At 71.3% G+C, this 57671-nt stretch carries 48 protein-coding genes and 1 tRNA gene (1 of these 49 running past the window's edge); 14 read left to right on the top strand and 35 right to left on the bottom strand.

Annotated elements, in window-relative coordinates; all coding sequences use genetic code 11:
• The 9 genes from AW273_RS14285 to AW273_RS14245 form a co-directional block, all read right to left on the bottom strand.
• Positions 1-244, bottom strand: partial view of a TIM-barrel domain-containing protein gene (locus tag AW273_RS14285; RefSeq protein ID WP_062348793.1) — the 5' end (the start) only. Its footprint begins 2585 nt before the window's first position; 244 of the gene's 2829 nt are visible here — the first part of the coding sequence; the start codon lies at positions 242-244; its stop codon lies off the left edge, out of view.
• Positions 241-3504: a TIM-barrel domain-containing protein gene (locus tag AW273_RS14280; RefSeq protein ID WP_062348792.1), complete on the bottom strand. Its 3264-nt coding sequence runs from the start codon at positions 3502-3504 to the stop codon at positions 241-243. The genes AW273_RS14285 and AW273_RS14280 overlap by 4 nt, the downstream gene beginning before the upstream one ends.
• On the bottom strand, positions 3501-5645 hold the full coding sequence (locus AW273_RS14275; RefSeq protein WP_062348791.1) for a glycoside hydrolase family 31 protein: 2145 nt from the start codon (positions 5643-5645) through the stop codon (positions 3501-3503). Before AW273_RS14275 ends, AW273_RS14280 begins: the two co-directional genes overlap by 4 nt.
• Complete coding sequence (locus AW273_RS14270) at positions 5642-6685, bottom strand: glycoside hydrolase family 15 protein (RefSeq protein WP_198168143.1); 1044 nt, start codon at positions 6683-6685, stop codon at positions 5642-5644. Before AW273_RS14270 ends, AW273_RS14275 begins: the two co-directional genes overlap by 4 nt.
• Before the next feature lie 24 nt (positions 6686-6709).
• A complete protein-coding gene (locus AW273_RS14265; RefSeq protein WP_062348789.1) occupies positions 6710-7969 on the bottom strand; it encodes an ABC transporter substrate-binding protein in 1260 nt (419 codons plus the stop codon).
• 19 nt (positions 7970-7988) lie between these two features.
• On the bottom strand, positions 7989-8795 hold the full coding sequence (locus tag AW273_RS14260; protein WP_062348788.1) for a carbohydrate ABC transporter permease: 807 nt from the start codon (positions 8793-8795) through the stop codon (positions 7989-7991).
• Complete coding sequence (locus AW273_RS14255; protein ID WP_232327400.1) at positions 8788-9717, bottom strand: carbohydrate ABC transporter permease; 930 nt, start codon at positions 9715-9717, stop codon at positions 8788-8790. Before AW273_RS14255 ends, AW273_RS14260 begins: the two co-directional genes overlap by 8 nt.
• 49 nt (positions 9718-9766) lie before the next feature.
• A complete protein-coding gene (locus AW273_RS14250; protein WP_062348787.1) occupies positions 9767-10948 on the bottom strand; it encodes an ROK family transcriptional regulator in 1182 nt (393 codons plus the stop codon).
• A gap of 88 nt (positions 10949-11036) precedes the next feature.
• Entirely contained in the window at positions 11037-11891 is an 855-nt protein-coding gene (locus tag AW273_RS14245) for a universal stress protein (RefSeq protein WP_062348786.1), read from the bottom strand.
• Positions 11892-12018: 127 nt separating this feature from the next.
• On the opposite strand from AW273_RS14245, the gene AW273_RS14240 reads away from it, so the two are divergent.
• Positions 12019-12651 carry a response regulator gene (locus tag AW273_RS14240; RefSeq protein ID WP_157555801.1) on the top strand — a complete coding sequence of 211 codons (633 nt, stop codon included), beginning with the start codon at positions 12019-12021 and terminating at the stop codon, positions 12649-12651.
• Here AW273_RS14240 and AW273_RS14235 read toward each other — a convergent pair.
• Complete coding sequence (locus AW273_RS14235) at positions 12644-14296, bottom strand: sensor histidine kinase (RefSeq protein ID WP_269750243.1); 1653 nt, start codon at positions 14294-14296, stop codon at positions 12644-12646. The genes AW273_RS14240 and AW273_RS14235 overlap by 8 nt on opposite strands.
• Positions 14297-14497: 201 nt before the next feature.
• Between AW273_RS14235 and AW273_RS14230 the strand changes: the two genes are divergently transcribed.
• Positions 14498-15664 (top strand): cytochrome P450, encoded by a 1167-nt coding sequence (locus tag AW273_RS14230; protein ID WP_232327398.1) that lies wholly within the window; start codon positions 14498-14500, stop codon positions 15662-15664.
• A 79-nt stretch (positions 15665-15743) separates the two neighbouring features.
• On the opposite strand, the gene AW273_RS14225 is transcribed toward AW273_RS14230, so the two are convergent.
• The 6 genes from AW273_RS14225 to AW273_RS14200 all read right to left on the bottom strand — a co-directional run bounded on the left by AW273_RS14225 (position 15744) and on the right by AW273_RS14200 (position 21898).
• Positions 15744-16925 carry a vWA domain-containing protein gene (locus AW273_RS14225; RefSeq protein ID WP_083949761.1) on the bottom strand — a complete coding sequence of 394 codons (1182 nt, stop codon included), beginning with the start codon at positions 16923-16925 and terminating at the stop codon, positions 15744-15746.
• Between the two features lie 5 nt (positions 16926-16930).
• Positions 16931-18193 (bottom strand): AAA family ATPase, encoded by a 1263-nt coding sequence (locus tag AW273_RS14220; RefSeq protein WP_083949760.1) that lies wholly within the window; start codon positions 18191-18193, stop codon positions 16931-16933.
• Positions 18102-19340 (bottom strand): ankyrin repeat domain-containing protein, encoded by a 1239-nt coding sequence (locus tag AW273_RS14215; protein WP_062348782.1) that lies wholly within the window; start codon positions 19338-19340, stop codon positions 18102-18104. The genes AW273_RS14220 and AW273_RS14215 overlap by 92 nt, the downstream gene beginning before the upstream one ends.
• Positions 19337-20467, bottom strand: coding sequence for a leucine-rich repeat domain-containing protein (locus AW273_RS14210; protein ID WP_232327397.1), 1131 nt, complete (start codon positions 20465-20467; stop codon positions 19337-19339). The genes AW273_RS14215 and AW273_RS14210 overlap by 4 nt, the downstream gene beginning before the upstream one ends.
• Positions 20468-20469: 2 nt before the next feature.
• Positions 20470-21798 (bottom strand): SDR family NAD(P)-dependent oxidoreductase, encoded by a 1329-nt coding sequence (locus AW273_RS14205; protein WP_062348781.1) that lies wholly within the window; start codon positions 21796-21798, stop codon positions 20470-20472.
• A gap of 28 nt (positions 21799-21826) precedes the next feature.
• Positions 21827-21898, bottom strand: a tRNA-OTHER gene (locus tag AW273_RS14200).
• 155 nt (positions 21899-22053) lie between these two features.
• Between AW273_RS14200 and AW273_RS14195 the strand changes: the two genes are divergently transcribed.
• On the top strand, positions 22054-23094 hold the full coding sequence (locus AW273_RS14195; protein ID WP_062348780.1) for a cupin domain-containing protein: 1041 nt from the start codon (positions 22054-22056) through the stop codon (positions 23092-23094).
• Between the two features lie 17 nt (positions 23095-23111).
• Here AW273_RS14195 and AW273_RS14190 read toward each other — a convergent pair whose 3' ends face one another.
• Positions 23112-24305 (bottom strand): Nramp family divalent metal transporter, encoded by a 1194-nt coding sequence (locus AW273_RS14190; protein WP_062348779.1) that lies wholly within the window; start codon positions 24303-24305, stop codon positions 23112-23114.
• A gap of 242 nt (positions 24306-24547) precedes the next feature.
• Between AW273_RS14190 and AW273_RS14185 the strand changes: the two genes are divergently transcribed.
• Positions 24548-25351, top strand: a complete 804-nt coding sequence (locus AW273_RS14185; protein WP_198168142.1) for an alpha/beta fold hydrolase — start codon at positions 24548-24550, stop codon at positions 25349-25351.
• Here AW273_RS14185 and AW273_RS14180 read toward each other — a convergent pair.
• The 6 genes from AW273_RS14180 to chvE all read right to left on the bottom strand — a co-directional run bounded on the left by AW273_RS14180 (position 25257) and on the right by chvE (position 31134).
• Entirely contained in the window at positions 25257-25715 is a 459-nt protein-coding gene (locus AW273_RS14180; RefSeq protein ID WP_062348778.1) for a DUF3147 family protein, read from the bottom strand. The two genes, AW273_RS14185 and AW273_RS14180, sit on opposite strands and share 95 nt — an antisense overlap.
• Positions 25716-25725: 10 nt before the next feature.
• Positions 25726-26067: a DUF3147 family protein gene (locus tag AW273_RS14175; protein ID WP_062348777.1), complete on the bottom strand. Its 342-nt coding sequence runs from the start codon at positions 26065-26067 to the stop codon at positions 25726-25728.
• 57 nt (positions 26068-26124) lie between these two features.
• The gene (locus AW273_RS14170; RefSeq protein ID WP_062348776.1) at positions 26125-27147 is read right to left on the bottom strand and encodes a LacI family DNA-binding transcriptional regulator; all 1023 of its coding nucleotides are present in this window, start codon (positions 27145-27147) and stop codon (positions 26125-26127) included.
• A gap of 18 nt (positions 27148-27165) precedes the next feature.
• Positions 27166-28404 carry a multiple monosaccharide ABC transporter permease gene (gene mmsB, locus AW273_RS14165; RefSeq protein WP_062348775.1) on the bottom strand — a complete coding sequence of 413 codons (1239 nt, stop codon included), beginning with the start codon at positions 28402-28404 and terminating at the stop codon, positions 27166-27168.
• Positions 28405-28474: 70 nt separating this feature from the next.
• A complete protein-coding gene (mmsA, locus tag AW273_RS14160) occupies positions 28475-30031 on the bottom strand; it encodes a multiple monosaccharide ABC transporter ATP-binding protein (protein WP_062348774.1) in 1557 nt (518 codons plus the stop codon).
• A complete protein-coding gene (gene chvE / locus AW273_RS14155) occupies positions 30028-31134 on the bottom strand; it encodes a multiple monosaccharide ABC transporter substrate-binding protein (RefSeq protein WP_439648628.1) in 1107 nt (368 codons plus the stop codon). The genes mmsA and chvE overlap by 4 nt, the downstream gene beginning before the upstream one ends.
• 150 nt (positions 31135-31284) lie before the next feature.
• On the opposite strand from chvE, the gene AW273_RS14150 reads away from it, so the two are divergent.
• From AW273_RS14150 to AW273_RS14130, 5 genes are all read left to right on the top strand, one after another.
• Positions 31285-32166, top strand: coding sequence for a bile acid:sodium symporter family protein (locus AW273_RS14150; RefSeq protein ID WP_232327395.1), 882 nt, complete (start codon positions 31285-31287; stop codon positions 32164-32166).
• A gap of 70 nt (positions 32167-32236) precedes the next feature.
• Positions 32237-33325, top strand: a complete 1089-nt coding sequence (locus AW273_RS14145; RefSeq protein ID WP_062348772.1) for an S-(hydroxymethyl)mycothiol dehydrogenase — start codon at positions 32237-32239, stop codon at positions 33323-33325.
• Positions 33322-33918: an MBL fold metallo-hydrolase gene (locus AW273_RS14140; RefSeq protein WP_062348771.1), complete on the top strand. Its 597-nt coding sequence runs from the start codon at positions 33322-33324 to the stop codon at positions 33916-33918. The genes AW273_RS14145 and AW273_RS14140 overlap by 4 nt, the downstream gene beginning before the upstream one ends.
• Before the next feature lie 306 nt (positions 33919-34224).
• Positions 34225-40983: a DNRLRE domain-containing protein gene (locus AW273_RS14135; protein WP_157555795.1), complete on the top strand. Its 6759-nt coding sequence runs from the start codon at positions 34225-34227 to the stop codon at positions 40981-40983.
• A 65-nt stretch (positions 40984-41048) separates the two neighbouring features.
• Positions 41049-41597, top strand: a complete 549-nt coding sequence (locus tag AW273_RS14130; RefSeq protein WP_062348769.1) for a hypothetical protein — start codon at positions 41049-41051, stop codon at positions 41595-41597.
• Positions 41598-41612: 15 nt separating this feature from the next.
• On the opposite strand, the gene AW273_RS14125 is transcribed toward AW273_RS14130, so the two are convergent.
• A complete protein-coding gene (locus tag AW273_RS14125; RefSeq protein WP_062348768.1) occupies positions 41613-42143 on the bottom strand; it encodes a hypothetical protein in 531 nt (176 codons plus the stop codon).
• Positions 42144-42247: 104 nt separating this feature from the next.
• On the opposite strand from AW273_RS14125, the gene AW273_RS14120 reads away from it, so the two are divergent.
• Positions 42248-43051, top strand: a complete 804-nt coding sequence (locus tag AW273_RS14120) for an SAM-dependent methyltransferase (protein WP_062348767.1) — start codon at positions 42248-42250, stop codon at positions 43049-43051.
• Between the two features lie 53 nt (positions 43052-43104).
• Here AW273_RS14120 and AW273_RS14115 read toward each other — a convergent pair whose 3' ends face one another.
• The 3 genes from AW273_RS14115 to AW273_RS14105 form a co-directional block, all read right to left on the bottom strand.
• Positions 43105-43464: a PepSY domain-containing protein gene (locus tag AW273_RS14115; RefSeq protein WP_062348766.1), complete on the bottom strand. Its 360-nt coding sequence runs from the start codon at positions 43462-43464 to the stop codon at positions 43105-43107.
• A gap of 78 nt (positions 43465-43542) precedes the next feature.
• On the bottom strand, positions 43543-44802 hold the full coding sequence (locus AW273_RS14110; RefSeq protein ID WP_062348765.1) for a sensor histidine kinase: 1260 nt from the start codon (positions 44800-44802) through the stop codon (positions 43543-43545).
• Positions 44799-45482 carry a response regulator transcription factor gene (locus tag AW273_RS14105; RefSeq protein ID WP_062348764.1) on the bottom strand — a complete coding sequence of 228 codons (684 nt, stop codon included), beginning with the start codon at positions 45480-45482 and terminating at the stop codon, positions 44799-44801. Before AW273_RS14105 ends, AW273_RS14110 begins: the two co-directional genes overlap by 4 nt.
• A gap of 52 nt (positions 45483-45534) precedes the next feature.
• Between AW273_RS14105 and AW273_RS14100 the strand changes: the two genes are divergently transcribed.
• Positions 45535-45939, top strand: coding sequence for a hypothetical protein (locus AW273_RS14100; protein ID WP_062348763.1), 405 nt, complete (start codon positions 45535-45537; stop codon positions 45937-45939).
• Between the two features lie 18 nt (positions 45940-45957).
• Here AW273_RS14100 and AW273_RS14095 read toward each other — a convergent pair whose 3' ends face one another.
• The 5 genes from AW273_RS14095 to AW273_RS14075 form a co-directional block, all read right to left on the bottom strand.
• A complete protein-coding gene (locus tag AW273_RS14095) occupies positions 45958-46887 on the bottom strand; it encodes a nucleoside-diphosphate kinase (RefSeq protein ID WP_062348762.1) in 930 nt (309 codons plus the stop codon).
• A 57-nt stretch (positions 46888-46944) separates the two neighbouring features.
• Entirely contained in the window at positions 46945-48375 is a 1431-nt protein-coding gene (locus AW273_RS14090; RefSeq protein WP_062348761.1) for an MFS transporter, read from the bottom strand.
• Positions 48376-48492: 117 nt separating this feature from the next.
• Positions 48493-49806, bottom strand: a complete 1314-nt coding sequence (locus tag AW273_RS14085; RefSeq protein WP_062348760.1) for a phytase — start codon at positions 49804-49806, stop codon at positions 48493-48495.
• A 35-nt stretch (positions 49807-49841) separates the two neighbouring features.
• Positions 49842-50369, bottom strand: a complete 528-nt coding sequence (locus AW273_RS14080) for a DUF305 domain-containing protein (protein WP_062348759.1) — start codon at positions 50367-50369, stop codon at positions 49842-49844.
• A gap of 92 nt (positions 50370-50461) precedes the next feature.
• On the bottom strand, positions 50462-51208 hold the full coding sequence (locus AW273_RS14075; protein WP_062348758.1) for a lytic polysaccharide monooxygenase: 747 nt from the start codon (positions 51206-51208) through the stop codon (positions 50462-50464).
• A gap of 154 nt (positions 51209-51362) precedes the next feature.
• Here AW273_RS14075 and AW273_RS14070 point away from each other — a divergent pair, with 154 nt between their 5' ends.
• Both AW273_RS14070 and AW273_RS14065 read left to right on the top strand, forming a co-directional pair.
• Positions 51363-51710 carry an MmcQ/YjbR family DNA-binding protein gene (locus AW273_RS14070; RefSeq protein ID WP_062348757.1) on the top strand — a complete coding sequence of 116 codons (348 nt, stop codon included), beginning with the start codon at positions 51363-51365 and terminating at the stop codon, positions 51708-51710.
• Entirely contained in the window at positions 51707-52513 is an 807-nt protein-coding gene (locus AW273_RS14065; protein ID WP_062348756.1) for an aldo/keto reductase, read from the top strand. Before AW273_RS14070 ends, AW273_RS14065 begins: the two co-directional genes overlap by 4 nt.
• Here the strand turns inward: AW273_RS14065 and AW273_RS14060 are convergent.
• Positions 52492-53130, bottom strand: coding sequence for a TetR/AcrR family transcriptional regulator (locus AW273_RS14060; protein ID WP_062348755.1), 639 nt, complete (start codon positions 53128-53130; stop codon positions 52492-52494). The genes AW273_RS14065 and AW273_RS14060 overlap by 22 nt on opposite strands.
• 167 nt (positions 53131-53297) lie before the next feature.
• Here AW273_RS14060 and AW273_RS39090 point away from each other — a divergent pair, with 167 nt between their 5' ends.
• Entirely contained in the window at positions 53298-54773 is a 1476-nt protein-coding gene (locus tag AW273_RS39090) for a TLP1 C-terminal extension domain-containing protein (protein WP_062348754.1), read from the top strand.
• Positions 54774-54814: 41 nt separating this feature from the next.
• On the opposite strand, the gene recD2 is transcribed toward AW273_RS39090, so the two are convergent.
• Together recD2 and AW273_RS14045 are read right to left on the bottom strand one after the other, a co-directional pair.
• A complete protein-coding gene (gene recD2 / locus AW273_RS14050; protein WP_062348753.1) occupies positions 54815-56926 on the bottom strand; it encodes an SF1B family DNA helicase RecD2 in 2112 nt (703 codons plus the stop codon).
• A gap of 33 nt (positions 56927-56959) precedes the next feature.
• A partial coding sequence (locus AW273_RS14045) for a fibronectin type III domain-containing protein (RefSeq protein WP_198168141.1) occupies positions 56960-57671 on the bottom strand: 712 nt, incomplete at its 5' end.

The raw sequence follows: 57671 nt of genomic DNA, 5'->3' as shown, positions 1-57671 counted from the left end.
GGTTGAACGACGTCGGCCCGGTGTAGTCGGTCTTCGCCACCTGGGGGGTGGTGAAGATCGGCGAACCCGTGCCGGGGCTGGTGCCCTGGGCGAGCTCGAAGTGCACCAGGTCGTCGTCGAGGAACTCGGCGATCAGGTACGTCGACCCGCTGGTGAACTGCACCCGCTGGACGGCGGCCTGGGCGGGCAGGGCGACCAGGAAGCTGCTCGCCAGAACCACGAATACCGTGAGAAGTCGTCTCATGGCCGCGCCACCACCAGGTTGTCCAGGTTGATGCCGTTGGACGCGTACTCGATCTTGATCGAGCGTGCTCCGGCCGTGAGGTTGGTCGTGAGCGTCGCGGTGCCCCAGGTGTCCCAGTTCGGCAGGGCGGGCAGGTTGAGCGTGCCGACCGAGACCCCGTCCACGTAGACGGTCCGCGTCGAGGCGACCGTCGTCGAGTAGCGGAACTTGAGCTGGTGGCTGCCGGTCGCGTCGGCCCTGAGCTGGAAGGTCACCGAGTCGCCCGAGGAGGCGAAGCCGTCGACGAAACCGGTGCCGGTGTAGCCGGCGTGGTTGGTGTTGGTCGAGACGCCGACGCCGGCGCCGAACTCGGCCTCGTAGGCCGCCTTGTCGACCCCGTTCAGGGTGACCGACCGCGCGGAGACGCTGGAGGCCAGCTTCACGTACGTGAGCTGCTGCACCGGGTCCCACCACCAGCCCTCGGAGGCCGACTGGAGCGCGGCCAGGGAGGCCCGCGCGGTCGCGCCGGTCACCGACGACGGCTGCGTCGAGGCGACCTGGAGCGTGCTGGTCGTGGTCAGCGCGGGCACCGAGACGCCGACCGTGTGCGCGGCCCAGTTCTCGGTCGAGGTGATCGTCCGGTTCAGCCCCGCCGAGTCCTCGAAGTAGGAGTACGACGAGCTGCCCGACGGGTAGATGCGGAACACCAGGTTGGCGTAGGACGACACGCTGTTCGAGATGTTCCCGCCCAGCTCGTAACCCGCGTTGAGGTTCAGCGGGATGATCGCCCCGGCCTTCGCGTAGACGGGGATCGTGTCCAGCCCGGCGTTGTAGGTCTTCGTCCCGGGGCCGGTGAACCGGCCGCCGTTCCACAGGTCGTACCACTCACCCGACGGCAGGTAGACGTTCTTCGACGTCGCCCCGGCCGTGGTGATCGGCGCGACGAGGAGCTGCGGGCCGAACATGTACTGCTGGTCGAGGGCGGCGGCCGTGGAGTCGGACGGGAAGGCGAAGCTCATCGCCCGCATCATCGGCACACCGGTCACCGACGACGACTTGGCCTCGGTGTAGAGGTAGGGGATCAGGTTCATCCGCACGTTGGCGAACTTGCGGAAGTACGGGATCACGTTCGTGTTGCCGGTCCGGGCCTGCACGTTCCACGGGGTGCGCGCCTCGGAGACGCCGGGATTGGCCTTCTCCGAGTGGTACTGCATGATCGGCGAGAACGCCGCCTGCGCCGCCGACCGCAGATAGAGCTCCGCGCTCGGGAAGTCGCCGGTGAACCCGGCCATGTCCCACGCGGTGTAGGGCACGCCCGACTGCCCGGCGGAGAGCTGCGCCCGCACGGCCTCCTGGAACGCCGGGAACGAGGAGTTCTGGTCGCCGGCCCAGAAGATGGAGGTCGACTGCGCCCCGGCGGTGCCGGCCCGGCTGAAGATCGTGCCGTCCGGCTTCTTGCCCTTGACGTAGGTGTTGTACGCCGACAGGTAGGAGTTCGGGTAGGCGTTGTGCATCTCGTCGCCCTTGCGGCCGTCGGCGAACGAGACGTTCCGGCCGAAGATCGCCTCGGAGCCGTCGGTCTTGAATCCGTCGATGCCGACGTCGTCCATCAGGTAGTCGCGCTTGCTCATCCACCAGCTCCGCGCGGCGGAGGAGGTGAAGTCGGGCACCATGCTGTCGCCGAACCACTGGCCCGTCGGCACCCGGTAGACGCCGCCCGGCTGCGCGGCGACATAGCCCTGCGCCTGCGCGTAGGCCTTGTCGTTGAGGTGCTGCTGCGGGGCGGTCGACGGGTTGGTGTCGAAGTTCTCCTTGAACACCGGGATCTGCCACAGGATGACCTTGATGCCCTTGGAATGGGCGTCGTCGACCATCGCCTTCGGGTTGCTCCACGCCGTCCCCGGCGGGAACGTCAGATCGCTCAGCGCGAGTTTCCCGCTGCCGGGTTTCGCCGTGTACGTCGCGCCGTGCCAGACGTAGAAGGTCGCCTCGTCGCTCCACTGCTCCAGCACGATCGCCGAGTGGGGGATGTTGTGCGTCGTCGGGTTGGCGAGTTCGGCCGTGACCTCCGACTGGGTGTTCCACTCGTTGGCCGACATCCAGAGCCCGAACGCCCACTTGGGTGGCAGTTGCGGCCGGCCGGTCACCGCGGTGTAGTCGTCGACGATCTCCGTGGGGGTGCCCGCGAAGAAGTGGTAGTCGAGCGTCGAGTTCAGCGCGCCGTTCGTGTCGACGGTGAATCCGGCCAGGTCGCTCAGGTGGGTGTTCAGGTTGAAGACCGAGTAGCGGGTCGAGGGGAGGTAGACGCCGTATCCGGCCGAGTTCAGGAAGAAGGGCACCGAGAGGTAGGTGCGCCGCCACGACCCCTGGTCTCGGTACTGGTTGTAGACGTAGTTGTGCACGTCGGTGCCGCGCTGGTCGAGGCGGTCGTAGCGTTCGCCGAAGCCCTCGAAGCGTTCACCGGCCGGCGACAGGAAGTGGTCCTCGATCTTCGTGATCGTCGACACGCCGTCGCTGGCCCAGCCGATGTTCCGGAACACCGACGGGTCGTACTGCCGCGTGATCAGGGTCGTGCCGTCGCCCTTGTAGACCGACAGGCGGTAGGGCGTCTTCTGGATCTTCAGCACCAGGGACGGCGTCGAGATCTGGAGGGTGGAGGCCGAGTTGGTGACCGTGTAGCCGGACACGCCGGTGATGTTCAGGCCGCTGCCGGAAGGGGCGATCTGGGTGCGGAACCGGTCGAGCGCGGGGAAGGCGAAGCGGATCTTCGGCGTGAACGACCCCGCCGAGTCGCCGGTCGTCACGTCGACGCTGGTGCCGTTGTTCACGTACGACACCACGTTGGTGACCGTCGACCACGACGTCACCTTGAACGTGAACGGGCCCACGCTGCGCTGCCCGCCGCCGTTGACGTCGGCGTTGACGGTGTAGGAGATCGAGTCGCCCCGCGCGAACGAGCCCATGTTGATGCGCCAGTAGGTGTTGTCGCCCTGGTTGTAGTCCCAGGCGGCGCCGATCGGGGTCTGCGCGACGCCGTTCTTCGTCCAGGTGATCCAGACGGTCTGACCCGGCTCGATCGGCCAGGTCGTGGCCTTGAGGGTGACGGCCTCCCCGGCCATCGGGTCGCGGGGAGAGCGCTCGGTCGGCTCGGTGGAGTAGAGGTCGTCGATGCCGGTCGGGTTGTGGTGCACACCGCTGAGGGCGGCCGCGGGAAGGGCATACAACATCGTGGTCAGCAGCGCCAGGACCACGACGGTGACGCCCGAGCGTAACCGGGTCATGCGAACATTCCTTTCAGACGCGGCCAGTGCTCGGAGGCGCAGAGCACTGGAGGACGCTCGATGGGCGCGGGAAGGACGACCTCCCGCCCACCGTTGAGCACCGCGCCGGTCCACACGTCCACCCACTCGCCCGAGGGCAGGTAGGCGGCGATCTCGGTGGCGCCCGGCGTGGTGACGGGGACGACGAGCAGCGCGTCGCCCAGCTTGAACTGCAGGGGGTACGACCACAACTCGTGTTCCATGTGGTCGAAGAACAGGCCCCGCATGAGCGGCTTCCCGCCGCGTACCGCGACCGCCGCCTGCTCGGTCAGGTAGGGCACCAGCCGCTCCCTGAGCTTGGCGAACTCCCGGAAGACCGGGATGACCCCGTCGTCGCCGGTCTGTTCGGCGATGTTCCAGGGCGTGCGGTCGCGGACGGGGGTGCGGTGGTGGTTGAACTCGGAGTGGTACTGCATGATCGGCATGAACGCCGAGGTGCCGGCCGCGCGCAGGTAGAGCTCGGCGGTGGGCAGGTCGCCGGAGAACCCGGCCAGGTCCCAGCCCCAGTAGACGATCCCGCACGCCGAGGCGGTGATCCCGGCGCGGATCGACGACTCGAAGGCGGTCCACGTCGAGTCCTCGTCGCCGGCCCAGAACGCGCCGTGCGGCTGCGAGCCGGTGAACCCGGCCCGGCTGAACGTCACCGGGGCCTTGCCGCAGGACCGCAGCAGGTCGCCGAAGGCGCGCGCGTAGTGGACGGGGAACAGGCCGTTCCCGTCGTCGCCGCGGCGGCCGTCGGCGTAGCGCAGGTCGTGGCCCCACGCGTGCTCGCCGCCGTCGGTCTTGAACCCGTCGACGCCCAGTTCGGAGACGAGGTAGGCGCGCTTGGCCGTCCACCAGTCCCGGACCTCCTGCGAGGACAGGTCGGGCATCAGCGCCAGCGGGAACCACCAGCCCCGGTTCCGGTAGGGCTTCCCGTTCGCCTCGCGGACGCCGTAGCCCTTCTCGACCAGTTGCCGCGCGTCGACCGCCGCCTGGTGGCGGGGGTGCGGGCGCGTCTTCTGCAGCGGGATCTGCCAGAGCAGCACCTTGACGTCCCGGTCGTGCAGCTCGTCGATCATGCCCTTCGGGTCGGGCCACGGGCCGTCGGCGGGGAAGGCGTAGTCCTTCAGGGAGTGCGGTTCCTCCGACGGCTCGTAGACCGCGCCGCGGAAGGCCGTGAAGGTCGTCTCGTCCGACCACGCCTCGATGACCAGGGCTCCGACCGGGATGTCGTGCTCGCGGTGCCGGTCCATCTCGTGCAGCACCCGGGCCTGGGTGTTCCACTCGTTGCCGCTGGCCCAGAGCCGGAACACCCAGGAGGGCAGCTCCGTCGGGTGGCCGACCTCGTCGAGGAAGGCCGCCAGCACGGCGGCGGGCCGGCCGTCGTAGAAGACGATCTCCAGCTCGTCGCCGGAGATCTCCGCCTCGATCGTCAGCAGGTCGCCCTCGGTGGAGTACCAGGTGCGCCGCGACGTCCGCACGTGGAAGCCCCACGGCTCGTCGCCGACGACGAAGGCGAAGGGCATCGGCAGGTACGTCCTGTTGGCCGCCCCCTGCCCCTTGTACTGCTCGAACACGACCGCGTCGAGGTCGTTGCCCCGCTGGTCGACGGCGTTGAACCGCTCCCCGAACCCGACCAGGTGATCACCGGGCGCGAGCCGCACCACGAACCGGACCCGGCGCGGCCCGTCGGCGTCGACCAGTTGCTCCACCGATCCGGGCACCACCCGGTCGGTCCCGACGACAGTGATCTTCCCGGGCAGCCACCGCGCCGCCGACACCTCGAACCACCGGGTGGCACGGCCCGGCTCCCGGAACCGGTAGCGGTAGCGATTCCCGAACACCAGCGGAGGTGTGGTCACCGTCCACGACCCGCTGGCGGCGCGGGCCGCCTTGGCCTGGGCGGCGGCCAGGTGCCCGCCGTCGGTGACGACCGGGCCCTCACCCGCGAACGCGGGCGACATGGGCAGGTCGGCGCCGTCCCACTCGCAGACCACCTCGGCGGCCGACGAGCGGACCCGGAGCTCGACGGCCTCGCCGTCGAGCGGCAGCGGCGGAACCCGCTGGTCCTCCGACTCGGCGTAGGGGTGGCCGGAGCCGTAGGGGCGATGACGGATCAAAGTTCGGCTCCCAGCATCAGGTACATCCCGTGCGACCACAGCAGGGGGGTGGCGACCGTCCCCCAGCGCCGCAGCCACTCGTCATATCGGTCGGGGAAGAGCAGCACGTCGGAGACCTGCTCGGGCAGGTCGCCGGTGGGCAGGGCCTGCGCGGCCATCCAGCCGAGGTAGCGCCGGGCCTCGTCGGGACGTCCGGCCGCGGCGTGGTTCAGGCCGAGGAACCCGGCCAGCAGCACCCACCGGCCGCCGCCGTAGAAGGTGTCGGCCCGGTAGCGGTACACCCCGCCGTCGTGCGCGAGCTGCCGCTCGACCTCGGCGACGGTCGCGACGGCCACGGGGTGGTCGGGGGCGTACACGCCGAAGGGGGCGACGCACGCCAGCAGGCTGGCGTCGACCTCGTCGGAGCCCAGCCACTTGCGCAGGTGGCCCTTCTCGGAGACGCCCTCGGCGGCGATCAGCGCCTCGACGCCGCCGATCGCCTCCTTGATCTCCGGGTTCGCCGCCCCGAGCGAGATCGCGGCCCGCAGCCCGGCGTGGATCGCGCCGAGCGTGGCCACGTGGCGCTGGTCGACGTGCTCCTCCCACCAGTCGTAGCAGGGGCTGTCCCAGAACGCCGACAGGTAGCGGGCCGCGACCTGGACCGCGTCGAGGGGAACCGGGGTGTCGAAACGCCGGACGTGCTCGGCGAGCTGCCACAACCACGTGCCGTAGCCGTCGAGCTGGTGGTCCCACCACTCGTCGGCGCCGTCGGCGCCGTCGAGGGTGAACCGGGTCGGCAGCATCTCCCCAGGTGAGAGCGTCTCGTCATGGCGTCTGTCGATCAGGTCGTCGACCTGCGCGGCGCGTGCGGAGATGACCCGCGCGCACCACTGGTGGAAGGCGGTGACCGAGGCCTCCTCGCCCGCGCGGGACATGCCCTCCGCGATGAACGCGCCATCGCGGAGCCACGCGTAACCCGCATAGGCCGAGAAGGTCGGGCACGCCGGATAGGCCCCCGAGGGCGACTGATTCTCGCGGATCACCTGGACGCTGCGAGACATCAAGTCGATCATGCTGGTTCTCTCCTAGCCGAGAAGGGCGTCGACCTTGGACGCGGCTTCGGTCAGGGCCTCTTCGACCGACTTGCGGCCGGCCGCGGCCTCGGTGAGCTCCTGGGTGACGGCGTCCTGCATCTCCTGCTGGCGGGCGATGACCGGCGGCAGGGCGATGTTGTCCAGCGAGTCGAAGACGGCCTGGCGGTTGGCCGGGACGGGGTCCTTCAGGTAACCCTGCAGCACGGCCTGGTCCGACACCGGCGGCAACTCCCACGAGCTGGCGATCCGGGTCGTCGCGGCCACGTTCGAGCTGCTCAGGAACTTGGCCCAGGCGTACGCCTCACGCGGGTGCTTCGTCGTGGCGGAGGCGGCCACCGAGTTGTGGAACACGGCGCTGGCCTTCTGGCTGTCGCCCGGCTCGACGACGACGTCCCACTGGAACGGCACGTCCTTCAGCCCGGCGAACTGCCAGATGCCGTTGTGCCACATCGCGAGCTTGCCCGACTTGAACAGGTTGGTGTCGAAGTCGGCGGTGCCGCCGATCTCGGCCTCGGTCGGCATGGTCTTGCCGACCTTGTCGACCAGCCACTTGGCCGCCTTGACGCCCTGCGGGCTGTCGAACGTCGACTTCCCGCCGCTCATGAACTCGCCGCCGGCCTGCTTGAGCGCCTTGTAGAACTCGAAGAAGGTCACCGGCTGGAAGTCGCCGTACACCTTGGCGCCCTTGTCGGTGAGCTTCTCGGCGGCGGCCTGCTCGTCGGCCCACGTCCAGTCGGCGGTGGGCAGCGGGACGCCGGCCTTCTCGAACAGGTCCTTGTTGTAGAGCAGGACGACCGTGGAGAACGACGCCGGGAGCGCGTACTGCTTGCCGTCGTGCTTGAAGGCGTTCAGCGATTCGGTGGCGTAGCCGGAGGTGTCGGTGTCGCCGCCCGCCGTGCCCAGGTCGAGCAGGCTGCCCGCGCCGGCGTAGGTGACGAAGTTCTCGTAGTTGAGCTCGAAGGTGTCCGGGGCGGTCTGGCCGGCGAGGCTGGTCTGGAGCTTGGTGAAGTACTGGTCGTACGGGGCCGTCTCCACCTGCACGTCGACGGTGGGGTTCTCCTTCTCGAACGCCGCCACGATCGTGTCGAGGTCTTTCACGTGGTCGGGGGCGGCGGAGAAGGTGAAGTAGCGCAGGGTGACCTTGCCGCCTTCGGCGGGCTCCGTCGTGCGGGTCGCCGAGCCCTGGGAGCAGGCGGTGGCGAGCAGGGCGGTGATCAGGGTCGCCGCGGCGACCCGGGCTGATCCGGCCATGGGGGGTTCCTTCGTGTTGTTATTTCAGCCCTGACTGGGCCACGGACGCGATGACGTGCTTCTGGGCGAAGAGGTAGAGGACGAGGATCGGGACGACGCTGACGACCGACCCGGCCATCACGACGTTCCACTCGGTGGTGAACTGGCCGTGCAGGTTGGCCAGGCCCAGCGGGAGGGTCATGAACTCGGGCGACCTGATGATCACCAGCGGCCACAGGTAGCTGTTCCAGCTCGCCATGAACCCGAAGATGGCGAACGTGGCGAGGGCCGGGCGGATCAGCGGCAGCACGACCAGGGCGAAGATCCGGAAATGCCCGGCCCCGTCGAGCACCGCGGCCTCGTCGAACTCCTTCGGCACCTGCTGGACGGCCTGCCGCAGCAGGAACACGCCGAACGCCGAGGCGATCGTCGGGGCCAGGACCGCGAAGTAGGTGTCGGTCAGGTTGAACGTCCGCATCTCGATGAACAGCGGCACGACCAGCACCTGGAGCGGCACCATCAGGGTCGCCAGGTAGACGGCGAACAGCGCGCCCCGGCCGGGGAACGGCAACCGGGCGAAGGCGTAGGCCGCCATCGAGCTCGTGACGAGCTGGAAGACGGTCGAGGCGACGGCGATCCAGAGGCTGTTGAACATGATCCGCCAGAACGGCATGGTCTCCAGCAGCCGTTCGTAGGCGCCGAAGCCCGCGTCGTCGGGGGTGAAGTCGGGCGGGGTCTGCAACACCGCCCCCGCCGGGGTCAGCGACGTGATCACCGCCCAGGCGAACGGGAACAGCATGACCAGGGCGCCGAGCACGACGACGACGTACTTGCCTGCTTTAGCCATAGTTCACCCACCGGCGCTGGCCCCGGACCTGGATCAGCGTGACCACCAGCACGACCGCGAACAGCAGCCACGACAGGGCGGACGCCTCACCGGCGCGGCCGTACTTGAAGGTCAGGTTGTAGACCTGCTCGACGACGACCTGGGTCGCGCCGGCCGGTCCGCCGCCGGTCATGACGTGGACCTGGTCGAAGACCTGGAACCCGTTGATCAGCGAGATGACGACGACGAAGAACGTGCTGGGCGACAGCAGCGGGAGGGTGACGCGCCGGAAGCGCTGCCAGGCGTTGGCCCCGTCGACCCGGGCCGCCTCCAGGTACTCCTTCGGGATGGCCTGCAGCCCCGCCAGCAGGATGATCATCACGAAGCCGAGGTCCTTCCAGGCCGAGGCGAGGATGATCGAGGGCATCGCCCAGTCGGGGTCGGTCCACCACCCGGGGCCTTCGAGGCCGACCAGCCCGATCGCCCAGTTGACGATGCCCGAGGCCGGGTTGAGCAGCCACTTCCACAACAGCGCCACGACCACCCACGACGTGACGACGGGCAGGAAGTAGATCGCCCGGAAGATGTCGCGGCCCTTCATGGCCCGGTTGAGCAGCATCGCCAGGCCCAGGCCGCCCGCGTAGACGAGCGGCAGATAACCGGCGATGAAGTAGAGCGTGTGGCCGAACGCGGCCCGGGTCTCCTCGCCGGCCAGCAGGCCGGCGTAGTTGTCCAGGCCGACCCACTTCATCGGCGTGATCAGGTCCCACTCGTGGAGCGAGGTCCAGAGCGAGCCCGCCATGGGGATCAGCGTGAACAGCAGCAGCGGGACCGCGGAGGGCAGCAGGAAGACGGCGACCGTGAGGGCGTGGCGAAGGCGCTTTTTCGGCGGCCGGACGGGCTGCCGGGCCGGAACTTTCGGCGGGGCCTCGGTGAGAGTCACACCGCACCTCCGGGCCGGGCCGTGGGCCGGCGTCTCGTCTTCTGACACGTCATGAGCTCGCCCCTATCAGCCGGGCCCTGACCATCCGGCCCTGCTCCCCGGCCGCGCCCTCGGTGTCGAACGGGGTCGCGAGCACCAGCGCCGCCGCGCCCTGGGCCCAGGAGGTGTCGTCCCAGCTCTCGACCTCGATCTCGATGTCGCGGCGGCCCGGCATGAGCTGGCGGCGGACCGCCGGGTCGAAGCCCTCGCGCCAGTGGTCCCAGTGGGCGGTGCCCTCGCCGAGGACCACGACCACCTCGGGGTCGACGACGTTTATCAACCCGGCGGTCGCCCGGCCGAGGACGGTGCCGGCCTCGGCGAAGACCTCGCGGGCGGCCGCGTCGGACCCGGCGAGCACGCCGAGGTCGTCGACCGTCTTCACGTCGAGGCCCCGGCCGCGGGCCGAGGCCACGAGGCCGGTCGCGCCCACGATGGCCTCCAGGCAGCCGTGCACCCCGCAGCCGCACAGCGGGCCGTCCACGGCGACCGGCACGTGCCCGAACTCGCCGGCGCCGCCGCGCGCGCCCCGGTAGACCCGGCCGTCGGCGACGATCGCGGCGCCCACGCCCCGGCCGATCGTGAGGACCAGGAAGTCGCGGTGGGTGCGGCCCCGGCCGTAGAGGCGCTCGGCCACCGCCAGGGCGTTGACGTCGTTCTCCAGCAGGACGGGGAGCTTGAGGCGGCGGCGCAGACGGTCGCCCACCGGCATGGCCTGCCAGCCGAGCGTGGGCGCGTTGCAGGTGCCGGCGGCCTGGTCGTCGACGCTGCCGGGCACGCAGACCCCGACGCCGAGCAGCGGGGGCACCCTGCCGAGCACGTCGGCGACGGCTTCGGCCAAATCGCCCAGCGCGTCGGGGGAGGAGGGGTCGAAGGGGGTCTCCCAGGAGCCGAGGACCTCGCCGTCGAGGCGGACCTCGACGATGACCAGGTGTTCGGCGGTCACCTTCACCCCGAGGGCCCGGCCCGCCGTGCCGGCGAGGCCGAGGCGCTGGGCGGGACGGCCGCCGCGCGACGGCTGGAGGTCGAGCTCCTCCAGCATGCCCGCCGCCATGAGCGCCTTGGTGAGCTGGGTGACCGTCGCGGGGGAGAGGTCCAGCTCCTTGGCGATCTCGGTGCGGCTGAGCGGCCCGACCGTGCCGAGCAGGGCCAGGATCGCCGTCCGCGTGAGATCGCCGCGATCGGTCGCAGCCATCGGGCTCACTTTCTTTATTGGTAAAGTTAGTCCCGAAATATGGCTGCTCAGGCGGACACTGTCAAGACTCCGAAACCAGATCGAAACCTCAGTGCCGGCCGCACGGGCGGACCACCGCGATGGGGCAGCGCGCGTGCCGGAGCACCCGGCGGCTGACCGAGCCCATGACTATGGAGTCGGCCCGGCCCCGGCCGTGCGCGCCGACCACCACGAGGTCGGCCTCCCGTGACGCCTCGACCAGCGCCTCGACCGGGTGCGCCGAGCGCAGGTCGTCCGAGACGGGCAGCGCCGGATAGCGGGTCCGGAACCGGGCGAGCCGGCTCGTCGCCACGGCCCGCTGGCCGGCCCGCACGGTGTTCAGGTCGTAGTCGATCGCGGGGGCGTAGGAGTGGGTGGGGAGCGACCAGGCGTGCAGGGCCCTGATCTCGGCGCCGTGCAGGTCCGCCTTCTCGAAGGCGTAGGAGATCGGGCGGTGGCAGTCGGCCGTGTCGTCGAGGCCGACCACGATCTCGCCGACCCTCCGTCTGGGCCGGTCGGGCACGATGATCACGGGTCCGGTGGAGTGCCCGGCCACCTGCATGCTGACCGAGCCGAGGATGCTGCCCGCGGTCCGGCCCATGCCCCGGCTGCCCAGCACCAGCCCGGCCGACTCGTCGGCCAGCCCGCGCAGCACGTCGGCGGGGCGGCCCTCGATGTTCTCCAGGCGGGTCGGCAGGCCCGGGCGGCGGGCGCGCGCGGTCTTCTCGGCCCCGCTCATGATCCGGCAGGCCACCTCGGAGAGCGCCGCGTCGAGTTCGGGGGAGGCGGCCAGCTCGTAGGGGGAGCGGTCGACCACGTGGACGATGCGCAGCCAGGCGCCGCGGCGGGCGGCGTCGTCGGCCGCCCATTCGACGGCGGCGAGCGCCGTCTCGGAACCGTCGACACCGACAGTTACATCCTTCATGACTCCCCCTTGGTCTTCTCCCTCTTCTCCATGACAACGATTGGCCTGCGGCTCGAAAGTCCCTAACCAGACAAGGAGTGACTTTGGTCCCTATTAAGGGACAAAACGGATGAATAGGTTTGAAGACATGATCCGCGTTTTCCTTGTGGACGATCACGAAGTGGTGCGGCGCGGCGTGGCCGCGCTCCTGGAGGCCGAAGACGACATCCGCGTCGTCGGCGAGGCCGGGTCGGCCGGCTCGGCGGTCACCCGGATCCAGGCGCTCCGCCCCGACGTGGCGATCCTGGACGTGCGCCTGCCCGACGGCAACGGCGTGGACGTCTGCCGCGAGGTGCGCAGCGCGCTCCCCGAACTGCCCTGCCTCATGCTCACCTCCTACGCCGACGACGACGCCCTGTTCCAGGCCGTCATGGCCGGGGCCTCGGGATACGTGCTCAAGCAGATCCACGGTTCCGACCTGGTCGGCGCGGTCCGGGCGGTGGCCGGAGGGCGGTCGCTGCTCGACCCGAAGGCGACCACGACGATGCTGCGCCGGCTCGGGGAACGGCGCGATCCGCTGGCCGCGCTGACCGACCAGGAGCGCCGCATCCTTGAGCACATCGGCCAGGGCATGACCAACCGGCAGATCGGCGAGGAGATGTTCCTGGCCGAGAAGACGGTCAAGAACCACGTCTCGCGGCTGCTGGGCAAGCTGGGCATGCAACGCCGGACCCAGGTGGCCGTCTACGCCGCCCGCATGCAGTCCGACGGGGTCAGCTGAGAGGGACGCGCCAGAGCAGATGCGTGCCCCTGTTGTCCTCGCGCCGGGCCACCTCGAAGCACCCGCCCAGGGTGGCCGCGCGCTCCTCAAGGTTGCGCAGCCCGCTGCGCCGCCCGCCGCGCGGCAGCCCGACGCCGTCGTCGTCGACGGTGAGCGTCACCTCGTCGCCCGCCACCAGCGACACCTCGACCCGCTTGGCGGCGGCGTGCCGGACCACGTTCGACAACGCCTCCCGCAGCACCGCCAGCACCTGGTCGGCGATCTCCTCGGGCACGCCGTAGTCGAGCTGCCCGTCCAGCCGCAGCATCGGACGGAACCCCAGATCGCCGTACGTGTTCTCGACCAGCTCCGCCGCCCGTGCCCGCAGCCCCGACTCGTCCGGCCCCAGCGGCCCCTGGAGGGCGAAGATGGTCGCCCGGATCTGCCGGATGGTCGCGTCGAGCTCGTCGACCGAGTGCCGCACCCGGGCCGCCGCCTCGGGGTGCTCCACCAGCCGGACCGTGCTCATGAGCGTCATCGCCACCGCGAACAGCCGCTGGATCACCACGTCGTGGAGGTCCTTGGCGATGCGGTCGCGGTCTTCCAGCAGGCTGATCCGCTCGGCGTCGCGGCGCGCCTCGGCGAGCTCCAGCGCCACCGTGGCCTGGGCCGCGAACGACTTGAGCATGTCCAGCGACGAGGTGGTGAACGGGATCCGGCCCGGCCGCTTCCCTAGGCCCAGCACCCCGCGCACCGAACCCGCGGCGCCCAGGGGGATCGCGGCGGCCGGCCCGACGACCAGCCCTCCGATGGTCTCATATCCGGCGGCGGCCACGTCGCTGACGATGAGCGCCTCGCCCGTCTTGTAGGCGCGGCCGGCCAGGGACGTGTCGAGCCCGACCTCCCCGCCGATCAGCTCGCCGGGGCCCTCGGCGACCAGCGCCCGCAGCGAGGTGCCGCCCTCGACGGGGAAGAAGACCAGGGCCGTGTCGGAGTCGGCCATCTCCTTGATCCGCTTGGCCACCCGGGCCAGCACGTCGCCCGGTCCCGCCCCCGACAGCAGGCTCGTGGTCACCTCGGCGGTGGCCTGGAACCAGAGTTCGCGGCGGCGGGTCTCCTCGTACAGGCGGGCGTTCTCGATCGCTACCCCGGCGGCCGTGGCCAGGGCGACGACGACGGCCTCGTCCTCCTCGTCGAAGTCGGCCCCGCCGCGCTTCTCGGTCAGATAGAGGTTGCCGAAGATCTCGTCCCGCACACGCAGGGGCACCCCGAGGAAGGACCCCATCGGAGGATGGCCCTCGGGGAAGCCGTAGGACTCGGGGTGGTCGCAGATCCGCGACAGCCGCAACGGTCTCGGCTCCTTGATGAGCTGCCCCAGCAGGCCGAGCCCGTGGGGCCAGTGCTCGATCCGGGCGATCTCCTCCTCGCTGAGCCCGACGGGGAGGAACTCGACGAGGGTGCGCTCGTCGCCGATCACGCCGAGGGCGCCGTAACTGGCGTCGACGAGCTCGGTCGCCGTCTCGACGATCCGCCGCAGGACCGTCTCCAGTTCCAGCTCCCCGCCGATCAGCACGACGGCTTCCAGGAGGGTGTGGACCCGGTCGCGGGTGGCGCGAACGGCGTCGAGCCGGGCCCGGAGCTCCGAGAGGAGCTCGTCCAGTCGCATGCTGGGGATCAATGGACGCGCCATAATCCCATCTTGCTTCGCATAATTGGACAAAATGCCCCGGGTTGGGTCAGTAGATCCGATGAAGCGAGGCCCCCGGCCCATCAAAAGTAAAACCGGACGTCAAGCCCCGGGAGGTTGCGCGGGCCCGGCCCGGGGCGGGATCTTGCTGAGGTAAGCCGATCTTCCTCAGGAGATTCCATGACGCTGCCCCTCAATATGCGCCGCCAGGGCTTCGACCCCGATCCCGAGCTGGCCGCCGTCCGCGCCCGGCAGGGCCTGACCAAGGTGCCCACGCCCTACGGCCGCGACGCCTGGCTGGTCACCCGCTACGACGACGTGCGCGACGTGCTCAGGAACGCCGAGCTGTTCGGTTACGGGCACGGCATCAACATCCCGCCGATGAGCGAGGAACAGGCCGGCCGCCTCAAGGCGGGCGCGTTGCTGATGATGGACCCGCCCGACCACACCCGCTTACGCCGCATGCTCACGCCCGAGTTCACCATGCGCCGCATCCGCCGCCTCGAACCCCGCGTCCGCGAGATCGTCGCCGATCACCTCGACGCGATGGAGCGGGCCGGCGCGCCCGCCGACCTGGTGGCCGACTTCGCCACGCCGATCCCGTCGCTGGTCATCTGCGAACTCCTGGGCGTGCCCTACGACGACCGCGTCGGCTTCCAGGCGCGCTCGCACACCCTGCTCGACTTCAGCCAGCCGCCGGAGGTGCGCGGGCAGGCCCAGATGGCCTCGGCCGCCTACATGGGCGAACTGGTCGCGCGGGCCCGGGCCGAACCCGGGGACGACCTGCTCGGCATGCTGGTGCGCGACCACGGCGATGACGTGACCGACGCCGAGCTGGTCGGGCTCGGCGGGCTGCTGCTGCTCGCCGGGCACGAGACGACCGCCAGCATGATCGGCCTCGGCACCCTGGCCCTGCTCCGCCACCCCGACCAGCTCGGCCTCGTGCGCGAGGATCCGGAGAAGGTCGACGGCATGGTCGAGGAGCTGCTGCGCTGGCTCACGATCATCCACTCGGGCGCCGTCAAGGTCGCCACCGCCGACACCGAGATCGGCGGCGTCCCGATCGCGAAGGGCGACGCCGTCGTGGTCTCCCTCCCGGCCGCCAACCGCGACCCCGCGCTGACCGAGAACCCCGACGCCTTCGACGTCACCCGCCGCGACCTCGCCCACGTCGCCTTCGGTTACGGCGCCCACCACTGCATCGGCGCGCCGCTGGCCCGCATGGAGATGCGCATCGCCTTCCCCGCGCTCTTCGACCGCTTCCCGGGCCTGCGTGAGGCGGGCGAGCCGGTGTTCCGCTCCTTCAACGTCGTCTACGGCCTGTCGTCGTTCCCGGTGGCCTGGTAAAAAGCGTTCTCTCCGGTACGGCTCCGCCCACCCCGGCGCCGCCCGCCGCCTCCAGTGGCGGGCGGCCGTCCGGCGCTCCTCACCCGCTCACCCGGCCCGCCGAGACGACGCCCACGCTGACCGTCTCCACCCACCCGGGCGGCGGGGGAGCCCCGGAACCGATGAGGGCCGCGATGAGCCGGCAGGCCGCCGGCTCGTCCGGCCACGGCGTGTGGCCGTCGGTCAGCACGATCACCACGTTCGGGCGGTCGCGCGCCGCCAGGGCCGCCGTGACGCCGACGCGCATGTCCGTGCCGCCGCCGCCCGCCAGCGTGACCTGCTCGGCCGAGGTCACCCGCGAGACGGCGTGGACGTCGGCGTCGCACGCCAGCACCGTCACCCGGTTGCCGTGCACGCCCACCTCGCGCAGCACCCCCGTCACCTCGGCCAGCGCCGCGGCCAGCTCGTCGTCGCCCATCGAGCCGGAGGTGTCGACCACGATCGCCACCCGGGGCAGCGGCCGGCGCAGGCTCGGCAGCACCACCCCCCGCATGGCCGCCGACCGGCGCGACGGGCGGCGGTAGGTGTAGTCGACCGCGCCGCCCGCCCAGGCGACCGCCTCGCGGACCGCCCCCGTCAGCACCCGCCGCCAGTCGACGACCGGTTCGAGAACCTGCTCCGCCCACCGCTCCCAGCCCTTCGGCAGGGTGCCCCGCGAGCGGCGGTGGGCCCGCATCGCCTCGGCGGTGTGCCGGCGCAGCGACTCGGCCTCGACCGGGCCGACCATGGGCGCGCCCTCGCCGATCTCCCACGGGGACGGACGGCCGTGGGCGCCCGAGCCGCAGTCGAGCGGATGTTCGTGGGGCGGCAGCAGCGGCACGTACTCCTCGAACAGACGGCCCGGCGCCAGGCCGAACAGGCGCGGCTCCATCCGGCCCGCCGGCAGCGGCAGCCGGTCGGCGAGCAGGTCGTCGTTGATCTCGCAGTCCTGCGCGACGTTGACGCGCAGCCGGTCCCGCTGGTCGGCCGGGGGCAACCGCCCCGCCCTGGCGTGGTGGTCGCGCAGCAGGTGGGCGACCTCGTGGATCCAGACGGCGGCCAGCTCCTCGACGGGCGTGGCGTCGACGAACGCGGGGGAGACGTAGCACCGCCAGTGCGCGTCGACGCCCATCGTGGGCACCCGCGAGCTGGGGACGATCGAGAGGGCGTACAGCGCGGTGGCGAAATAGGGCCGATCGGCCGCCGCCCGATAACGGGCGGCCAGCAACTTCACCCGGTCCATGTTCCTCAGAGCGCGCCGGAGAGCTGGAGCAGGTCGACGAACGCGTCGATGCCCGGCGGCACCGGCCAGGCGAGGTCGCGCATCGCGGCCAGGTCCATCGCCGCGCGGGCCGCCACGTCGGGGACGCCCGCGTCGACGGCCTTGGCCAGCACCACCCACCCGGCCTCCCAGCGGCGCCGGGTCAGGTCGCCCTGCACGGCCGCCACGACCGCGGTCAGGAAGGCGAGCTGGCGGTCGCCGCGCTCGGGCAGCTTGAAGGCGGCCGGGTCGGCGAGCACCCGGTCGGGGTCGGGCAGGTCGAGTTCCTCCAGGTAGGAGATGAGCTCGACGCCCGCGCCGTCGCCCACCGCGCCGACCACCGCCGCCGCGAGGGCCTCCCGGCCGGTCCCGCTCGCGTAGGCGACCGCGAGCAGCTTCAGCGCCATCTCCCACGTCCGGGGCGAGGGCCACGCCCCGCCCCGGCTCTCCGCGTCGGCGGGCAGGTGGTGCGCCAGACCCGGACGGGCGCTGAGGAAGCCCGAGACGGCGCCCCGGGCCCGCGCCACCGCGCCGGGGATGCGCGCCGCGTCGATCGACGGGATCCGCGCCGCCGGCCAGGTGCCCGCCAACCCCCGGGCGACGGTCCGGGGGTCGTGCGTCCAGCGCAGATGGACGAACCGGTTGGCCAGCGGCGGGCTCAGATGCCAGCCGTCGGCCGCGCTCGACGGCGGGTTCGCGGCGGCCACGATCCTGACCGGCTCCGGCAGCCGCAGACTGCCGACCCGCCGCTCCAGCACCACCCGCAGCAGGGCGGCCTGCACGGCGGGCGGCGCGGACGACAACTCGTCGAAGAAGACGAGCCCCCGGCCCCGCGTGGTCACCCGCACGGCCCAGTCGGGCGGCGCCATCGGCACCCCGGTCACCGCCGGGTCGTCGCCGACGATCGGCAGGCCGGCGAAGTCGGACGGCTCGTGCACGCTCGCGATGACCGTCTCCAGCGGCAGCCCGAGCCCGGCGGCGAGCTGCTCCAGCCCGGCCGACTTGCCGATGCCCGGCTCACCCCACAGCAGGACCGGCAGGTTCGCCGCCACGGCCAGGGCCAGCGCCTCCAACTGGGCGCTGGCGGCCGGTTCGGTGCGGTGGACCCGCAGCCGCCGGTTGATCTCGTCGGCGGCGGCCAGGTTGCCGAGGTCGTCGTTAATCGTCGTCCCCGTCCTCGTCGTCGTAGCTCTCGTAACCGACGCCGATGCCGGGGTGGTCGCGCTCGATCTCGTCGCGCAGGGCGACAAGGTCCTTGCGCCGGCGGCGGCGGATGATCTCGGCCAGCGACCAGCCCTCCCAGTCGGTCACGTCGATCCGTGCCCCGGCCGCGCGCAGCGCCTCGACCAGCGCGGGCGGGCCGTAGGAGGCCACCGCGTGGAACAGCGGGGTGCGCTCCTGGTAGTCGAGGCCGTTCACGTCGAGGCCCGCCGCGAGGAGCCGGGGCAGCAGCACGGTGTGGTCGACGAGGTGCAGCACGTGCAGCAGGCCGCGCTGCCGGCCGTCGCGCACCCGGGGGTCGACGCCGGCGTCCAGGAGCCGGACGACCGCCGGGGTGTCGCCGTGCTGGGCGTGCAGGAACAGCGCCCAGCGCTGGGCGCGCAGCCTCCGGGGCAGCCTGCCCTCGCCCGACGTCCACGACTGTTCGACCGCGAAGCAGCCGGAGACGGCTCCGCCGAGGGCGCGCATGGCGCGTTCACGGCGCTGTTCCTCGTCGCTGTGCTCAAGCAGGAGACGGCCGTCGCCGGAGACGACCTGGTGCCACGCCCCGCCGCAGCGCACCCGGACCGGCTCGGGCGGCGCCGGCTCCGGCGGGCCCGACGCGACCGGCGGAAGGCCGGGGAAGAGCGCCTCCCTGACCAGCGGGTGCAGGTCGTCGGGGGTGAGCAGACCGGCGTCCAGCAGCACGCGGTCGGGCAGCGACTCGTCCGTGCCGTCGCGGAGTCCGGCGGTGTGCCGGGCGTGCCAGAAGTGCCGGGCCGACGTCCAGTCGACATGGGTGGTCAGGTACGGGTCCTCCTCGTCCTCGGCGGGGACGAGGACCAGCGTCAGCCGTTGCGGGCCCTCGCTGAGCTGGGGCGTCACCACCCGCAGTTCGGTGTCGCCGTACCGGGCCAGGGTGACCTGGTGGTGGGTGCCCAGGGTGCCGCCGCCGTTGCCGCCGCGGGGCGCGTGCCAGCGCAGCAGCTCCGGCACGAGGTGCCGCAGGTCGTCGGCGAGCGCCGGGTCCTTCTCGGCCATGGCCGGGTCGAAGGCGACGTCGACGGCGGCGGCCGCGCAGGCCCCCTGCCAGTCGCCGGCCAGGCGGCGTTCCGTGGCCTGTTCGATCATCCAGCGGGGGACCGCGTAACGGCGGGCCTGCCGCCAGCGGCTCAGTTCGTCGCGGTCGAAGGTCATCGGTAGAGGCTGCCGATCGCGACCAGGTCGGGGTGGCCGGGGCCGGCCGGGCGCAGGCGCGCGGTGAACGACCGCTTCACCTTGCGGGGCAGGCCGGGCCCGAGGCCGACGTACTCCAGGTGGGTGTCGTCGGGCACGCGGTCCAGCAGGCTCTTCGCGCCGCGCCCGGTCAGGCCGGTGTGGCGCAGTTCCAGGCGGCGCAGCGGGCTGCCGGGCAGGGCGGCGGCCAGCGCGTGCGCGCCCTCGTCGCCGGTGGTGTTGGCCGGGGCGCCGAGGCTGCGCTCCGACGGCGGGCGGCCGAGGTCGAGGGACTCGATGCGGTCGAGCGAGGCGGCGAGCGCCGTCGCGCCGTCCGGGCCGACGCCGTTGCCGCCGAGGCCCAGCCTGACCGGGCGGGCCGGGTCGGCCGCGGCGGCCAGCACGGCCGCGCCCTCGTCGCCCAGATGGTTGGCCGGAAGGTAGAGCTCCCGCACGCCCCCCTCGCCGATCAGCCGCGCCAGCAGCGGCGCGACGCCGGGGCCGAGGCCGTTGCCGCCGAGGAACAGCCGCTCCAGCGGGAGGTCCCGGCTGGTGAGGGCGGTGACCAGCACCTCCAGCGAGGCCGTCGACAGGCCGGTGTTGACCAGGTCGAGGGTGCGCAGCGTGCTGTTCCAGGTGAGCATCTGCGCCAGCGCCCGCACCCCCGCCTCGCCGATCGGGTTGCGCTTGAGCCACAACGCGCGCACGCTCTGGTCGCCGCTCAGCCGGTCGGCCAGCGCCGCCGTGCCCTCCGGGCCGATGCGGTTGCAGCCGAGATAGAGGGTGCGCAGGCGGTGGTCGTCGGTGAGCGCCCCCGCGACCGCGCGCGCCCCCTCGTCGCCGATGGCGTTGGTGCCCAGCAGGAGGTGGACGGCGTGCGGCGACGCCGTCGCCACCGGCAGCAGCCGGGCCGCGCCGGGTGCGCCGAGGCCCTGCTTGCACAGGTCGACCCGGCCGTCGGGGCGCAGCGCGCCGAGCGGGAAGACCTCGTCGGCCGCGACCGGGCGGGTGTCGGCCAGCCGGGTGAGCAACGGGTCGAGAGCCGCCGCCTCGGCCGGGGGGACGTCGGGGTGCTCGATCGCCGGGCAGCGTACGGGCACAGGCTTCACGGTCACCACTCCACCGGTCGATAGTCCTTCAGGAAGAGTCCGGAGACGGGGTCGCCGCCGACCCCCCGGACGACGGGGTCGTACACCCGCGCGGCCCCGTCGATCACGTCGAGCGGCGGCCGGAAGCGGCTCGCCGCCCTCTCCGGGTGGGGGCGCTCGTCGGTGCACCACCCGGTGTCGACGCTGTTCATGTGGATGCCGCTCGCCGCGTAGTCGGGGGCGGCGGTCCGGGTGAGCATGTTCAGCGCGGCCTTGGCCATGTTCGTGTGCGGGTGGCGGACGGTCTTGTTCGCCCGCGAGAAGCTGCCCTCCATCGCCGACACCTGCACGACGTACCGGTCGGGGTGCGGCGAGGCCTCCAGCAGCCCCCGGAGCCGCGAGGTCAGCAGGAACGGCGCGAACGAGTTCACGAGCTGCACCTCCAGCCACTCGGCGGCGTCGACCTCGTGCAGCCGCAGGCTCCAGCTGTTGCGGTCGCGCAGGTCGAGCGGCTCGCCGGTCTCGTCGAGCAGACCCGCGGGGAAGAGCGCTTCGAGCTCCCCGGGGGCGGCGTCCGGACGGGCGAGGGCGGCCGGGGACACGCCGGTCGTGACGCTGATCCGGGTGGCCGGGCCCTCCAGCGGGAGGCTCTCGGCCGCCCGCACCTCACGGTGGTAGGCCGCCGGGCGGCGGATCGTCTGGGCGGCGTTGTTGACCAGCACGTCGAGATGGTCGAACCGCGCGTGCACGCTCTCCAGCAGGCCCGCGACCCCCGGCAGGTCGAGCAGGTCCACGCCGTGGACGTGCAGCCGGTCGAGCCACTCGGCCGCGTCGGGGACGGCGGCGTAGCGGCGGGCCGCGTCGGCGGGGAACCGGGTCGTCACGAAGACCTCGGCGCCGTCGCGCAGCAGCTTCAGCGCCGTCTGGAAGCCGATCTTCACCCGGCCGCCGGTGACCAGCGCCCGGCGTCCGCGCAGGTCGCAGCGGGCGGTGCGGCGGGTCAGATTCTCCTCGGCGCAGGCCGGGCAGAGCAGGTGGTAGACCGAGTGGACCTGGCCGTAGACGGCCTTGCAGACGTAGCAGCGCCGGGTCCCGGCCAGCGGCCGCAACCGCGTGGCCGGAGTGACCGGCGGCGCGGAGTCGGGGTTCTGGTCGCGGTGGCGCTCGGTGGCCGCGCTGACGAGGTCGTCGTGCTGACGGCGGCCGGCGTCGCGGGCCGCCTTGCGGGCCTTCTTGTCCGCCCGGTAGACCTGCGCGGCGGCCTCGCGGACCCGCCTCCAGCGCTCGTCGCCGGGATCGGCCGCGCGTGCCTCGGCCAGGACGCGCAGGCAGGTTTCCACGTCAGAAGCCATGCGCGTCCCCCTCCGGCAACAAAAGTGACACGGCCGACCGGATTCGAACCGGCGTCCTCCGCATCGCTTTGGGGCGCGACGACCTCTGCGCTACGACCGTGTCGCCGGAAGGCTAGCGCACATCTCCGACATTTCAGATCTTGTTCCCCCAATCTTCGGGAAACAGCACGGGCCGCCGGACGCGTGTCCTTGCCGAAATGCCGGACACATGCTGCTTAACCTGGGAAAACAGTTCGCGTCCGGGGGGATAGAGACATGCGCAAGTCGCCACACATCACCTCATTGGGGAAGGTCCGGCCCACGTTCGAGAACGACCTGGGCTCCGTCACCGTGGTCGACGAGAAGGTGCTGCCGATCCTCGACGGGCTCTCGCTGAAGAGGGTCGTGCTGGAGCCGGGCGCGATCCGCGAGCCGCAGTGGAACGTCAACGCCAACCAGCTCGCCTACGTGGTCTCGGGCACCGTCCTGGTGTCGATCCTCGGCAACGCCGACACGTTCTCCTCGTTCGTCGTGCGGCCGGGGCAGATGTACCACGTCGAGTCGGGCGCGGTTTACCACATCGAGAACATCGGGCCCGACCGCGCCGAGCTCGTGCTGGCCCTGCGCAGCGAGCGCCCGCGGCACTTCTCGGTACGCGACAGCTTCACCGCGATGACCGACGCCGTGCTCGGCAACACCTTCGACCTCCAGGCCTCGGCGTTCGCCGCGTTCGACCGGTCGCCGGCCCAGCAGATCGTCCGGCGCACCGGCCCGGCCGACGTGACGCCGACCGCCAAGCTGCCCAACGCCAAGCTGTTCGACATCGAGAGCCAGGCGCCGGTGCTGACCTACTCCTACGGCGACGCCCGGATGGCGCGGCACCAGTTCTGGGCCGCCCTCGACGACATCTCCATGTACTCCCTGCGCGTCAGGGAGAGCGGCATGCGGGAGCCGCACTGGCACCCGGTCACCGCCGAGATGGGCTACGTCGCCAAGGGCCACGCCCGGATGCGCGTCCTCGACCCGGACCTCAGCCTCGACGAGTACCTGCTCGGCCCCGGCGACCTCTACTTCGTGCCGCGCGCCTTCCCGCACCACATCGAGGTCATCGGCGACGACGAGATCCACTTCCTCATCTTCTTCGACCAGCCGATGCCCGCCGACATCGGGTACAGGGCCACCGCGACCGCCTTTTCACGCGAGGTCCTCGCGGCGACTTTCGCCATTCCCGAGAGAGAACTCCCGCAGTTCCCGTTCACCCCGATCGACCCGCTTTTCGTGCCGCGCGTCAATCCCCGCGACCCCGTGGGCAAGTGACGCCGAGAAGGAGACGGTCACAACACCATCGTGATCGGCAGCGAACAGCCCAGCAGGGCGACGACCGCCGCCGCGCCGCCCGCGACCCAGGTCGTGAGGGGCGCGTTCACCAGCGGGCCCATCAGGTCGTGGTCGCGGCAGAAGTACACCAGCAGGAACAGCACCACCGGAACGCCGAGCGAGACGACCACCTGGCTCAGCACCAGCAGGCCGGTGAGCGAGACCCCGGACAGCAGCGCCAGCACGGCCGGGGTCATCGTCACGATCCGGCGGGCGTGGACGGGCACCCGCACGTTCAGGAACCCCCGCATCACGACGTCACCGGCGAGCGTGCCGATCCCCGACGACGACAACCCCGACGACAACAACGCGACGGCGAAGGCCAGCGCGGCGAACCCGCCCGCACGGGCGGCGAGTTCGGCGTGGGCGGCGGTCAGGTCGCCGGTCCAGGCGCCGCCGCTCGCCACCCCGAGCCCGGCGCCGAGCGCGATCATCGACACGTTGACGACCGTGGCCACGCCGAGCGCCAGCGAGCAGTCCCACCGCAGGATGCGCCGGACCAGCGCCGGCCGCGCGCGGGCCGCCTCGGTGGACATCCCACGCCCCTGGACGAGCGCGGAGTGCAGGTAGACCGCGTGGGGCATGACCGTCGCGCCGACGATGCCCATGGCCAGCAGCGGCGCGCCCGCCCCGCCCAGGTTCGGGATCAGCCCGGCCGCGAGGCCGCTCGCCGACTGGTGCCCGGTGGCGAGGATGTCGTAGCCGACCCCGGCCCCGACGAACATCAGCGCCGCCGCGCTCATCAGCTCGAACGGCCGGGTGCGGCCCTTGCGCCGCAACTCCAGCAGGGCCAGCGAGATCACCGCCGTGGTGATCGCCGACAACCACACGGGCATGCCGAACAGCAGCCGCATCCCGATGGCCGCCCCGACGAACTCGGCCAGGTCGGTGGCGAGCACGACGATCTCGGCCTGCGCCCACAGCAGCAGGCTCCCGCGCCGGCCGAACCGCTCGCGGCACAACTCGGGCAGGCTCCGCCCGGTCGCCATGCCGAGCTTGGCCGCCTGGAACTGCACCAGGATCGCGACCAGGCTGGCCAGCACCACGACCCAGACGAGCAGATAGCCGAGGGTCGCCCCGGCGGTCAGGTTGGTGGCCACGTTCCCCGGATCGACGTAGGCGATGGCCGCGACGAACGCGGGGCCCAACATGGACGCCGGCGCGGGAACTTTCCGCGTTGATGGCCGTATGTCGGATTTAGTGGTATTGGGGCGAGCAATCACAGTGATTTCCCTAATTGTTGGGTATTGGAAATCGCCACACCGCGTCAAATGTTCCCGTTGCGGGTAAGCCGTGAAACGCGGCGCCATTAATTGCGCATTTACGATAAATGTGGATATGTTCGTTTGGTGACCAATGCGAGTGAGGCTTCACCGCACATCCGGGGGGAACCGTGTCGAAGAAGTCGCTCCTGGCCGTCGTCGTGACGCTCGCGGGCGTCGTCCCGGCCCACGCCGCCGAGGCGGCCCCGGGGCGGGTGTGCCCGGTCGAACCCACCGTCGTGCTGGTCCACGGCGCGTGGGCCGACACGTCGAGCTGGGCCGGCGAGGTGGCCGCGCTCCAGCGGTCGGGCCACACCGCCCGCGCCATCGGCAACCCGCTGCGCGACCTGACGAGCGACGCCCAGACCGTGCGCGACGTCCTCGACACGGTCGAGGGCCCGGTCGTCCTGGTCGGTCACTCCTACGGCGGTTCGGTCATCACCAACGCCGCCACCGGCGACCCCGACGTGAAGGCCCTGGTGTACGTCGACGCGGCCGCCCCCGCCGCGGGCGAGAACACCATGGAGCTCAGCGGGACGGGCTCGGCCCTGGGCGGGCGACCGGAGACCCTCTACGACCAGACCGCCGCCCCCGGCACCACCGCCAAGGACCTCTACCTGAAGAAGGACGTCTTCCAGAACGCGTTCGGCCAGGATCTGCCCAAGACGCGGTCGGCCGGGTTGTGGGCCACGCAGCGGGCCGCCTCGATGACCGCGTTCACGAGCCCGTCGAAGGAGCCCGCCTGGAAGACGATCCCGTCGTGGTACTTCATCGCCACCGGCGACAAGATCATCGTGCCGGACTCGCAGCGCGCGATGGCCAGACGGGCCAAGTCGAAGGTCACCGAGTTCGACGGTGGCTCCCACCTCGCCCTGATCTCCCAGCCGGAGGCCGTGACCCGCGTGATCGAAGACGCGATCTGCTCGCTTCGCTGACCACGTAGATGAGCGCGGCCACGGCCATCCACGCCGCCAGCGCCAGGAGGAGCACGAGCCACGGGGAAAGGCGGAGCCCCAGCAGCCAGACGCAGGCGGCGAAGGCGACCAGGCCGGCCGCCCCGAAGATCGCCCCCATGGCGTCCTTGGCGGCCGGGCCGCGCTTGTGCTCCTCCTCCTCGATGAGCGTCAGGGTGGCGCCCAGGATGGCGGGGAACCCCAGCCAGACGCCCCCGGCGAGCGACCCCCAGCGCTCGCCGACCAGCCCGGCGATCACCGAGATGGCCGCGCCGAACACGAACCTGACCAGCAGGTCGCGCGGCCGGGTGCTCCGGAGCCGCGACACCCGGAACGTCACCGTCACGAGATCACCGTCACGAGATCACCGTCCAGCCCAGCCAGGCCACGAGCGCCCAGAGGGCCAGCGCGCCGGTCGAGCCCTTGAGCGCGCCGAAGCGGCGGACCAGCGGGACGGCCAGCGCGCAGTAGGCCACCAGCGCCACCGCTCCGGCGATCATGCCGAGCCCCGACCGCGCCAGATCGCGGGGCCCGTCGCTCAGCGCGGTGATGACCATCCCGCCGATGGCCACGGCCGGGGCGGCGGCGAAGATCCCGGCGAACCGCTTCGGCGAGGTCGCCTCCCCGAGCAGCGCGAAGCACATCACGAGGACGCCCCCGAACACCCCCCGGGCCACGATCAACCAGACGTCGTCCATGGAAGATCGTTGCCCGCTGGGGTGCTGCGATCAGGTCATGGGCGGGGTAATTCGGGTTTACCGGCGGCTGGTCGACTCCCGGACGACCAGTTCCGGCTCGACCGTGCGCCGTTCGGAGGTGTCGTGGCCGACCATCCGGTTCAGCAGGAGCTGGAAGGCCTGACGGCCCAGGGTGGCGAAGTTCTGCCGGACCGTCGTCAGCGGCGGCCAGAAGTGGGCCGCCTCCGGGACGTCGTCGTAGCCGACCACGCTGACGTCTTCCGGCACCCTGCGGCCGGCCTCGCGGAAGGCCCGCATCAGGCCGAGCGCCATCGGGTCGTTGGCCACGAACACCGCCGTCACCGACGGGTCACGCGACAACCGTTTGCCCTGCTCGTAGCCGCTGTTCGCGGACCAGTCGCCGGCCAGCGGCGACGGGATCTCGCGCCCGCGCAGGGCATGGCGCCAGCCCTGCATGCGGTTGTTGGCGTCGATCCAGTTGGCCGGGCCGCTCAGGTGGTGGACGGTCTGGTGCCCCAGTTCGAGCAGGTGCCGGGTGGCCCTGACCGCGCCGGCGTGGTGGTCGACCGCCACGGCCGGGACCGACAGGCGCTCGCCGCCGCCGACGTCGACCACGGGCAGGTCGGGCGGCAGGTCGCGCAGCCCGTCGGCGGCCGACTCGTGGGGCACGATCACGATCACGCCGTCGACCGACTGCTGCCGGAGCCGGTCGACGCCCTCGGCGATCGACCGCCGGGTCATCGCCTCAAGACTGGCGATGTTGACCAGGTAGTCGTGTTCGCGCGCGGCGCGTTCGATGGCGTAGAGGGTGGAGGCGGGGCCGTAGAGGGTTGTGTCGAAACTCACCACTCCGAGCACGCCCGAGCGGCCCGTCACGAGGGAACGGGCCGCGAAGTTGGGCCGGTAGCCGAGCTCCTGGACGGCCGCGAGGACCCGCGCGCGGGTTTCGGGGCGCACCTTCTCCGGAGCGTTCAGGACGCGGGAGACGGTCATGGCCGAGACGCCCGCGAGGCCGGCGACGTCTTCGAGAACGGCCGCTTTGGTGCGCTCGGCCGGCTCGCCGCCGGAGGATGTGGTCATGGGATCCAAGCCTATGACCTAACGGGCGGCGCGCCGCTTGGCCCACACGTCGAATGCCACCGCAGCCAGCAGCACGACGCCCTTCACGAGCATCACGCGCTCGCTCGGTGAGCCGATGAGGGACATGCCGTTGTTGATCACACCCATGATGAGGCCTCCGGTGATCGCGCCCACTACCTTCCCGACGCCGCCCTGCACCGCCGCGCCGCCGATGAACGCCGCCGCGATGGCGTCGAGCTCGAAGGCGTTGCCGGCGGTCGGCCCGGCCTGGTTCAACCGGCCCGCGAAGATTACCCCCGCCAGCGCGGCCAGCACGCCCATGTTGACGAAGATCCAGAACACCACCTGCTTGACCTTGATGCCCGACAGCACCGCCGCCTGCAGGTTCCCGCCGATGGCGTAGATCTGCCGTCCGAACACCGCCCGGTTCGTGACCAGCGAGTACGCCAGCACGAGCCCCGCGAGCAGCACCAGCACCCACGGCAGGTTCCGGAAGCGGGCGAGCTGGACCACCACGAACATGATCACCGCGGCGGCCGTGACGATCTTCAGCAGGAACACCGGCAGCGGGTCGACGGCCTGGTGGTAGCCGAGCCGGGCGGTCCTGGTCCGCCACTGCGACAGCGCCATGCCGCCGACGACGAGGACCCCGACGAGCAGCGAGAAGGTGTCCGCCCCGCCGAGCACTCCCAGACCGACGTTGCCGAAGTAGCCGTCGGTGAACCCGTTGGAAAGCGTCCTGACGGGGTCGGGGAAGGGGCCGATGCCCTGGTTGCCCAGCACGGTCAGCGTCAGCGCCCGGAACAGCAGCATCCCGGCCAGCGTGACGATGAACGCGGGAATCCCGAAGTAGGCGATCCAGTATCCCTGCCAGGCGCCGATGAGCCCGCCCGCGATGAGGGTGAGCACCAGCGCCACGGGCCACGGTATGCCGTAGTCGACCATCAGCACGGCGGCGATCGCGCCCGTGACGGCGACGACCGACCCGACCGACAGGTCGATGTGCCCGGCGATGATGATCAGGATCATCCCGATCGACAGGATCAGGATGTAGGAGTTCTGGACGATGATGTTCGAGATGTTCTGCGGCTGGAGCAGCGCGCCCTCGGTGAGGATCGTGAACAGCACGACGATCAGGGCGAAGGCGATGTAGATCCCGCTCTGCCGGATGTTGAGCGAGACCCCGAAGACGGTGGTCCTGGCCGGACCGGCCGGCGGCGGCCCGGCGGGGACGTCGGTGGCGGAGACGCTGCTCATCGGACCTCCAGGTGTGTGGCGAGGTGGTCCCGGCGCGGGCAGGTCGGCGCGTGCGGGCCTCGATAGTCGGTCATCGGGCTGGGTCCTTGCTGGTCAGCGTGGTCATGAGTGTCATCAGGCGTTCCTGGGTGGCCTCGTGCCGGGGCAGTTCGCCGGTGATGTGACCGGCCGACATGGTGTAGACGCGGTCGCACAGGCCCAGCAGTTCGGGCAGTTCCGACGAGATGACCAGCACGGCCTTCCCGGCGTCGGCGAGGCGGTTGATGATCGAGTAGATCTCGTACTTGGCGCCCACGTCGATGCCGCGCGTCGGCTCGTCGAGGATCAGCACGTCGGCGTCGGTGAAGATCCACTTCGACAGGACGACCTTCTGCTGGTTGCCGCCGCTCAGCTTCCCGGTCACGCTCAGCACGCTCGGGGCCTTGATGTTCATGTCGTGGCGGTAGCCCTCGGCGACGCGGTACTCCTCGTTGTCGTCGACCCAGCCGCGCCGCGCCAGCCGCCCGAGGTCGGCGGCCGAGATGTTGCGTTTGATGTCCTCGATCAGGTTCAGGCCGTAGCGCTTGCGGTCCTCGGTCGCGTACGCGATGCCGTGGCCGATCGCGTCGCGCACGCTCCTGATCTCCACCTGGCGGCCGTCGCGGTAGACCCGGCCGGTGATGTCGACGCCGTAGGACCGGCCGAAGACGCTCATCGCGAGTTCGGTCCGGCCCGCGCCCATGAGCCCGGCCAGGCCGACGATCTCGCCGTGCCGTACCGACAGATTGGCCTTGGAGACCACCACGCGGTCGCGCTGGACGGGGGAGTGCACGGTCCAGTCCTCGATCCGGAACGCCTCCGCGCCGATCGACGGCTCGTGCGGCGGATAGCGGTGTTCCAGGTCGCGGCCGACCATGCCCGAGATGATGCGGTCCTCGGTGACGTCGTCGGCGTCCATGTCGAGGGTCTCGATCGAGCGGCCGTCGCGCAGGATGGTGACCCGGTCGGCGATCGCGGCGATCTCGTTCAGCTTGTGCGAGATGATCACGCAGGTGATGCCCTCGGCCCGCAGGCCGCGCAGCAGGTCGAGCAGGTGGGCCGAGTCCTCGTCGTTCAGCGCCGCCGTCGGCTCGTCGAGGATGAGCAGCCGCACCTCCTTCGACAGCGCCTTGGCGATCTCGACGAGCTGCTGCTTGCCGACGCCGATGTCCGAGACGGTGGTGACCGGGTTCTCGGGCAGGCCCACCCGGTCCAGCAGGGCCTGCGCCTCGTGGTTGGTGCGGTTCCAGTCGATCAGGCCGCGCCGGGACCGCTCGTTGCCGAGGAAGATGTTCTCCGCGATCGAGAGCTGCGGGCAGAGCGCCAGCTCCTGGTGGATGATGACGATGCCCCGCTGCTCGCTGTCCCGGATGCCGGCGAACCGGCACTCCTGGCCGTCGAAGGAGATCTCGCCGTCGTAGGAGCCGTGCGGATAGACCCCCGACAGCACCTTCATCAGCGTCGACTTCCCGGCGCCGTTCTCGCCGCAGATGGCGTGGATCTCGCCCCGGCGCACGGACAGGTTCACGTCCTGGAGCGCCCGTACGCCGGGGAAGGTCTTGGTGATCTCCCGCATCCGCAGGATGTCACCCTGGGTTGGAGAGCTCATTGCAGTTCGGAGGCCTCGTAGTAGCCGGAGTCGACCAGCGTCTGGGTGTTGGACTTGTCGACGATGACCGGGTCGAGCAGGTAGGACGGGACCACCTTGTTGCCGTTGTCGTAGTCCGTGGTGTTGTTGACCTCCGGCTTGCCGCCCTTGAGGAGGGCGTCGGTCATCTTCACGGTCACGTCGGCGAGCTGGCGGGTGTCCTTGTAGATCGTCGAGTACTGCTCGTCGGCGAGGATCGACTTGACCGAGGCGAGCTCGGCGTCCTGGCCCGTGACCACCGGGTACGGCTGCTCAGAGGTGCCGTAACCGTTGGACTTCAGGGCCGACAGGATGCCGATCGACAGGCCGTCGTAGGGGGAGAGCACGCCGTCGACGTGGTCGCCGCCGCTGTAGGTCTTGGTGAGGATGTCCTCCATGCGCTTCTGCGCGGTCGCCGGGTCCCAGCGCAGGATCGCGACCGTCTTGAAGTCGGTCTGCCCGCTCTTCACGTTCAGGACCTTCTTGTCGATGTACGGCTGGAGCACCGACATCGCGCCGTTGAAGAAGAACGTCGCGTTGTTGTCGTCGGGCGACCCGGCGAACAGCTCGACGTTGAGGGGACCCTTGGTGGAGTCGTCCACCTTCAGGCCCTGGAGCAGCGAGGTCGCCTGCTGGACGCCGACCTTGAAGTTGTCGAAGGTGGCGTAGTAGTCGACGTTGGGGGAGTTGCGGATCAGCCGGTCGTAGGCGATGACCGGGATCTTCTTGTCGGCCGCCTGCTGGAGCTGGGTGGTGATGGCGGTGCCGTCGATCGAGGCGATGATCAGGAGCTTGGCGCCCTTGGTGATCTGGTTCTCGATCTGGTTGATCTGGGTGGGGATGTCGTTCTCGGCGTACTGGAGGTCGACCTGGTAGCCGAGTTTCTCCAGCCCCGCCTTGACGTTGTCGCCGTCGGAGATCCAGCGCTCCGACGACTTGGTGGGCATCGTCACCCCGACCAGGGCCCCCGCCGGGCCCGCGGCGGCCGACTGGGAGGCCTCCGCGTCGACGGTCTTCTGGGTGGACCCGCACGCGGCCAGGGCGGTGGCCATAAGGAGGGCGGCGGCGATCCGAGGGAATCTCACGTGCGTCATGCGAAGACTGTTATCGTTAACATAAAACGTGTCAATAGTTCGTTATGAAACCGAGTCAACGGGATGGGAGCGTTACCATCCCTTGATCGCCGGCAGGGCGGCTGCTACAACCGGCGGAACCCCCGAGAAATACGGTGTTCCGTGCAACAGTCGATTCTCACCTCCGTCGCGCTGCCCGCCGCGCTCGCCCTCATCATGTTCGGGCTGGGCCTGTCTCTGACCCTCCGCGACTTCGCCGACGTCGCCACCCGCCCCAAGGCCGTCGTGATCGCCCTGGTCGCCCAGGTGCTGATCCTGCCCGCGATCTGCTTCGGCCTGGTCGTCCTGTTCGACCTCGAACCGCTGCTCGCGGTCGGCATGATGCTGCTGGCCGCCTCGCCCGGCGGCACCACCGCCAACCTCTACAGCCACCTGTTCGGCGGCGACGTCGCGCTGAACGTGACGCTGACCGCGGTCAACTCGGTGCTCGCCGCGTTCACCCTGCCGCTCGTGGTCAACCTCTCGATCGGCCACTTCGTCGAGGGCGGCGGCGAACTCGGCCTCCAGGCCGACAAGGTCCTCCAGGTGTTCGCGCTGGTCCTCATCCCGGTCGTGATCGGCATGCTGGTCCGCGCCTGGAGGCGGTCGTTCGCCGACCGCGCCGACAAGCCGGTCCGCGTCGCCTCGGCGCTCGTGCTGGCCGCCGTCATCGCCGGCGCGATCGTGCAGGAGCGCGAAAGGCTGCTCGACCACCTCGCCTCGGTCGGCCTGGTCGCGGTGTTGTTCTCGGCGATCAGCCTGACCATCGGCTACTGGCTGCCGCGCCTGTTCCGGGTCGGCCGCCGCCAGGCCATCGCGTCGGGCATGGAGATCGGCATCCACAACAGCACCCTGGCCATCACGATCGCCCTCAGCCCGACCCTGCTGAACAACTCGACGATGTCGATCCCGCCCGCCGTCTACGGGGTGCTGATGTTCGGCACCACGCTCGTCTTCGGCTACGCCGTCAGGGGTTCGTCCAGATCCGGGCCGGCGTCGCCTTGAACAGGTCGTCATCGCGAGGCGGCACGGCGTGCTCCTTCCGGTCAGAGATCCAGTCCAGCACAATCGGTCCATGACACACGAAGTACGCGGCGTGGTGGCCCGGGCCAAGGGCGCCCCGGTGACGCTGGAGACGATTCTCGTGCCCGATCCGGGCCCGGGCGAGGCGCTGGTCAAGGTGGAGGCGTGCGGCGTCTGCCACACCGACCTGCACTACCGCGAAGGCGCGATCAACGACGACTTCCCGTTCCTGCTGGGCCACGAGGCGGCCGGCGTCGTGGAGGCCGTCGGCGAGGGGGTCACCGAGGTCGCGCCCGGTGACTTCGTGATCCTGAACTGGCGGGCCGTCTGCGGCCAGTGCCGCGCCTGCCTGCGCGGACGCCCCTGGTACTGCTTCAACACCCACAACGCCACGCAGAAGATGACCCTGGCCGACGGCACGGTGTTGTCACCGGCCCTCGGCATCGGCGCGTTCGCCGACAAGACCCTCGTGGCCGCCGGGCAGTGCACCAAGGTCGACCCGGCCGCCGGCGCGGCCGTCGCCGGGCTGCTCGGCTGCGGCGTCATGGCCGGGTTCGGCGCGGCGATGAACACCGGCAACGTCGGCCGGGGCGACTCCGTCGCCGTCATCGGCTGCGGCGGCGTCGGCATCGCCGCGGTCATGGGCGCCCGGCTGGCCGGCGCGGCGAAGATCATCGCCGTCGACATCGACCCCCGCAAGCTCGAATGGGCCAAGGACCTGGGCGCGACCCACACGGTCGACTCCTCCTCGGCCGACCCCGTCGAGGCGATCCGCGACCTGACCGGCGGCCACGGCGCCGACGTCGTGATCGACGCGGTCGGCATCCCGAAGACGTACGAGCAGGCCTTCTACGCCCGTGACCTGGCCGGGACCGTCGTGCTCGTCGGCGTGCCCTCGCCCGAGATGCGCCTGGAGCTGCCGCTGCTCGACGTGTTCGGCCGCGGCGGCTCGCTCAAGTCGTCGTGGTACGGCGACTGCCTGCCCACCCGCGACTTCCCGATGCTGATCGACCTGCACCTCCAGGGCCGCATCGACCTGGCCGCGTTCGTCTCCGAGACGATCCCGCTCGACGGCGTCGAGGCCGCGTTCGAGAAGATGCACCACGGCGACGTGCTCCGGTCGGTAGTGGTCTGGAAATGACCCGCATCGACCACGCCGTCACCTCGGGCACCTTCAGCCTCGACGGCCAGACCTTCGACGTCGACAACAACGTGTGGGTGCTCGGCGACGACGCCGAGTGCGTCGTGTTCGACGCCCCCCACGACGTCGACGCGATCCTGAAGGTGGTCGGCGGCCGGCACGTGAAGGCGATCCTGGCCACCCACGCCCACGACGACCACGTGCGGCAGGCCCCCGCCCTGGCCGAGGCGACCGGCGCGCCGATCCTGCTGCACCCCGACGACCTGCCGGTGTGGCGGCTCACCCACCCCGACCGCGCCCCCGACGGCGAACTGTCCGACGGGCAGACGATCGAGGTGGGCGGCACGACCCTGACGGTCCTGCACACGCCGGGCCACGCGCCGGGCGCGTGCTGCTTCCACGCCCCCGACCTGGGAGTGGTCTTCACCGGCGACACCCTGTTCCAGGGCGGTCCGGGCGCGACCGGGCGGTCGTTCTCCGACTACGACACGATCGTGGCCTCGATCGCGGCGAAGCTGCTGACCCTGCCCCCGGAGACCGTCGTGAAGACGGGCCACGGGCCCGACACGACGATCGGGGCGGAAACCCGCTGAACGTTTCACGCCGGCCGGACGCCCCGAGGCGGCTCCGGCCGGCGTGAGGTGTGCCCGCCGCCGGACCGTCTCCGGACTCCGGGCCGTTGTGAACAGGCGTCCCGTACGGCCCCGCGCCGGTGACGCCGGCGTGCTCCCGGAAAAACCGGCTTTACCGCGGCCATGACGCATGTGATGATCAACCGGTTTTGAGACATCTGTTCGAAAGGCCGGGTATTGAAGATCTCACGATTAGCGTCGGGCAGGTTCGCCCGGACGCGCCGCCAGGTTGCCCTGATCACGGTTCTGACGTTGCCGCTCTCGCTGATGACCACTCCCGCGAGCGCCGATCCCCCCGCGCAGCCGCCGCCGGCCCCTGCCGCGGCGCCGCCGAAGATCCCCGAAACGCCCGCCGAGCTGGCACTGGCCCAGGCCAAGAAGGACAACCGTCGCGTCGAGATCGAGTCGATGCGCTCGGAGAGCGCCACCTACTACGCCAACCCTGACGGCAAGACGGTCCGGATGGAGCTCAGCACCGAGCCGATCCGCGTGCGGAGCGCCGACGGCAGGGGCTTCACCGCCATCGACACGACCCTTGTGGCGGTGGACGGCGCCGTCCGGCCCAAGGCGGCGGCCGGAGACCTCGCCCTGTCCGACGGCCGGGACAAAGCCCTGCTCAAGAGCCAGGCGGCCGACATCGGCGCGCCGTCGGTGCTGCCCGCACCCAAGCTGAAGGGCAACACCGCGACCTACGCGAACGCCTATGGGCAGGGCCGTGACCTGCTGGTGGCCGCGACTCCGACCGGTTTCCGGCAGAAGGTCGTCATCCGGCAGCGGCCCACCGGTCCGGTGTCCTTCCGCGTCCCGGTCGACCTGCCCGGCGGCATGTCGTTCAAGAAGGACAAGAACCGCCTCACGATCGTCGGCGAAGACGGCGGGACGGTCACCGAGGTGCGGCCCACCCTGCTGCAGGACGCCAGGGCCGCCGACACCGGCGGCCCGCTCGACACGGGCGAGAGCGGCCGGGCCGAGGTCACGCTCGCCGATGACGGCGCCACTCTGGTCTTCACCCCGGATCCCGCGTTCCTGGCCGACCCGGCGGTCACCTACCCGGTGACGATGACGGCCGCCGCCGACGACTGGTGGGAGGGCCACACCGGCCAGTACGGCGGCATGGACACCTGGATCAACGACGTCGACTACCAGGACAGCTGGAACACCTTCAACCAGGACCAGATCGTGGTCGGCAAGTCCTACGCCAGCAACGTCGCCAAGCGCTGGCGCGGCTACCTCAAGTTCCCCAACATCCCCGCCACGTTCGCGGGGGCCACGGTCGACAACGCCGACCTGCACCTGTGGAACTACCTGTCCAACGCCTGCGGCGGATCGGTCGGCACCGGCATCACCGCGCGGCGCATCACCTCCACGTGGGACGAGTTGTCGCTGGAATGGGGCGCCCAGCCGACGACCACGAGCCTGGGCGCGGACAACGAGCCGGGTGCCTACAGCCCCGACTGCACCGGCGCGATGGCCTACGAGTGGGATCTGACGCACTCCCTGGACGTCATCGTCCAGGCGTGGGTCGACGGTGAGACCAACCACGGCATCCGGCTCACCGCCGGCGACGAGTCCGAGCTGCGCAACTGGCGGCGCTACCGCCCCGAGGAGGCGGGCGGCTGCCGCACGGCCCCGCTGGAGGACTGCAGGGGTCGGATGCACCCGCCGATCCTGACGGTGGACTTCGTCATGCCCGACCCGCCCCAACGGGAGACGGTCGTCCTCACCTCGGCCGAGCCGCTCACCTCGATCCCCGAATACGAGGAGGCCCTGGAGCGATCGGTGTACCTGCCCGAGATCGGGGAGGTGCCCCCGGCGGTGACCGCGGAGCTGGTGGCCGCCAACGCGCGGCGCAGGGACGGCGGAGGTTCCCTCATCGGGACCGACCTGCTCTCGCCGGCCGACCCCGGAGAACAGACCGACGACACCGGCGGCAACCCCGACGGTGACGACACGACCCCGCCCAAGGTGTTGTCGACCACCCCGGCCGACGGCGCCGTCGACGTGCCGCTGGACACCGCCGTCGCGGCGACGTTCAGCGAGGAGGTCGGCGAAGTCGAGATCGTGCTGACGGACCCGCGGGGCGCCGTCGTCGAGGGCGGGTTCGCGAACGACGCGACCGGCACGGTGATGACCTTCACCCCCGCGCGGCCGTTGAAGCCGGGCACCGTCTACACCGCCGAGATTCCGGGAGCGGTCGACGCCTACGAGAACGCGATGGACACCCACACGTGGTCGTTCACCACGCTGAAGCGGGCCGCCGGGCACTGGACGTTCGACGAGGGAGAAGGAGCGACCGCCGCCGACTCCTCCGGCAACGGCCACGACGCCGGCCTGACCGAGACCGCCTCCTGGGTCGCCCGCGAGAACGGGAACGCGGTCTCGAACCAGCCGTCCCTGGCGCAGGCCGCCGCCGCACGCGAGGCGGCCCGGTCGCGCGAGCCGGTCGAGGTGGCCGACGCGACCACGGCCACGAGCATCACCTACGCCCAGCCGGACGGCACCTTCCGCTCCGAGTTCACCGCCGGCCCGGTCCGGGTCAGGCGAGGTGAGGGCTGGGTGCCGATCGACACCGACCTGGTGAACCAGGAAGCCGTGCTGCGGCCGAAGGCGCCGGCGGCGGGCGTCTCCGTGGAGGTCTCCACCGGCGGCACGGGGCCGTTCGTCGCCATGAGCACCGGCGACGGCCGGTCCTACGCCCTTCGCTGGCCGACTCCGCTGGAGCGGCCGACGGTCCGGAAGAACACGGTCACCTTCGCCGACGCGGCCGGCGAGGGCGCCGACCTGGTCGTCACGGTGTTGCCGACCGGCTTCCGGCACGACGTGATCCTGCGGCAGCGCCCGGCGAAGCCGCTGGAACTGCGGATCGGCGTGGAAACGGAGGGCATGGCCCTGACCGAGGGCGAAGGCGGCCGCCTGTTGTTGTCCGACGGCAAGAAGACGGTGGCGTCCGCGCCGCGGCCGGTGATGTGGGACGCGAAGGAGGCGGCCGACCGTGAGGTGATCGCCACCGACGTCGTGACCGAGAACGGCAGGACCGAGCTGGTGCTCAGGCCCGATCACGGGTTCCTCACCGACCCGGGCACGACGTATCCGGTGCGGGTGGACCCGACGGTCACCCTGCCGTTGAACGACGACGTCGACGTGTGGTCGTCCAACACCTCGGGCTTCCCGGCCGATCCGACCGCGGGCACGTTGGTGGCCGGCCGCTTCTACGGGGAGCTGACCCGCACGCATCTGCGGTTCGCCACGACGGGTCTGGCCGGGGCGACGGTGACCGACGCCAAGCTGGCGCTGACCAACCTCGAAGCGCAGAACTGTGGTGTCCAGGTCGGGCCGGGAATCCAGGTGCGGCGGCTCACGGCCGCGTTCAACGAGCTCAACCTGACCTGGGGCAACAAGCCGGCCGCCACCACCGAGGACGCGGTGGTCAACCGCGTCGGCCACGGCACGACCTGCCCCGACGGGGTGCAGCCGATGGAGTGGGCGATCACCGGCATCGTCCAAGACTGGGCCGCCGGGGCCGCCAACCACGGCCTGGTGCTGATGCATCCCAACGAGAGCAACCTCAACGACAACTACCGCGTCTTCGTCTCCGGCGAGGACGACTGGGGCTACGGCCCGGCCCCCACGCTCACCGTCACCACCGCCGGTCCGGCTTCGGCCCCGGCGATCACCGGGCCGGCCGCCGCGCCGGCTCAGGTGGTGAACGGCGTCACCACCATCACCTCGCTCACCCCGCAACTGAGCGGGACGGTGAGCGACCCGGCGGGTGGGAACCTGACCGGGCAGTTCGAGATCGATCAGGTCTGGACCGGCACGTCGGCCGCCGTCGCCTCCGGCGGCCAGGCCACCGTGACGATCCCCGCCGGGACACTGACCGACGGCCAGCAGGTGCGCTGGCGGGCGCGGGCGGCCTCCGCCACCACCCAGTCGGCGTGGTCCGACTGGCAACAGGCCGTGGTGGACGTCCCGAACCCGGTGGTAAGCCAGCTCCAGGTGACGCCCTCACAGCAGGCGAACGTCACGACGAGCCTGACGCCGACCCTGCACGCCCTGGTCACCGACCCGGCCGCGCAACCCGTGCGCGCCGAGTTCGAGCTCGACCGCGACGGCCAGATCTGGGCCGGCGCCGCGAACGGGGTCGCCTCCGGCACCCAGGCCTCGGTCACCGTGCCCGAGGGGCAGCTGACCGACGGGCAACAGGTGCGGTGGCGGGTTCGCGCGGTCAACCCCGTCACGACGGTCGGGTCTCCCTGGTCCTCGTGGCAGGATCTGACCGTCGACCTGCCCGACCCCGTGTCAGCACCGGCCGTGGGCGCGTTGCAGGTCAGCCCGTCCGAGCAGGTGGGCGGCGGGACCGTCACATCCACCCGCACTCCGGCGCTGCTGGTCCAGGTGCTCGACCCGGCCGGCCGGCCGTTGCGGGCCGAGGTCGAGCTTGAGCACGACGGCGCCCAGGTGTGGGCCGGGAGCGCCGACTCCGTCCCGGCGGGCGGACAGGCGAGCATTCTCGTCCCGGCGGGCACGCTGACCGACGGCTGGCAGGTGCGCTGGCGGGCCCGCGTGGTGTCGACGACGGCCGCGTCCGAGTGGTCGGACTGGCTCGGCTTCACCGTCACGGTGCCCAAGCCGGGTGCGACGAACCTCTCCCTCGTCCCGTCCAAGGTGGTGGACGGCTCGACGGTGGCCACCACTCTCACGCCCAAGCTGACCGCGACCCTCACCAATCCCACCGGTCAGCCGCTGACCGCCGAGGCCGAGATCGAACACGACGGCGTCCAGGTCTGGACCGGAACGTCGGCGGCCGTGGCCTCCGGCGCCCAGGCCGCCATCACGGTTCCGGCGGGCACCCTGACCGACGGCTGGCAGGTGCGCTGGCGGCTGCGCGCGGTCGCGGGGCCGGAGACCTCACCCTGGTCTGACTGGCGGCAGGTCACCGTCGACGTCACCCAGCCCGGCGAGGAACCACTCGCCCGGACCACCGGTCCGGTGGTCGACACCGACGAGAGCTTCACCGTCGCCGCGTGGTCGCGCTGGAGCGACAAGGAGGGTGACTACTCCCTCGTCGAACAGCGAGGCGGCCACCAGTCGCCGTTCCGTCTCGGCAACACCCCCGGCGACGGCCTGGTCTTCACCCTCACCAGCGAGGACACGGCGGACGCCGAGACAGAGGGCGTGCTCTCCGGCGTGGAGCCGCCGGTGGACGAATGGTTCCACCTGGCCGGCGTGTACGACGCCGCGGCCGGGACCGCCACGCTCTACCTCGACGGCGCCCTCGTCGGGTCCGCCCCGGTGGGCTTCCCGGCCTGGCACGCCGACGGCGCCATGACCCTGGGCAGCCGGGTCGTGGGCGACCTCGACGACGTGCAGATCTACCAGCGACCGCTCGACGCCTCCGAGGTCGCCGCCCTGGAACCGGGCCCGGCGGCCTCTCGCGCCGAACCGGTGATGCGCGCCTCCGCGGCGGCGGCCACGAGCGGCGATTTCGACTACGAGCGGGTCGAGCTGCAGGACTGCCAGGTCGCGGGCAAGGAGACCGGATACGCGGAGTATGACGCGCGGATCGAGGAGAAGCCCTACAACTCCTGCTGGTCTTCCTATCTCTACCTGCAGGATTACGAAGAGGACGACTCGACCGGCAGAAAGAAGAAGTCGTTCTGCAAGAGCCGGATCAAGCACTTCGTCCTGAGGGAGATCTGCAAGGCCGGGGAAGAGATATTCGACGACGACTACGCCCTCCGCTTCCGCGCCACCTGGGTGATCCACAGCTACCTCGGCGACGCGACCGGGAACGCGGTGGTGGACGGCGGCGGCAGCGGTGTCAGGCCGACCGACATGAAGGCCTGGTTCATGATCGATGAATTCGCGGTCGTCGATGACAAGGGAAACGTCGTCGTGCCGGGATCGGAACTGAGCGGGTTGTCCATCTCCCTGGAGCTGGACGCCCGCACGACGCACTTCAGCGACGGCGAATGCGAGGTCGACGTCCCGTCCAGGACGAAGGACATCACCCAATGGAGGACCGGCCCGATCGCGGCGTTCAACGTCTCGGCGACCGTCGATCCGTCGAGCGCCTTCATCTGCACTCTCGCGCCGCACATCGTCTTCCGATGGAACGGCCTGCCCTGGATCACCATCAGGGCCTGGAGTGACAAGGCCCTCGACAGCAACGGCAAGGTGGAGGGGATCCGGCGGCACGGGAAGGGCGAGCCCCACCTCTTGAGCTGGGTGCCGAACTTCCGCTGCGACAGCCTGAAGTTCGGCGCCGGCGACCCGGAGGTGCCCGACCGGTTCCGCGGTTGTATCAACACCCGGGCGAAGCGTGTCTTCGTGATGTCCAAGAGCGCACCGGAGGACACGAAGTTCATCGAGGTCATCCTGCACATCGAGAAGGCCCTCAATCCGAACAACGCCCTGACCAACCCACCGCTCCGGAGCGGGAACGAATGGGCGACCCCGGCTTACCCGCCCACACGAATTCGAAGCGGCAACGAGCGGAACAAGGTCATCTACGGCAACTGGGGTGCCCCCCGATATGACGGGGACGGCGACGACGCGGCCGGAAAGCCGCTGACCAGGGGTAAGGGAGAGGAGACCAGCGAGTTCAACAGGCTGGCCTTCTCCAGAAGAGAGCTCTACAACATGGACGTGGGCACGCCGGGGCAGGAGATGAACTGGCTGCTCCCGGAACGCCTGACCGTCCCGCCGGCCACCCAGCAGGAATATGAGGCACGCGAGAAATGGCGGGTGTCGCACGCCCGGAGCATCAATTACTGCAAATACTACGAGGGGGCGCTGTATCCCGCTCCGAAACGCGCGGACAAGCTGCCCATGAACAAGAAGCTGAGTTGCGACGAATATCCGTTCGCCTCGACTCTGGAAGGGGCGGGATCCGCTAAGGGACACTATTCGGTGAAGGTGGTCAACACCGGGCAGAACGGTCTCCAGGGAACGATGCTCAAGAAATTCTGGGCAGATTTCCGGGTTGGACACGAAAACCCGTTCTGGGTGCTCATCGCACCGTGATTCCGGGAGGGCGAGAAGTGGTATGTTTGCGCTTCTCGCCCTCTCCCGCGGAGACCGGTATCCCCATGCGCGCGCTTCCTCCCGAAGATCAGCTGCAGGTCCTGCGTGAACACGGGATCTACGACCCGTTCATGGCTCAGTGGGCGAGCGTCGATGACGTCGGGGAAGTGGCCCGGCGGCTCGGCGTCGACATGGCGAAGACGGTCGCGTGCGACTTCCACGCCGCCGTGGAGTCGCCGGAGGAGACCGGGGAAGGGCGTCGTTATCGGGCCTGGATCGGCCGCCTCGCCCCCGGCTGGTCAGTGGTCGTCTACCTCGACGGCTGGATGGTGGATTCAGACCCGCTCAGTTCCGGCGGGCGGCATGTTTTCGACGTCTCATGCGTCAGCGGCACATATGAGATCGAAGAACTTTATTACACCCATGACGGGGTGTGCGACGGAAGCGTCTACGAGGCGGAGGAGTACCGCGGCTACTGGGAGGATCTGAAATACGACACCGCGTCGACCGACGGGCAGCTCGCGGAGTATCTCGCCATCCTGGGAAGAATCGCCGGGCGCTTTCTCGACCGTGAATTCTTCTCCTCGCGAGGCCTGCTGATCGAGCTGCCCTGACCGCCTCGGGAGAAGTCACAGGACGGACGCCGTGACGCCCGCGATCGCCAGCAGCAGCCCGCCGACCGAGACGACCGCGCCGGCGATCGCCGCGAACCGGCGTCCGGGCAGCCGGGCCCAGTACATCAGCACGTAGGGCAGGTAGCCGAGGCCGCCGATCCCGACCCCGGCCAGGCTGAGGGCGGCCAGGATCCCCTTGGTCCCGCTCGGCGCCGCGCGGTCGCCCTCCGGGGTGAGCTGGGCGGGGGTGACCTCGCCGGCCTCGGAGTCGGGGGAGGCGTCGACGGCGATCGCCGGGCCGCCCGAGGCGGGGACGAAGACGCCGTCGCAGTCGTAGCGGCCCTGGCCGAGTTTCTCGCACGACGTCACGGTCAGCGTGCCGGGGGTGCCGACCTGGCCGGTGGCCAGCAGCAACGACGGCACCGAGCCGTAGATGGACAGGCCGCACACGGCGAGCCAGCACAGGATCAGGATGATCTTCCCGATGGGGCCGGGGCCGCGGCGGCCGGGGGTGACTCCGTTGAGGACGTCGGCGATCTCACTCATGTGGCCCAGTTTGCCGGGAACGACTTGTACTGGTCTTGTAACGTACTTTGCCCAGGAAAGTATGATCTTGACGTCCCGGACTTTTTTCCGTACAGGGAGCCGAAATGGCCGACGAATACACGAATCCGCGGGCCGACTACGCGGCCAGGCTGAATACCAGCACGCCGCACGCGGCACGCATCTGGAACTACTGGATGGGCGGCAAGGACAACTACGCCGCCGACCGCCAGGCGGGCGACGCGGTCGCGTCGGTCTACCCCGACATCGTCACGATGGCCAAGCAGTCGCGGAAGTTCCTCATCCGCGCCGTCAAGTGGGTGGCCGAGGAGGGCGGCGTCAAGCAGTTCCTCGACATCGGCACCGGCCTGCCCACCATGCAGAACACCCACGAGGTCGCCCAGTCGGTGCACCCCGACGCCCGGATCGTGTACGTCGACAACGACCCCATGGTCCTGGTGCACGCCCGCGCCCTGCTGGTCAACACCACCCCCGAGGGCGTGACGACCTACGTCGAGGCCGACTACCACGACCCCGAGCTGATCGTCGCCGACGCGCGGAACGTGCTCGACTTCACCAAGCCGATCTGCGTCATGTTCATGGGCGTGCTCGGCTACGTCGAGAAGCTCGACGAGCTGAAGTCGATCGTCGACCGCGTCATGGCCGAGGTCCCCTCGGGCAGCTACATGATCTTCTGGGACAGCTCGGAGGGCGACGAGATCGGCGACGGGGCCGACAAGCTCGTGGAGTCGGGCGGCGTGCCCTACTTCCTGCGCCCCGTCGAGGAGCTCAGGTCGGTCTTCGACGGCCTGGAGTTCGTCGAGCCCGGCCTGGTCCCGCTCGCGCAGTGGCACCCGACCGAGTACGAGCGCCCCATCGACTCCTTCGGCGGCGTGGCCCGCAAGTTGTGATCATGTGACGGCGGCCGGACCGGGCCGGCCGCCGTCGTAGTGCCGGGGCCGCGTCAGTCGTCGGCGTCGTTCGCGTCGTCGGCTTCGTCGGCTTCGTCGGCCTCGTCCGCGGGGGCCTGGACGACCGTGCCCTTGGCGGCGTCGACGTAGACCTCCTTGACGGTCCCGTCGGAGTCGGCCACCTCGATCTCCCACGTCGGGCCTTCGAGTTCGGACGAGACGACCCAGCCGCCGGGGACCTGCCCGACCGCGGTGCGCTGAGCGGCGTCGACCAGCACCGTCGGCCTGGCGGGGGCCCGGTCGGGGGTCTCGGTGCCGTCGTCGCTGTCGGCCGACGCGATCCCGGCCCCGGTGACGCCGGCGGCCAGGGCGGCGGCGAGAACACCGGTGGCGATGGCGGTCTTCCTGCGCATATGTCGTCTCCTTCTGATGGTTTCGCGGGTGTTCCTCCACCATCGGGGAGCGCGGCCTATCGAGGCCCTGCCGGTTTCCTAAGGAATTCCCAAGTCGACGATCACCTGGGCGCCCACCGGCCCGTTGCGCACGCGCAGCGTCCCGCCGGACTCCTCGGCCGTCCGCCGGGCGATGTCCAGCCCCAGCCCGGTCGAACCGGCGCCGCTGACCCCCCGTTCGACCAGCTCGTCCAGCCGGTCGAAGCCCGGGCCCTCGTCGCTGACGGTCAGCCGCGCGCCGCCGGGCCGTGCGGCGAGGTCGACCGCGAACGCGGTGCCCTCGGGGGTGTGCGCGAACACGTTCTCCAGCAGCAGGTCGACGAGCGCGGCCAGGTCTTCGGCCCGCACCGGGACGGGCAGCGGGCCCGACGCCAGTCGTACGGAACGGGGGCGGTTCTGGTCGTCGGCCAGGGCCGACCAGAACGCGACCCGCTCGGCCACCACCTCCGCCGCGTCGCAGCCCGGCCCGCGTTCCGCGCCCGACCGGCGGGCCTCGGTGATGACCTGGGTGACCATCCGCTCGACGCTGGCCACGGCCGCGCCGACGCGGGCGGCGTCCTCGCGGTCGCGCATCGCGTCGACCTCCAGCCGCAGCGCCGTCACCGGGGTGCGCAATCGGTGGGACAGGTCGGCGACCGACTCGCGTTCGCGCCGCAGCAGGCCGTCGATCCGCCCGGCGAGCTGGTTGAGCGCCGCGCCGACGTCGCGGATCTCCGGCGGGCCGTCGGGTGTCACCCGCGCGGCCAGGTCGCCGCCCGCCAGCCGCCGCGACACGCCCGCCGCCTCGGCGACCGGGCCGATCAGCGACCGGGCCAGCCGGTCGGCCACCAGCACGCCCACGGCCAGCAGCGCCACGCCGATCAGGCCGAGCACGAGCCAGGTGCGCGTCACCCCCTCGCGCAGCCGCTCCGGCGGGACCAGCGCCCGGACCACGGTCGTCCCGTCGCCCTGCACCGCGACCAGCACCTCGCGGCCCTGCGGCGTGTCGACGGTCAGGCTGCGGCCGAGCCGCGCCAGCCGCACGCCCGGCCCGCCGGCCGCGGGCTCGCCCACGAACCGGTCGCCCGGCAGGAACACCGTCACCGGCACGCCCGCGCCCTTCGCCTGCGCGATGGCGGCGGCCAGCGCCTCGCGGTCGCCGAGCGCGGCCGTCGCCGCGACCGACCCCGCCCAGGCCGCCGCCGTCCCGGTGGCCCGCTCGGCGGCCAGCGCCTGCACCAGCACGGCCAGCGGGACCAGGAACGCCACCAGCACCAGCGACGTCGTCGCCAGCGCCAGCGACGCCAGCCGCCGCCTCACCGGCCCGGGTCGACGATCTTGACGCCGACCCCGTGCACGGCGTGCAGGTAGCGCGGCCGCTGGGCGGTCTCGCCGAGTTTGCGGCGCAACCACGACAGGTGCACGTCGACCGTCTTGTCACCGCCGCCCCAGGCCATCCGCCACACCTCGGCCAGCAGCTCCCGTTTCTGCACCACCTGCCCGGCCCGCGCGGCGAGGTAGCAGAGCAGGTCGAACTCCTTCGGCGTCAGGTCGAGCCTGCGCCCGTCGAGCCACGCCTCGCGCGCCGCCGGTTCGACCCGCAGCCCGCCGACGACGATCACCTCCGGCTCGGCCTGCTCCCGGCCGCGCCGCAGCACCGCCCGCACCCGGGCGTCGAGCTGCGCCGCGCCGAACGGCTTCACGACGTAGTCGTCGGCGCCCGCGTCGAGCGCCTTCACGATCTCCGGCTCGGCGTCGCGGGCCGTCGCGACGATCACCGGGATCGTGCTGACCGCCCGGAGCATGCGCAGCACCTCGCAGCCGTCGACGTCGGGCAGCCCGAGATCCAGCACGACGAGGTCGGGCCGTTCCTCCAGGGCCCGGGTCAGCCCCGCCATGCCCTGGGGCGCCGAGGTGACGGCGTGCCCGAGACCGGTCAGCGCCCGGGTGAGGGCCGCTCTGACCTGGGGATCGTCCTCCACGAGAAGCAGGTGTGCCACCTGTCCGCCTTTCTGGGTACTACTTGTCGAGGTTCCCCGAGAAAGGCGGACGATGCGCGGAGCGGGACTGGCGGCCTGGCTGCTGGCGGCGGCGTGCGCCGCGTCGGCGGGCACGTGGGCGGTCTCGCTCATCGCCCCCGGCGGGGCCCTGACCGAGGCCCAGGTGGAGCAGGCGCTCGTCACGGCCTCGGCCCAGCCGCCCCCGCCGCCGGGCGTGACCCTGCGGGCGGGGGGCAGTTTCGCGTACGCGGAGGGCTCGGTCACCGCCGCCTGCTCCGGCGACCGGGCGGTCCTGCTGTCGTGGACGCCGGCCCAGAACCACAGCGTGGAGGACGTCGAGCGGGGCCCGGCCCCGTCGGCCTCGGTGACCTTCGAGTCGGCCGACGACCGCACGACCACCGTGACGGTCCGCTGCCCCGGCCCGGTCGCCTCGGTCGTCCGCGGCACCGACGACTAGCGGCTTGTGCGGGTGCTCTCAGATGTAGTGACTCTGCTCCAGCACGGCACTCTCCAGGTCCGACAGATAGACGTCCGCGGCGCGGATCGCCTCCAGAAGCGGCGCCCAGTGTTCGGACGACCCCATGAGCACGCCGGAAAGCCCGTTCAGGGCGTTCTCCGCGGCAGGGGCCCCCGCAGCCCGGGCGGCATCCCGCAACAGCGCATGCACCCGGCCGTCGCGCGCCCGTGCGGCCGCGGTCCGGGCCGGACTCGTTTCGATGCCGATGAGCTCGTCGTGCTCCTCCAGCAGGGCGAGCCGCGCCTTCTCCAGCAGGGGCAGCAGGTCCGGCGCGGCGCGGCCGGTGATCGCCAGGTGTTGGACGACACGCAGGCGGAGCCGATTGACGGCCAACGGCAGTGACAAGGCGTGCGGGCCGCCGAACAGGGGCGCCGATGCCTCCACGGTGTCGACGGTGAGCAGACGGACCCGGTCGTCGGACACGGCGGCTTGACGCCGGAGCGCCTCGGCACGCCGGGGACCGACCAGTCGGCGCAGCTCGGCGAGTGCGGAGGGTTCGTCGTCCGGGCAGTGGACCAGGTTCATCAGGATGTTCTCGCCGGCGTGCCGAATGGAACCGGGCCGTGCCGAGGCCGGATCCGTGGCCCCTTTGAGCAGGCCCATCGCCGCACAGGCATCGGCTCCGTCGTGGCGCAGGATCGTCAGGCAGGCGGGGCCGAGGTCATACCACAACTGGAAGGCGCGGGGCGGCGGCAGCGTGACGGAGCGGCCGCGCGTGGACGCGTCGTAGAGACCCACCATCGTCTCCGCGTCCAGGCGGATCAGCTCGGCGGCGACCGGATCGAGTCCGGCCGAGCGGAAGGTGTCCAACAGCCGGGGCAGCGCGTGGGTGATCAGCGCGTCCGGAGTCACGAGGGCATAGGTCCAGCCGGTGCCGGTCGCGTTCATTGAGATCCTTTGCTCGATAACGGCATGTCCCTCATTCCACCGGCTCAAGGCGAGTGCCTACGGATGCCACATCTTCTCCAGGGGATGTTTGTGCACCTGCTTGTAGACGGCCCGCTGCGCCCACCGGCCGGTCGTGACGAGCCCGACGGTGAGCACCAGCGCCCCGCAGGCCACGATGATCGCCCAGCTGATCCGGTAGGCGGCGGTGAAGCCGGGACCCGGCGCGAGCGTCGTGACGTGCGAGGCGACGACGCTTCCGACCACGGCCACCCCGAGCGTGACGCCCGTCTGCCGCATGGTCGAGACGATGCTCGCCGCCACGCCGGCCTGCGCGTCGGGCATGCCCGAGACGGCCGTCGTGGTGATCGCGGCGTTCAGCCAGCCGAGGCCGAAGCCCATGAGGGCGTAGCAGGCGTACATGCGGGGCCCGGTGGGGAGGTCGGCCGGGACGGCGGCGAGCAGCCCGGCGCAGATGCTCCCGGCGCCGCCGAGCACGATGGACGGGCGCGGCCCGTACCGGCCGACGACCCGGCCGGAGATCGGCCCGAACAGCGCCTGCAACAGGGGCATCGGCAGGATCGACAACCCCGCCTCCAGCGGCGAGAAGCCCCGGATGTCCTGCAGGTACAGCGTGTTGACGATCAGGAACCCGCCCTGCGCGGTGTACATGAGCAACGCGATCCCGGTGGCCCCCGCGAACGGCGGCGCCTTGAAGAACCTGACGTCGATCAGCGGCTCCGGGCGGTGCCGCTCGACCACGATGAGCGCGCCGAGGCAGACCGCCGAAGCGAACAGGGAGAGCACGGTCTGCGGCGACCCCCAGCCGCTGTGCGGCGCCTCGATGATGCCGAACGTCAGCAGGAACACGGTCGCGATGACGAGGACCTGCCCGGCCGGGTCAGGCCTCCTGGCGTGCGGCGCCCTCGACTCCGGGACGTGCAGCCCGGCGAGCACGAACGCCGCGATCCCGATCGGGACGTTCACCCAGAAGACCGACCGCCAGCCGACGAACTCGACCAGCATGCCCCCGATGAGCGGCCCGGCCGCCACGCTGACGCCCACCACGCCGCCCCAGACCCCGATGGCCCTGGCCCTCTCCTGCGGCTCGGTGAACGTGTTGGTGATGATCGACATGGCGACCGGGTTGAGCATGCTGCCCCCGACGGCCTGGAGGGCCCGGAACAGGGTCAGCGTTTCCAGGGTCGGGGCCACGCTGCACAGCAGCGAGCCGACGGTGAAGACGACCAGGCCCGTCTGGAACACCTTCCGCCGGCCGATCCGGTCGGCGGTCGAGGCCGACAACATCAGGAACGAGGCGAGGGTGAGCGTGTAGGCGTCGAGGGTCCACTGCGCCCCGGCGATGCTCGCGCCGAAGGCGGTCTGGATGGAGGGCAGGGCGACGTTGAGGATGCTGCTGTCCATGCCGACGATGAACACGCTCACACAGCAGATGGCCAGCACGACGCCGGGCCTCGCACAGGTCGCCATCCGCCGGGACTACCCGTCCGGAACTGCGAGGATGTGACCCGCGACAGGTCTTTGCGCCGCGCTGACCATGATCGTCGACGCCGTTTGCGCGGACCCCGCACGAGGCCGGCTGACTCGTCAGAACCGGGGGTCGTTGCCCGGCTTCGTGCTGACCCTCAGCTTCAGGGCGCGGGCGACGTCGTCCCACGAGACGTAGGAGAAGTTGGTCGCGTCGCGCTCCTCGTCGACGTTCGCGCCCGTGTCGGGCTCGTCGTGGGTGACCAGGAGGCCCTTGGTGAACCTGCCGACCGGGCGGTTGGTCACCGTGAGGCCGTCGGAGCCGTTGACGTCGTCCACGCCCTTGACGCCCTTGATCCGGAAGGTCCCGAGCGGCTTGTTCGCGCCCTGGCGGTCGTAGACGGAGAACGTGTCGTCGCCCTGGCTGGAGACGATCACGTAGCCGGTCGCGCCGCCCGCGTAGTAGACGTCGACGCCCTCGACGTCGGCGGTGAGGCGGTCGCCGCCGAAGCCGGAGGCGTTCGGGTCCACCGGCGCGCACTCCTCGGTCTCCTCGTCGTACACGTCCTCGACGCCGAAGTCCTTCACCTTGTCGACGAGCTTCGGCTCCTTGGAACCGAGGGGGAGCGGCACGCGCCACAGGCCGACGTCCTCCTGGGCGGCGTACAGGACACCCGAACGCTGGTCGACGGCCAGGCCTTCGAAGTGGGGGAGCACACCCGGCTCCTCGCAGGGCTTCCAGGTCTTCCCGTTCGGCAGCGGGAACTCGGACGGCATGGTCAGCTTCTCGACGTCGGCGTAGCCGAGTCCGCCGTTCTTCTCGACGATCCGGGCGGTCGCCAGGGTGGTCGCGCCCTCCTGGGTCACGACCGCGTAGGCCTCGCCCGGACGGGGCTGGTGGACGGCCAGGCCGTAGGCCGTGTGCTCCTCGCCGACCGTCTCGCGGTCGGGGCTGAACAGGAAGGCCTGGTCGGGCGCGGTCACCTCGCGCAGCGGCTCGGCCGCCGACGGGTCGATGGCGAAGAAGCGGATCTGGTCGTTGTAGCGGTCGGACACCACCGCGACGTCGACCTTCCGGCCGCCCAGCGGGATGCCGTAGGCGATGTCGACGTTGTTGTAGCGTCCCTCGACGCCGTCGCGCCGCGGGGCCTTGGTCGCCTTCAGCGACTGCCGCTCCCGGGACTCCAGGTCGTAGACGCGCAGGCCGCCCTCCTTGGCGGTCACGATCACGATCGACTTGCGGGAGTCACGCGGGTGGACCCAGATGGCGGGGTCGTCGCCGGAGGCGTTGCCGCCCTGGTCGTCGTCGTAGAGGACCGGGGTCTCGTTGTCGGTCGTCACGACCTTGGGGCCCTCCGCCGAGGCGGGGGCCGCGGACAGCAGGACGGTGGCGAGGACGCCGACGGCGAGTGCGGCCTTGGGGGTGCTATTCACGCGTGAGAGGCTGCCGCACCAACCTGTCCGGCGGGTTAACGCCACGGTGCCGCCAGGAGCCGGAGCATCTCCTGGATCTGGGCGGCGCGCGACGCCGCGATGCGTCCGGCCAGATCCTTCGTCGAGGCGTCCAGGCCCGTCCTCACCTCGGTGCGGGCCATGTCGACGGCGTTGTGCTGGTGGCCGGTGAGCAGGTTCAGGAAGCTGACGTCGAACTCGCCGGCCGGCATCTTCTCCAGCGACAGGATGTCGGAGGCGCGGGTCTCGTGCAGGCCGCCGTGGGCGTCGTGGGAGCCGGGCGGCGCCTGCATCGGCTGCTCCCACCCGGTCAGGCGGGTCGTCATGGTCTCGGCCTCGTCCGACTGGGTGGCCCGGATCGCCGACGCCAGCGCCCGCACCTCCGGGCGCGCGGCCCGCTCCTCCGCGATCTTCGCCATCCGGATGCCCTGCTCGTGGTGCGGGATCATCATCTGCAGGAACATCACGTCGGCGGCGTTGAAGACGGGCTCGGCCGGGGCGGAACATCCGGCCACGAGGGCGAGGACGATTGCCAGACGCTTCATGGCTCCCTCATTGTTGTCCGGAGCCGGCACGGCGCGCGGACTGCGCCGTGCCGGCGGTCTTCAACGGACCCCACGCGTGACTACACGCGGGATCACACGCGGGCCCAGAGCGCGGGCACGTTCGGCGGCTCCCAGCCGGCGAGCGAGGTGTGCGCCTGGAGGCAGCGGTAGGTGGCGCCGCCGTAGGTCACGGTCGAACCGGTGGCGTAGTAGGTGCCGGTGCGCCACGTGCCACCCGCCGGGGGCGGGGTGACGGTCGGCGTGGGCGACGGGGGACGGGGGGTCACGGTCGGCGTCGGGGACGGCTGCGGGTTGGGGTTGCCGCCACCGCCGATCTGGAGGTCGACACAGCTGTAGAAGGCCATCGGGGTGTCGGCGATGTTCCAGACGGCCAGCAGGCGCTGGCGTCCGGAGAAGCCGCCGAGGTTGACGTTGTGCGAGACCGTCGCACCCGGCTGGCGTCCGCCGTCGTTGAAGACGGCGACCCGGGTGTTGCCGATGAAGTACTCCCACGTGCTGGTCGCGTGGCGGGCGGTCAGGACCCAGTTGAAGGTCACGTTCTGCCCGACGGACGTCGCCGGCCACGGCTTGCTCTCATCGCTGAGCTGGGCGAACTGCGAGAGACCTCCGTGACAGTTGCGCTGGCCCTTGGGGCCCTCGACCGACTGCGGCTCGTAGATGATCGGACCGCAGTTGGCGACCCGGCCCTGGGCGCAGTTCGCCTGCCGGCTCGGCGGCGAGGAGATGTAGCCGTGGGCTTGGGCGGGACCGGTGAGCACGACCAGCGTCGATGCCACGGCGGCCAGCGCCGTGACGATCGACAAGATCGTTTTCCTCATGTGAAGCTCTCCTTCCTGGGGGGCTTCCGAGCAATGTAAAAGAAAGTTTCCTAAGAGTAAATGGTGCCTGTCAGGGCCTTGGTCGACTTCGCCGCGGAGTTGTCGGTACCCCTGGATACGGTGCCCTGGACGCTCGCGTTCAAGGAGGTTTCCGATGGTCGGAGTCGACGACGTACGCCGGGTCGCCCTGGCCCTGCCGCGCACCACCGAGCACCTGATCCGCGACCGGGTCAAGTTCCGTGTCGGCCGGATCGTCTACGTCGCCTTCTCCCGCGACGAGACCACGATGGGCTTCGGCTACCCGAAGGAGGAGCGCGCCGCGCTCGTCGCGGCCCAGCCCGGCACCTTCTTCCTGCCGGGCCCGGCCGACATGCGCTACCAGTGGGTGGAGTGCCGGCTCGACCGCCTCGACCCCGGGCAGATGCGCGAACTGGTCGTCGACGCCTGGCAGATGTGCGTCCCGAAGAAAGTGGCCCGCGAACACCTGGGAGACCCGTCATGACCATCCCCACCGGCACGATCGGCTTCGGCGCCATGCGGCTCGCCGACCCCGGCATCTGGCACGGGCCCGCCGACCGCCCGGCCGCCGTCCGGCTGCTGAGGAAGGCGGCCGACCTCGGGGTGCCGCTCATCGACACCGCCGACGCCTACGCCCTCGGCGACAACGAGAGGCTCATCGCCGAGGCGCTGCACCCCTATCCCGACGGGCTGATCGTCGCGACCAAGGCGGGGGAGGCCCGGCCGTCGCCGGGCGAATGGGTGCCCGTCGGGCACCCCGCCTACCTGAGGCAGCAGGCCGAGCTCAGCCTGCGGCGGCTGCGCACCGACCACATCCCGCTGTTCTACCTGCACCGCATCGACCCGCTCGTCGCGCTCGAAGACCAGCTCGGGGCGCTGGTCGGGTTGCGGGAGGCGGGCAAGATCGGGGCCATCGGCCTGTCGGAGGTGAGCGTCGGGCAACTCGACGCCGCGCTGCGCATCACCGAGATCGCGGCGGTGCAGAACGCCTACAACGCCGGCGACCGCACCCACGAGGCCATGGTCGATCGCACCGCCGAGCTGGGCATCGCCTTCGTGCCGTTCTACCCGATCGCGTCGTCCCATCCCGGGGTGCGGGAGGTCGCGGCCGAGACCGGCGCGACGACGGCGCAGGTGTCGCTGGCGTGGCTGCTCCGGCGGTCGCCGACCATGCTCCCCATCCCGGGCACGACCTCGGAGGTCCACCTCGTGGAGAACCTGCGCGCGGCCGGCCTGAAACTCACCGACGAGCAGTACGACCGCGTTCAGTCGGCCGCGGGGGGATAGAGGGCGGTCGCCGCCGTCAGGACGAAGTCGATCAGCCGGTCGGCGTAGGCGGGCGCCTGGGCGCGCATGTCCTCGCGGAGCTCCTCCGGCGTGGCCAGCACGTGTTGCAGCACCGCGCCCAGCAGCGTGTCGAGGATCAGGGTGGGCGACGCCCCGGGGCCGAGCTCGCCCCGGGCGATGGCGCGGCGGATCATCTGCCGCGCCTCCAGCACCCGCGACTTCCTGATCACGCCCGTCACCGGGGAGAACAACTCGGGATAGGCCCGCGCCTCGACGTGCAGCCGCAGCCCCGCCAGGCCGTAGGGGCCCAGATAGTGGGCCAGCATCGAGCCGATGAGCTCCCGCAGGTCCTGCCGCAGGGTGCCGGTGTCGATGTCGAACGACGGCACGACCAGGGCCGACTCGATGGCGTCGGCGATGAGCTTCTCGCGGCTGGGCCAGCGCCGATAGAGCGCGGCCTTGCCGATGCCGGCCCGGCGGGCGACCGCGTCGAGCGTGAACTTCGCCCAGCCCAGTTCGGCGTACAGGGCCAGCGCCGCTCTGAGGGCCTTCCGGTCGACCTCGGCGTCTCGCGGACGGCCGGGTCCCGGAACGGGCATGCCGGGGTCGGTGCTCACAAGGTCAGCAGGCTAACCGCGGGAATTCCGGCCGAACGGGGGTTCGCGGGCGGCTGTCGCCGAGCAGTCGGGGCGGTGAGATGAACGGCGTTTCAGTCAAATTGACGATTCCGCTGGTCACCAGTGACGTCAGGGCGTGATGCCCAGGTTGATACGTTGATGATGATATGAACGATCAACGCACGCCTGTCCTGGTCGGTGCCGGGCAGGTCTCCGAACGCCTCGGCGACCCCGGCTACCGGGGCCGCTCGCCCGTCGGCCTGGCCGCCGCGGCGGCCGCCCTGGCCCTGGCCGGCGTCGACCCCCGCGAGGTCGACACGATCGCCGCCGTACGGCAGTTCGAGATCTCCACCCCCCACGCGGTGGCCCCGCTGGGCCGGTCGGACAACTTCCCCCGCTCGGTCGCCCGCCGCGTCGGCGCCGACCCGGCCCGCGCGATCCTCGACGTGACGGGCGGCCAGTCGCCGCAGCACCTCGTGACCGAACTGGCCGCCTCGATCGCGGCCGGGGAGTCGCGGGCCGCGCTGGTCGTCGGCGCGGAGGCCATCTCCACGATCGCCCACCTGATGGCATCGCCCGACCGGCCCGACTTCGCCGAGCACGCGCCCGGCGGCCTCGACGACCGCGGCCACGGCCTCGACGGCCTGGTCGACGCCGAACTCGCCCGCCACGGCCTGACCAGCGCGGCGGCCCAGTACGCCCTCTTCGAGAACGCCCGCCGCGCCCGCCTGGGGCAGACCCGCGAGGAGTACGCCCTCGGCATGGGCGCCCTGTTCGCCCCCTTCACCCGGGTCGCCGCCGCCAACCCGCACGCCGCCGCCCCCACGGAACGCACCGCCGGGGAACTCGTCACGGTGTCGGAGCGCAACCGGATGATCGCCGACCCGTACCCGCGATACGTGGTGGCCAGGGAGAAGGTGAACCAGGGCGCGGCCGTGCTGCTGACGTCGGTGGCGAAGGCGCGTGAGCTGGGCGTCCCGCCGGGGAGATGGGTGTACGTGCACGGCCACGCCGACGTCCGCGAACAGGACATCCTCGCCCGCCCCGACCTCAGCCGCGGCCCCGCCTCCGTCCTAGCCGTGACCGACGCCCTCGCCCAGGCCGGCGCGACCCCCGCCGACGTCGCCGCCGCCGACCTCTACAGCTGCTTCCCGATCGCCGTCACCAACATCACCGACGCCGTCCCGCTGACCTGCCCCCTCACCCTGACCGGCGGCCTGCCGTTCTTCGGCGGCCCCGGCAACGCCTACTCCCTGCACGCCGTCGCCGAGGCCGTGGCCTTCTGCCGTGCCCACCCCGGCGACCTGGTCCTGGTCGGCGCCAACGGCGGCCTGCTGAGCAAATACTCGGCCGGCCTGTACGCCACCACCCCCGCCCCCTGGACCGAGCAGTCGGACCTGCGGAAACAGGTCGACGCCTGGCCGAGGGTCGCCACCGCCACCGACGCCGACGGCCCGGCCGTGATCGAGACGTACACGATCCGGCACAGCAGGGACGGCCGCCGCACCGGCATCGTCCTGGCCCGCCTCGACGACGGCCGCCGCTTCGCCGCCACGGCCGACCCGGCCCTGCTGGCATCGGGCGAACCGGTCGGCGCCCGCGTCCACGCGCGCTCGACCCCGGCCGGGAACACGGTGGCCTGACCGAAGCGCGGCCGTCGGTTCCGTCCGGGGTGAGTTGCCGATCACACGTTCAGCCGCCGGGCCAGGCCCGTGTTGCGGGCCGCCCCGAGCTGGTGGACCGCCTGTTCGAGGGCCTCCCGGTGCCCCACCAGCACCACCCACGACTTGGCCCTGGTCACGAGCGTGTAGAGCAGCCGCCGCCGCAACATGATGCCGCCCGACTCGGCCACCAGCGGCGCGACCACGAACGGGTATTCGCTGCCCTGCGCCCGGTGGACGCTGATCGCGTAGGCGTGGGTGAGGTCGTCGAGCTCGTCGAAGCCGTATTCGACCTCGCGCCCGTCGTCGACGCGCAGGGCGGCGGTGCGGCCGGGCAGGTCCATGGCGGTGACGGTCGCGGTCTCGCCGTTGAAGACGCCCTTGTCGTAGTTGTTGCGCACCGGCATGACCCGGTCGCCCACCCGGAACACCTCGGGGCCCGACCAGAACTCGGCCACCCCGTCGCGCGCCGGGTTGCGCCGCTCCTGCAGCAGCCGCCCGATCTCGACCGTGCCGGTGACGCCGCGCCGCATCGGGCAGAGCACCTGCACCTGGTCGGGCGACACCCCCTGCTTGCGCGGGATGCCGTCGGTCGCCAGGTGCACCACCCGTTCGGCGACCAGCTCGGGGTCGCCCGCCTCCTCGAACCAGAACCCGCCCCGCCCCGGCAGCTCGGGCAGGTTCCCCGACCGGATCAGATGGGCCGCCCGCACGATCCCGCTGCCCTCGGCCTGCCGGAACACGTGGGTCAGCCGCACCCGGGGGACGCCGGGCACCTTCAGCACGTCGGCCAGCACGTTGCCGGGGCCGATGCTGGGCAGTTGGTCGGTGTCGCCCACCAGCAGCAGATGGCTGCCGTCGGGGATGGCGGCGGTCAGCCGGACCGCCAGATGGAGGTCGAGCATCGACGCCTCGTCGACCACGATCAGGTCGGCCCTGGCCGGGGCCTCGGCGAACAGGGTGGTGCCGTCGTCGTCGGGGGCCATCAGCATGCGGTGGACGGTCATCGCCGGCAACCCGGTCAGCTCCGACAGCCGCTTGGCCGCCTTCCCGGTGGGCGCGGCCAGCGTCACGGTGCCGCCCATCGCCCGGACCGCCCGCGCGACCGACCGCACGGTGTGGCTCTTGCCGCAGCCCGGACCGCCGGTCAGCACGGTCACCTGGCAGGTCAGCGCCAGCGTCACCGCGGCCCGCTGGTCGTCGTGGAGGGAGGCGTCCTCGTCGTAGTGGCGCATCGGCATGCCCGACCGGGCCGACATCAGGCGCTGGAGGTGCCCGGCCAGCGCGACCTCGCGGCTGTGCAGCTCCTTTTCGTACACGATGAGGCGGCCGGGCCGTTCCCCGGCCTCCACCACCACGCGGCGTTCGGCGGTCAGCGCGTCGACCATGGCGCGGACCAGCTCGGGATCCTGCTCCACCAGCTCGGCCGTCTGGGCCAGCAGCGCGGGCATCGGCAGGTAACAGTGGCCGCTCCGCCCGGCGGCCGATTCGAGGCGGTCGAGGATCGCCGCCTTGATCCGTTGCGGGCTGCGTTCCGGTACGCCGGATCTGAGGGCGATGCGGTCGGCGATGTGGAACCCGACGCCGCGCACCCGCCCGATCAGCCGGTAGGGGTCGGTGGAGACGACCTCTCCGCTCTCGGCGCCGAACGCCTGATAGATCTTGGCGGCCAGCAAGGGGGAGACCCCGAACCCCTGGAGGGTCACCATGAGGGCGGCGACCGCCTTCTGATCGAGCCAGGCCTCGACGATCTGGGCCCGCCGCTGCGGGCCGATGTTGAGTACCTCGGTCAGCCGGTCGGGCTCGGCGTCGATCACGGTCAGGGTGTCCGCGCCGAAGTGCCCGACGATCGCCGCCGCCAGCCGGGGGCCGATGCCCCGGATCAGCCCCGACCCCAGGTAGGCCTGGATGGCCGGGATCGTCGCCGGGGTCACCCGCTCGCACGTCTCCGCCGCGAACCTGCGCCCGTGGCGGGGGTGGTCGGACCACGCCCCGGTGAGCCTGAGGGTCTCGCCGGGCTGCACGCCCGCCAGCACGCGGCCGGCGGCGACGAAACCGCCGCCGCCGTCGCTCATCCGCGCGACCGTGTATTCGTCGTCGCGGACGAACACCAGCCGCTCGACCGTCGCCTCCACGGGCGCCACTCTAGGAGCACCCGGCGACAGTTCTCACTGCGTGACGATGTCGAACTGCTCCCAGCCGCCGATGGCCGCCCGGTTGGCGATCAGCGCGGCGGCGCCGCTGTTCTCGGCGCAGACGTACTGGTCGTTGGCCTGCGACCGGAGGCTGACCGAGCCGTTCGGGTTCTGCACCAGCGTGAAGGTCTCCCAGGGGCCGACGGCCGCCCGGTTGGCGATCAGCGGCGCGGCGCCCGCGTTCTCGGCGCAGACGTACTGGTCGTTCGAGCGGGCCCGCAGCGCGATCTGGCCGCCCGCCAGGTTGACGCGCTCGAACTGCTGGGCGGCGCCGACGGTGGTGGCGTTCGCGATGAGGTGCTGGCCGGCGTTCGCGGTCACGAATCTGTTGTTGACGCGGGCCCGCAGCGCGACGTAGGCGGTGGTCTGCGGCAGCGTCGTGGCCGACACCCCGGCCGAGGGCGCGGAGGCGTTGCCGGCCGCGTCGCGGGCGACGACGGTGAAGAAGTAGGCCGTGTCCGGGGTCAGGCCGGTCACCGTGAAGGTCGTCGCCGCGGTCGTGCCGGCCGCCGTGCCGCCCCGGTTGACCTGGTAGGACGCCACGCCGACGTGGTCGGTCGAGGCCGCCCACGACAGGGTGACCGAGGTCGCCGTCCGGTTGGTCACCACCAGGTTGGCGGGCACCGAGGGGGCCTGGGTGTCGCCACCGCCCGAGACCACCGGCGGGGTCGGCCGGGTGGCGGTG

The sequence above is a fragment of the Herbidospora yilanensis genome (assembly GCF_001570565.1).
Taxonomy (GTDB): Bacteria; Actinomycetota; Actinomycetes; order Streptosporangiales; family Streptosporangiaceae; genus Herbidospora; species Herbidospora yilanensis.
This window is presented reverse-complemented; position numbering and strand designations above follow the sequence as displayed.

Excerpts from the sequence above, each read along its gene's own strand:
- AW273_RS14250 (WP_062348787.1), bottom strand. The coding sequence starts at position 10,948 with ATGGCTGCGACCGATCGCGGCGATCTCACGCGGACGGCGATCCTGGCC.
- AW273_RS14065 (WP_062348756.1), top strand. The coding sequence starts at position 51,707 with ATGACCATCCCCACCGGCACGATCGGCTTCGGCGCCATGCGGCTCGCC.
- AW273_RS14130 (WP_062348769.1), top strand. The coding sequence starts at position 41,049 with ATGCGCGCGCTTCCTCCCGAAGATCAGCTGCAGGTCCTGCGTGAACAC.
- AW273_RS14140 (WP_062348771.1), top strand. The coding sequence starts at position 33,322 with ATGACCCGCATCGACCACGCCGTCACCTCGGGCACCTTCAGCCTCGAC.
- AW273_RS14205 (WP_062348781.1), bottom strand. The coding sequence starts at position 21,798 with ATGGCTTCTGACGTGGAAACCTGCCTGCGCGTCCTGGCCGAGGCACGC.
- AW273_RS14240 (WP_157555801.1), top strand. The coding sequence starts at position 12,019 with ATGATCCGCGTTTTCCTTGTGGACGATCACGAAGTGGTGCGGCGCGGC.
- AW273_RS14075 (WP_062348758.1), bottom strand. The coding sequence starts at position 51,208 with ATGAGGAAAACGATCTTGTCGATCGTCACGGCGCTGGCCGCCGTGGCA.
- AW273_RS39090 (WP_062348754.1), top strand. The coding sequence starts at position 53,298 with ATGAACGATCAACGCACGCCTGTCCTGGTCGGTGCCGGGCAGGTCTCC.
- AW273_RS14095 (WP_062348762.1), bottom strand. The coding sequence starts at position 46,887 with ATGAACGCGACCGGCACCGGCTGGACCTATGCCCTCGTGACTCCGGAC.
- AW273_RS14260 (WP_062348788.1), bottom strand. The coding sequence starts at position 8,795 with ATGGCTAAAGCAGGCAAGTACGTCGTCGTCGTGCTCGGCGCCCTGGTC.
- AW273_RS14080 (WP_062348759.1), bottom strand. The coding sequence starts at position 50,369 with ATGAAGCGTCTGGCAATCGTCCTCGCCCTCGTGGCCGGATGTTCCGCC.
- AW273_RS14120 (WP_062348767.1), top strand. The coding sequence starts at position 42,248 with ATGGCCGACGAATACACGAATCCGCGGGCCGACTACGCGGCCAGGCTG.
- AW273_RS14245 (WP_062348786.1), bottom strand. The coding sequence starts at position 11,891 with ATGAAGGATGTAACTGTCGGTGTCGACGGTTCCGAGACGGCGCTCGCC.
- AW273_RS14175 (WP_062348777.1), bottom strand. The coding sequence starts at position 26,067 with ATGGACGACGTCTGGTTGATCGTGGCCCGGGGGGTGTTCGGGGGCGTC.
- AW273_RS14215 (WP_062348782.1), bottom strand. The coding sequence starts at position 19,340 with ATGACCTTCGACCGCGACGAACTGAGCCGCTGGCGGCAGGCCCGCCGT.
- AW273_RS14170 (WP_062348776.1), bottom strand. The coding sequence starts at position 27,147 with ATGACCACATCCTCCGGCGGCGAGCCGGCCGAGCGCACCAAAGCGGCC.
- AW273_RS14190 (WP_062348779.1), bottom strand. The coding sequence starts at position 24,305 with ATGTTGGGCCCCGCGTTCGTCGCGGCCATCGCCTACGTCGATCCGGGG.
- AW273_RS14230 (WP_232327398.1), top strand. The coding sequence starts at position 14,498 with ATGACGCTGCCCCTCAATATGCGCCGCCAGGGCTTCGACCCCGATCCC.
- AW273_RS14125 (WP_062348768.1), bottom strand. The coding sequence starts at position 42,143 with ATGAGTGAGATCGCCGACGTCCTCAACGGAGTCACCCCCGGCCGCCGC.
- AW273_RS14225 (WP_083949761.1), bottom strand. The coding sequence starts at position 16,925 with ATGGACCGGGTGAAGTTGCTGGCCGCCCGTTATCGGGCGGCGGCCGAT.
- AW273_RS14265 (WP_062348789.1), bottom strand. The coding sequence starts at position 7,969 with ATGGCCGGATCAGCCCGGGTCGCCGCGGCGACCCTGATCACCGCCCTG.
- AW273_RS14135 (WP_157555795.1), top strand. The coding sequence starts at position 34,225 with ATGACCACTCCCGCGAGCGCCGATCCCCCCGCGCAGCCGCCGCCGGCC.
- AW273_RS14070 (WP_062348757.1), top strand. The coding sequence starts at position 51,363 with ATGGTCGGAGTCGACGACGTACGCCGGGTCGCCCTGGCCCTGCCGCGC.
- AW273_RS14280 (WP_062348792.1), bottom strand. The coding sequence starts at position 3,504 with ATGACCCGGTTACGCTCGGGCGTCACCGTCGTGGTCCTGGCGCTGCTG.
- mmsA (WP_062348774.1), bottom strand. The coding sequence starts at position 30,031 with ATGAGCTCTCCAACCCAGGGTGACATCCTGCGGATGCGGGAGATCACC.
- mmsB (WP_062348775.1), bottom strand. The coding sequence starts at position 28,404 with ATGAGCAGCGTCTCCGCCACCGACGTCCCCGCCGGGCCGCCGCCGGCC.
- AW273_RS14195 (WP_062348780.1), top strand. The coding sequence starts at position 22,054 with ATGCGCAAGTCGCCACACATCACCTCATTGGGGAAGGTCCGGCCCACG.
- AW273_RS14235 (WP_269750243.1), bottom strand. The coding sequence starts at position 14,296 with ATGCGACTGGACGAGCTCCTCTCGGAGCTCCGGGCCCGGCTCGACGCC.
- AW273_RS14100 (WP_062348763.1), top strand. The coding sequence starts at position 45,535 with ATGCGCGGAGCGGGACTGGCGGCCTGGCTGCTGGCGGCGGCGTGCGCC.
- AW273_RS14115 (WP_062348766.1), bottom strand. The coding sequence starts at position 43,464 with ATGCGCAGGAAGACCGCCATCGCCACCGGTGTTCTCGCCGCCGCCCTG.
- AW273_RS14090 (WP_062348761.1), bottom strand. The coding sequence starts at position 48,375 with ATGGCGACCTGTGCGAGGCCCGGCGTCGTGCTGGCCATCTGCTGTGTG.
- AW273_RS14145 (WP_062348772.1), top strand. The coding sequence starts at position 32,237 with ATGACACACGAAGTACGCGGCGTGGTGGCCCGGGCCAAGGGCGCCCCG.
- AW273_RS14270 (WP_198168143.1), bottom strand. The coding sequence starts at position 6,685 with ATGTCTCGCAGCGTCCAGGTGATCCGCGAGAATCAGTCGCCCTCGGGG.